Source organism: aff. Roholtiella sp. LEGE 12411 (genome assembly GCF_015206995.1).
GTDB lineage: Bacteria > Cyanobacteriota > Cyanobacteriia > Cyanobacteriales > Nostocaceae > Komarekiella.
Genome location: NZ_JADEXR010000001.1, coordinates 57,672 through 115,342, shown reverse-complemented (window position 1 = coordinate 115,342; position 57,671 = coordinate 57,672). Strand labels below are relative to the sequence as shown.

At 41.4% G+C, this 57,671-nt stretch carries 49 protein-coding genes and 1 pseudogene (1 of these 50 only partly in view); 19 read left to right on the top strand and 31 right to left on the bottom strand.

All coding sequences use genetic code 11. The annotated features are described in order from the left end of the window. On the top strand, nucleotides 1–219 hold the final stretch of the coding sequence (locus IQ246_RS00465; RefSeq protein ID WP_193999071.1) for an HD domain-containing protein. Its footprint begins 354 nt before the window's first position; 219 of the gene's 573 nt are visible here — the last part of the coding sequence; the start codon falls outside the window, past its left edge; its stop codon occupies nucleotides 217–219. An 88-nt stretch (nucleotides 220–307) separates the two neighbouring features. Here IQ246_RS00465 and IQ246_RS00460 read toward each other — a convergent pair whose 3' ends face one another. Next, entirely contained in the window at nucleotides 308–1,324 is a 1,017-nt protein-coding gene (locus tag IQ246_RS00460) for a ribose-phosphate pyrophosphokinase (RefSeq protein WP_193999069.1), read from the bottom strand. Nucleotides 1,325–1,813: 489 nt separating this feature from the next. On the opposite strand from IQ246_RS00460, the gene IQ246_RS00455 reads away from it, so the two are divergent. From IQ246_RS00455 to IQ246_RS00425, 7 genes are all read left to right on the top strand, one after another. After that, the gene (locus IQ246_RS00455) at nucleotides 1,814–2,005 is read left to right on the top strand and encodes a hypothetical protein (protein WP_193999067.1); all 192 of its coding nucleotides are present in this window, start codon (nucleotides 1,814–1,816) and stop codon (nucleotides 2,003–2,005) included. Between the two features lie 303 nt (nucleotides 2,006–2,308). Then, nucleotides 2,309–4,006, top strand: a complete 1,698-nt coding sequence (locus tag IQ246_RS00450) for a serine/threonine-protein kinase (RefSeq protein ID WP_193999065.1) — start codon at nucleotides 2,309–2,311, stop codon at nucleotides 4,004–4,006. A gap of 2 nt (nucleotides 4,007–4,008) precedes the next feature. Further along, nucleotides 4,009–4,689, top strand: a complete 681-nt coding sequence (gene bioD, locus IQ246_RS00445; protein ID WP_193999192.1) for a dethiobiotin synthase — start codon at nucleotides 4,009–4,011, stop codon at nucleotides 4,687–4,689. Nucleotides 4,690–4,746: 57 nt separating this feature from the next. Continuing rightward, complete coding sequence (locus IQ246_RS00440; RefSeq protein WP_193999063.1) at nucleotides 4,747–5,964, top strand: M20 family metallopeptidase; 1,218 nt, start codon at nucleotides 4,747–4,749, stop codon at nucleotides 5,962–5,964. A 155-nt stretch (nucleotides 5,965–6,119) separates the two neighbouring features. Next, a complete protein-coding gene (locus IQ246_RS00435) occupies nucleotides 6,120–6,890 on the top strand; it encodes an SDR family oxidoreductase (RefSeq protein ID WP_193999061.1) in 771 nt (256 codons plus the stop codon). A 137-nt stretch (nucleotides 6,891–7,027) separates the two neighbouring features. Then, on the top strand, nucleotides 7,028–7,801 hold the full coding sequence (locus tag IQ246_RS00430) for a ZIP family metal transporter (RefSeq protein WP_193999059.1): 774 nt from the start codon (nucleotides 7,028–7,030) through the stop codon (nucleotides 7,799–7,801). 107 nt (nucleotides 7,802–7,908) lie between these two features. Continuing rightward, nucleotides 7,909–8,304, top strand: a complete 396-nt coding sequence (locus IQ246_RS00425) for a VOC family protein (protein ID WP_193999057.1) — start codon at nucleotides 7,909–7,911, stop codon at nucleotides 8,302–8,304. A 179-nt stretch (nucleotides 8,305–8,483) separates the two neighbouring features. On the opposite strand, the gene rpmA is transcribed toward IQ246_RS00425, so the two are convergent. The 4 genes from rpmA to IQ246_RS00405 all read right to left on the bottom strand — a co-directional run bounded on the left by rpmA (nucleotide 8,484) and on the right by IQ246_RS00405 (nucleotide 11,881). After that, nucleotides 8,484–8,771 carry a 50S ribosomal protein L27 gene (rpmA, locus tag IQ246_RS00420; RefSeq protein WP_193999055.1) on the bottom strand — a complete coding sequence of 96 codons (288 nt, stop codon included), beginning with the start codon at nucleotides 8,769–8,771 and terminating at the stop codon, nucleotides 8,484–8,486. Between the two features lie 29 nt (nucleotides 8,772–8,800). Further along, a complete protein-coding gene (gene rplU, locus IQ246_RS00415) occupies nucleotides 8,801–9,208 on the bottom strand; it encodes a 50S ribosomal protein L21 (RefSeq protein ID WP_193999053.1) in 408 nt (135 codons plus the stop codon). 433 nt (nucleotides 9,209–9,641) lie between these two features. Beyond that, on the bottom strand, nucleotides 9,642–10,376 hold the full coding sequence (locus IQ246_RS00410) for an SDR family oxidoreductase (protein ID WP_193999051.1): 735 nt from the start codon (nucleotides 10,374–10,376) through the stop codon (nucleotides 9,642–9,644). 53 nt (nucleotides 10,377–10,429) lie between these two features. Next, nucleotides 10,430–11,881 carry an MFS transporter gene (locus IQ246_RS00405; RefSeq protein ID WP_193999049.1) on the bottom strand — a complete coding sequence of 484 codons (1,452 nt, stop codon included), beginning with the start codon at nucleotides 11,879–11,881 and terminating at the stop codon, nucleotides 10,430–10,432. 78 nt (nucleotides 11,882–11,959) lie between these two features. On the opposite strand from IQ246_RS00405, the gene IQ246_RS00400 reads away from it, so the two are divergent. Continuing rightward, nucleotides 11,960–12,493 carry a phosphoribosyltransferase gene (locus tag IQ246_RS00400; protein ID WP_193999047.1) on the top strand — a complete coding sequence of 178 codons (534 nt, stop codon included), beginning with the start codon at nucleotides 11,960–11,962 and terminating at the stop codon, nucleotides 12,491–12,493. 147 nt (nucleotides 12,494–12,640) lie between these two features. Here the strand turns inward: IQ246_RS00400 and IQ246_RS00395 are convergent, their stop codons facing one another. Together IQ246_RS00395 and IQ246_RS00390 are read right to left on the bottom strand one after the other, a co-directional pair. Beyond that, nucleotides 12,641–13,702, bottom strand: a complete 1,062-nt coding sequence (locus IQ246_RS00395; RefSeq protein ID WP_193999045.1) for an acyltransferase — start codon at nucleotides 13,700–13,702, stop codon at nucleotides 12,641–12,643. Nucleotides 13,703–14,378: 676 nt separating this feature from the next. After that, nucleotides 14,379–15,323, bottom strand: a pseudogene (locus tag IQ246_RS00390) (AEC family transporter). A 95-nt stretch (nucleotides 15,324–15,418) separates the two neighbouring features. Here IQ246_RS00390 and IQ246_RS00385 point away from each other — a divergent pair. Together IQ246_RS00385 and IQ246_RS00380 are read left to right on the top strand one after the other, a co-directional pair. After that, complete coding sequence (locus tag IQ246_RS00385) at nucleotides 15,419–16,228, top strand: D-alanyl-D-alanine carboxypeptidase family protein (RefSeq protein ID WP_193999043.1); 810 nt, start codon at nucleotides 15,419–15,421, stop codon at nucleotides 16,226–16,228. Nucleotides 16,229–16,400: 172 nt separating this feature from the next. After that, nucleotides 16,401–17,282 carry a Uma2 family endonuclease gene (locus IQ246_RS00380; RefSeq protein ID WP_193999041.1) on the top strand — a complete coding sequence of 294 codons (882 nt, stop codon included), beginning with the start codon at nucleotides 16,401–16,403 and terminating at the stop codon, nucleotides 17,280–17,282. A 66-nt stretch (nucleotides 17,283–17,348) separates the two neighbouring features. On the opposite strand, the gene mrdA is transcribed toward IQ246_RS00380, so the two are convergent. Beyond that, complete coding sequence (gene mrdA / locus IQ246_RS00375; RefSeq protein ID WP_193999039.1) at nucleotides 17,349–19,187, bottom strand: penicillin-binding protein 2; 1,839 nt, start codon at nucleotides 19,185–19,187, stop codon at nucleotides 17,349–17,351. Between the two features lie 65 nt (nucleotides 19,188–19,252). Then, nucleotides 19,253–19,462: a hypothetical protein gene (locus IQ246_RS00370; protein ID WP_370588445.1), complete on the bottom strand. Its 210-nt coding sequence runs from the start codon at nucleotides 19,460–19,462 to the stop codon at nucleotides 19,253–19,255. Nucleotides 19,463–19,587: 125 nt separating this feature from the next. Here IQ246_RS00370 and IQ246_RS00365 point away from each other — a divergent pair, with 125 nt between their 5' ends. The 4 genes from IQ246_RS00365 (at nucleotide 19,588) to IQ246_RS00350 (ending at nucleotide 22,956) form a co-directional block, all read left to right on the top strand. Then, the gene (locus IQ246_RS00365; protein WP_193999037.1) at nucleotides 19,588–19,989 is read left to right on the top strand and encodes a transposase; all 402 of its coding nucleotides are present in this window, start codon (nucleotides 19,588–19,590) and stop codon (nucleotides 19,987–19,989) included. A 64-nt stretch (nucleotides 19,990–20,053) separates the two neighbouring features. Beyond that, the gene (locus tag IQ246_RS00360) at nucleotides 20,054–22,108 is read left to right on the top strand and encodes an FAD-dependent oxidoreductase (RefSeq protein ID WP_193999035.1); all 2,055 of its coding nucleotides are present in this window, start codon (nucleotides 20,054–20,056) and stop codon (nucleotides 22,106–22,108) included. 192 nt (nucleotides 22,109–22,300) lie between these two features. Continuing rightward, the gene (clpS, locus tag IQ246_RS00355) at nucleotides 22,301–22,627 is read left to right on the top strand and encodes an ATP-dependent Clp protease adapter ClpS (RefSeq protein WP_193999033.1); all 327 of its coding nucleotides are present in this window, start codon (nucleotides 22,301–22,303) and stop codon (nucleotides 22,625–22,627) included. 5 nt (nucleotides 22,628–22,632) lie between these two features. Continuing rightward, nucleotides 22,633–22,956, top strand: coding sequence for a DUF2103 domain-containing protein (locus IQ246_RS00350; protein WP_193999031.1), 324 nt, complete (start codon nucleotides 22,633–22,635; stop codon nucleotides 22,954–22,956). 83 nt (nucleotides 22,957–23,039) lie between these two features. Here IQ246_RS00350 and IQ246_RS00345 read toward each other — a convergent pair whose 3' ends face one another. Beyond that, nucleotides 23,040–23,360, bottom strand: a complete 321-nt coding sequence (locus tag IQ246_RS00345; protein ID WP_193999029.1) for a hypothetical protein — start codon at nucleotides 23,358–23,360, stop codon at nucleotides 23,040–23,042. Between the two features lie 810 nt (nucleotides 23,361–24,170). Continuing rightward, nucleotides 24,171–24,653: a molybdenum cofactor biosynthesis protein MoaE gene (locus IQ246_RS00340; protein ID WP_193999027.1), complete on the bottom strand. Its 483-nt coding sequence runs from the start codon at nucleotides 24,651–24,653 to the stop codon at nucleotides 24,171–24,173. Between the two features lie 772 nt (nucleotides 24,654–25,425). Between IQ246_RS00340 and IQ246_RS00335 the strand changes: the two genes are divergently transcribed. Beyond that, nucleotides 25,426–27,834, top strand: coding sequence for a PAS domain S-box protein (locus IQ246_RS00335; RefSeq protein ID WP_193999025.1), 2,409 nt, complete (start codon nucleotides 25,426–25,428; stop codon nucleotides 27,832–27,834). A gap of 59 nt (nucleotides 27,835–27,893) precedes the next feature. Here IQ246_RS00335 and IQ246_RS00330 read toward each other — a convergent pair whose 3' ends face one another. The 18 genes from IQ246_RS00330 to IQ246_RS00240 all read right to left on the bottom strand — a co-directional run bounded on the left by IQ246_RS00330 (nucleotide 27,894) and on the right by IQ246_RS00240 (nucleotide 49,436). Next, nucleotides 27,894–28,034: a hypothetical protein gene (locus tag IQ246_RS00330; RefSeq protein WP_193999023.1), complete on the bottom strand. Its 141-nt coding sequence runs from the start codon at nucleotides 28,032–28,034 to the stop codon at nucleotides 27,894–27,896. Further along, nucleotides 28,009–28,569 (bottom strand): pyridoxamine 5'-phosphate oxidase family protein, encoded by a 561-nt coding sequence (locus tag IQ246_RS00325; protein WP_193999021.1) that lies wholly within the window; start codon nucleotides 28,567–28,569, stop codon nucleotides 28,009–28,011. Before IQ246_RS00325 ends, IQ246_RS00330 begins: the two co-directional genes overlap by 26 nt. Nucleotides 28,570–28,835: 266 nt before the next feature. After that, on the bottom strand, nucleotides 28,836–29,234 hold the full coding sequence (locus IQ246_RS00320) for an MAPEG family protein (protein WP_193999018.1): 399 nt from the start codon (nucleotides 29,232–29,234) through the stop codon (nucleotides 28,836–28,838). A 119-nt stretch (nucleotides 29,235–29,353) separates the two neighbouring features. After that, on the bottom strand, nucleotides 29,354–30,040 hold the full coding sequence (locus IQ246_RS00315) for a DUF1566 domain-containing protein (protein ID WP_193999016.1): 687 nt from the start codon (nucleotides 30,038–30,040) through the stop codon (nucleotides 29,354–29,356). A 51-nt stretch (nucleotides 30,041–30,091) separates the two neighbouring features. Next, nucleotides 30,092–30,844 (bottom strand): hypothetical protein, encoded by a 753-nt coding sequence (locus tag IQ246_RS00310; protein ID WP_193999014.1) that lies wholly within the window; start codon nucleotides 30,842–30,844, stop codon nucleotides 30,092–30,094. Between the two features lie 82 nt (nucleotides 30,845–30,926). Next, nucleotides 30,927–31,478: a DUF1566 domain-containing protein gene (locus tag IQ246_RS00305; RefSeq protein WP_244141890.1), complete on the bottom strand. Its 552-nt coding sequence runs from the start codon at nucleotides 31,476–31,478 to the stop codon at nucleotides 30,927–30,929. 612 nt (nucleotides 31,479–32,090) lie between these two features. Further along, entirely contained in the window at nucleotides 32,091–34,160 is a 2,070-nt protein-coding gene (locus tag IQ246_RS00300; RefSeq protein WP_193999010.1) for a DUF6851 domain-containing protein, read from the bottom strand. 428 nt (nucleotides 34,161–34,588) lie between these two features. Further along, nucleotides 34,589–35,992, bottom strand: coding sequence for a hypothetical protein (locus IQ246_RS00295; protein ID WP_193999008.1), 1,404 nt, complete (start codon nucleotides 35,990–35,992; stop codon nucleotides 34,589–34,591). 268 nt (nucleotides 35,993–36,260) lie between these two features. Beyond that, nucleotides 36,261–37,109 (bottom strand): putative quinol monooxygenase, encoded by an 849-nt coding sequence (locus IQ246_RS29805; RefSeq protein ID WP_208491935.1) that lies wholly within the window; start codon nucleotides 37,107–37,109, stop codon nucleotides 36,261–36,263. A 552-nt stretch (nucleotides 37,110–37,661) separates the two neighbouring features. Beyond that, nucleotides 37,662–38,573, bottom strand: a complete 912-nt coding sequence (locus tag IQ246_RS00280) for a diiron oxygenase (protein ID WP_193999006.1) — start codon at nucleotides 38,571–38,573, stop codon at nucleotides 37,662–37,664. A 72-nt stretch (nucleotides 38,574–38,645) separates the two neighbouring features. Continuing rightward, on the bottom strand, nucleotides 38,646–39,470 hold the full coding sequence (locus tag IQ246_RS00275; protein WP_193999004.1) for a hypothetical protein: 825 nt from the start codon (nucleotides 39,468–39,470) through the stop codon (nucleotides 38,646–38,648). Between the two features lie 178 nt (nucleotides 39,471–39,648). Continuing rightward, a complete protein-coding gene (locus IQ246_RS00270) occupies nucleotides 39,649–43,662 on the bottom strand; it encodes a non-ribosomal peptide synthetase (RefSeq protein ID WP_193999002.1) in 4,014 nt (1,337 codons plus the stop codon). A 171-nt stretch (nucleotides 43,663–43,833) separates the two neighbouring features. After that, on the bottom strand, nucleotides 43,834–44,052 hold the full coding sequence (locus IQ246_RS00265; protein WP_193999000.1) for a phosphopantetheine-binding protein: 219 nt from the start codon (nucleotides 44,050–44,052) through the stop codon (nucleotides 43,834–43,836). Between the two features lie 134 nt (nucleotides 44,053–44,186). After that, the gene (locus tag IQ246_RS00260; RefSeq protein WP_193998998.1) at nucleotides 44,187–45,464 is read right to left on the bottom strand and encodes an alanine racemase; all 1,278 of its coding nucleotides are present in this window, start codon (nucleotides 45,462–45,464) and stop codon (nucleotides 44,187–44,189) included. 63 nt (nucleotides 45,465–45,527) lie between these two features. After that, entirely contained in the window at nucleotides 45,528–47,051 is a 1,524-nt protein-coding gene (locus IQ246_RS00255; RefSeq protein ID WP_193998996.1) for a class I adenylate-forming enzyme family protein, read from the bottom strand. A 161-nt stretch (nucleotides 47,052–47,212) separates the two neighbouring features. Next, nucleotides 47,213–47,806, bottom strand: coding sequence for a glutathione S-transferase N-terminal domain-containing protein (locus tag IQ246_RS00250; protein ID WP_193998994.1), 594 nt, complete (start codon nucleotides 47,804–47,806; stop codon nucleotides 47,213–47,215). Further along, nucleotides 47,803–48,939: a YbfB/YjiJ family MFS transporter gene (locus tag IQ246_RS00245; RefSeq protein WP_193998992.1), complete on the bottom strand. Its 1,137-nt coding sequence runs from the start codon at nucleotides 48,937–48,939 to the stop codon at nucleotides 47,803–47,805. Before IQ246_RS00245 ends, IQ246_RS00250 begins: the two co-directional genes overlap by 4 nt. Continuing rightward, the gene (locus IQ246_RS00240) at nucleotides 48,921–49,436 is read right to left on the bottom strand and encodes a carboxymuconolactone decarboxylase family protein (protein WP_193998990.1); all 516 of its coding nucleotides are present in this window, start codon (nucleotides 49,434–49,436) and stop codon (nucleotides 48,921–48,923) included. Before IQ246_RS00240 ends, IQ246_RS00245 begins: the two co-directional genes overlap by 19 nt. Nucleotides 49,437–50,790: 1,354 nt before the next feature. On the opposite strand from IQ246_RS00240, the gene IQ246_RS00235 reads away from it, so the two are divergent. The 3 genes from IQ246_RS00235 to IQ246_RS00225 all read left to right on the top strand — a co-directional run bounded on the left by IQ246_RS00235 (nucleotide 50,791) and on the right by IQ246_RS00225 (nucleotide 53,120). Then, a complete protein-coding gene (locus IQ246_RS00235; RefSeq protein ID WP_193998988.1) occupies nucleotides 50,791–50,997 on the top strand; it encodes a glycogen debranching protein in 207 nt (68 codons plus the stop codon). Nucleotides 50,998–51,389: 392 nt separating this feature from the next. Beyond that, on the top strand, nucleotides 51,390–51,944 hold the full coding sequence (locus tag IQ246_RS00230; RefSeq protein WP_193998986.1) for a methylmalonic aciduria and homocystinuria type D protein: 555 nt from the start codon (nucleotides 51,390–51,392) through the stop codon (nucleotides 51,942–51,944). Nucleotides 51,945–52,070: 126 nt separating this feature from the next. After that, complete coding sequence (locus IQ246_RS00225; protein WP_244141886.1) at nucleotides 52,071–53,120, top strand: DUF3445 domain-containing protein; 1,050 nt, start codon at nucleotides 52,071–52,073, stop codon at nucleotides 53,118–53,120. Between the two features lie 37 nt (nucleotides 53,121–53,157). On the opposite strand, the gene IQ246_RS00220 is transcribed toward IQ246_RS00225, so the two are convergent. Beyond that, nucleotides 53,158–54,174, bottom strand: a complete 1,017-nt coding sequence (locus tag IQ246_RS00220) for a TrkA family potassium uptake protein (protein ID WP_193998984.1) — start codon at nucleotides 54,172–54,174, stop codon at nucleotides 53,158–53,160. Between the two features lie 1,046 nt (nucleotides 54,175–55,220). Next, on the bottom strand, nucleotides 55,221–57,434 hold the full coding sequence (locus tag IQ246_RS00215) for a phosphoketolase (RefSeq protein WP_193998982.1): 2,214 nt from the start codon (nucleotides 57,432–57,434) through the stop codon (nucleotides 55,221–55,223). Between the last annotated feature and the right edge of the window lie 237 nt (nucleotides 57,435–57,671).

Below are 57,671 nucleotides of genomic sequence, written 5' to 3'. Positions count from 1 at the left end.
TCATCTGCTGATAAACTCTACAACGCCCAATCCATTATCAAAGATTATCGCGTGTTGGGCGAATCACTTTGGGAGCGCTTCCAGGGCGGTAGAGAAGGTACTCTTTGGTATTATCGGGCGCTTGTAGATGCTTTTAAAAAGACTGTTAACACTGCACTGATTACAGAATTAGAACGGATAGTTTCCGAGTTGGAAGCGTTAGCATCTCATAAAAAATGAAGTATGAAGGCTGAAAAGTTTTATCCTCCTCCTTCATACTCTATACTTTTTATACAAGATTTTAACCGTAATAACAGTCTTTTGCTTATTAACGGAACATACTACTGACTGAGGTATCTTCGTGAATCCGCCAGATGGTTTCCCCTAGCAGATTAGCTACAGAAAGCACTACTAGTTGCGGAAAGCGATTACTTTGGGCGATGGGGATTGTATTGGTGACAACGACTTCTTCAAACAAGCCACTAGACAATCTCTCAATTGCAGGTGGGGAGAACACTGCATGAGTTGCACATGCATATACTTGCCTTGCTCCTTCTTCACGTAACAATCGTGCCCCTTCGGCGATCGTGCCTCCAGTGTCGATCATATCATCCACCAACACTGCTGTTTTACCCTTAACGTCGCCAATGATATTCAACACTTCAGCGACATTGTGTGCTTGACGTCGTTTGTCAATAATTGCCAGTGGCGCATCACCTAGTTTTTTTGCAAATGCTCTAGCCCGTGCTACACCGCCGACATCAGGGGAAACAACCACAAGGTCAGGTAGTTGTTTGCTTGCAAGATAATCCAGCAATACTGGCGAACCATAAACATGGTCAAAGGGTATATCAAAATAGCCCTGAATTTGAGCCGAGTGCAAATCCATTGCCAGAACTCGATTAGCACCTGCTTCGGTAATCAGGTTAGCAACTAGCTTGGCAGTTATTGACTCTCGTCCTGCCGTTTTCCTGTCAGCGCGGGCATAACCATAGTAGGGAATTACTGCCGTCACCTGTCGAGCAGAAGCTCGACGACAGGCGTCAACCATAATCAATAATTCCATCAAATGATCGTTCACGGGTTGACAACATGGCTGGATTAAATAAACATCACAACCCCGAATCGATTCCTGGATTTGAACATAGAGTTCTCCATCCGCAAATCTTTTGCGAATCATTGGCCCCAAGTCCATACCCAGATAACGAGCGACTTCTTGAGACAGTTGTATATTGGCAGAGCCAGAAAACAGCCGCAGGCGATGATTATCAGTCAGTCCTGTTGCCGCTGGTTGCACTTTGAAAGTTGCAGAACTGAGCACAGCAGATCCTCGATGTGCATTCATGGCAATATTATCATCAGAGATTTAATAGATTTAACCGAAAAATAGCCGAAAAAAACATTTGTGAGGTTTGTTGAAGCTTTCATACAAACTTTAAACATTTCTCCATAAAATTATCATTTGCTAATTATCTAGCCCTGATGGCAAACAAACCATTGATAGCTTAACTGACATTAAGTACGTCCACTGATGTATATTTCAAATTTTTTCTGCTTGAGGTAAATAACCCCAATTTCTCAAAGATGGGTCTGGAAAATTGTTGCTTCTAACTACTTCATTTATAACCGAGAGGAAACTCTTCACAGCTTAAGTAATCTTTAAGTTGGTTCTCAGAGAGTCAAACACCACTGAGTAAGGGCATAAGAGGTAGCTGATTATTCTATGATACTAGCGGCAAATAAATCAGCTAAGCTGTTACGCAAATAAACTTGCATAGTTACTCATGAAGAGAGTCAAAAGGAGCCAGTCATGTGCGGGGGTTTCCCCCGTTGAGTGAACTCCCGTTCAAAAGTCAAGGATAATTTGGACTCTGGAATGCGTGACTATTTAAACTTAGGACTTACGCAACTGGCACACAAGGCTTCTGGTATAAGAGTTAAGGGTCAAGGGGAGCCACTGCGCCCTTGCGGCTCTGCCGACTTAAAGCAAGTGGCGTTCAAGAATCAAGGTTTTTTGGACTTTTGACCTTTGACTCTGGACAACCTCTGGCGTTAAAAATATGACACTTGCGTAAGTCCTGAGTAAGTTTCCATACGCTGTTGTTGACTTTCTCACTTTTTTCACACATCCTTACTGAGGGCGGAGGTGAAAATCGAAACGGTACTGAGTGCTGAATTACTAAAGTTAAGTACTGAATAAGTACGTAAGTTATGACCGTCCATGGAGGGCTGCTAACGGCAGTTGTTTGTAGCTAGTATATTTTCTTCTAAATAATTCATGCTTTAAGTAAGTTACTCCTCAGTTGCTATTACACTTAATTGATTGATCATGCAACCACCCATTACAATTGGCACTGTCCTGCAAAATCGTTACCGAATAATTCAAATTCTCGGACAGGGGGGATTTGGTAGAACTTATCTTGCAGAAGATCAAAGGCGCTTTAACGAACTTTGCGCCATTAAGGAGTTGATTTCAACGGTAACGGAAGCTTCTGCTTGGGAAAAGGCGCAAGAGCTTTTTCACCGAGAAGCCGCTATTTTGTATCAAATGGAACATCTACAAGTTCCCAAATTCCGGGAAAGATTTGAGCAAGACCAGCGCTTGTGTTTGGTGCAGGACTACGTTGCAGGTAAAACGTACCGAGATTTACTTGCTGAACGTCAAGCTGTAAATCAGACTTTTACAGAGGCAGAAGTATTGCAGTTATTGCGCTCTTTATTGCCGGTTTTAGAGCATATTCACAGTCGAGGGATTATTCACCGAGATATCTCGCCAGAAAATATTATTTTGCGAGATAGCGACGCCAAACCAGTGTTAATTGACTTTGGGGTGGTAAAAGAACTAGCAACACGATTGCAATTTCCAAATAGCACATCGCCAGTTACCACTGTGGGAAAATTAGGCTACTCTCCCAGCGAGCAAATGCAAACAGGGGGAGCTTATCCTAGTAGTGACTTGTATGCACTAGGAGTCACTGCGATAGTTTTGCTGACTGGTAGAGAACCAAACGCTTTATTTGATGAAAACCAACTAACTTGGAATTGGCAACGATGGGTAAGAGTGAATCCGCGATTTGCTCAAGTTTTGAATCGGATGTTGAATAATATACCAAGCGATCGCTATCAAAGTGCTACTAGTGTAATCCAAGCATTGCAAGTTGTAGATCAACCCAATGTTCCCACTCCCGATGTGTCCAACTTGCAAACAATAGCTGTTGGTCGTGGCCCCAATCCAGTATCACCACCAGCTTCGCCAAACAAACCCACTCCTGTAATTCCACCCAGCCGTGCTAGCTCAGTCTTAGATAACCCCTTGGCGCTTGGAGCAATTGGCAGTGCTGTAGTAATATTGGCGGGATTTGGTTCTTGGGCGTTGGTGAGTTCTATTCGCAGTCAATCAAGCGCTCCATCAGAAACAGCACCACCACAAACTTTCCCTTCACCAGTGATTTCAGGTGGTACGACATTTACATCTACACCCACACCTACCAATGATGAACCTGTCATATCTAATAAACGTCTCAATCTGGGAGCATCTAACATCACCACAGTTGAAGATACTCTAAAAGCAAATCAAATAATCCGGTACACCTTTTTTGGACGAGAGGGAGCTAAATTAACAGTATTTATTGACCAAGGAAGCGGCATTTTACTAACAGTATTAGATCCCAATCAACAACCAATTGATAATAGCTCCCAGCAAGTAACATCTTATGAGGGAACATTACAGGTCACTGGTAGATACACTATTGAATTAACTCTGGTTACGGGAGTTGCCGAAAGCAACTATAACCTCAATGTGGCATTAGAGAAACCAGCTCAACCAACACCCACAGAAACACTCACCCCAACACCTACAGAAACACCCACGCTCACAATTCCGACTGAGACGCCCAGAGAAACACCCACAGAAATACCCACGCCAATTTTTACTGAGATACCTACACCAACTCCTACCACTGGTGGAGAACAAACTTTCCCACCTGCTGATGTAACTCCACAGCCGTTTTCTGGCCAAAGAAATTAATGTTGAACACACTACTGATTACTGGAACTGATACGGATACTGGTAAAACTGTTTTAACCACAGCCTTAGCAGCCTATTTGCGAAAATATTACCCGCAGCGCAGCTGGGGAATTATGAAACCGATTCAATCGGGAGTGGGCGATCGCGAGTGGTATCAAAAGCTATTTTCACTGGAGCAATCTCCTGAAGAAATTACACCTTTATACTTTCAAGCACCGCTAGCTCCTCCTTTAGCAGCAGCCAAGGAAAACCGTCAAGTTGATTTAGCAGTGGTGTGGCAAACTTTCTCATATCTGCAAAAACGCCGCGATTTCCTGCTCATAGAAGCTTTAGGAGGGTTAGGCTCACCAGTAACCGCAGAACTAACAGTAGCTGATTTAGCAGGAGAGTGGCGCTTACCAACAGTGTTAGTAGTCCCAGTCAGATTAGGAGCGATCACCCAAGCAGTGGCGAATGTGGCATTAGCGAGACAATCACGCGTGAATCTCAAAGGCATTGTGCTTAACTGCGTACAACCCCGCTCAAATGCAGAAATAGCCGACTGGACACCACCAGACTTGATTCAGTCACTAACTAACACGCCTGTTTTAGGCTGTTTACCCTATCTAGATAACCCAGCTGATTTGGACAAACTCGCCCAAGTTGCATCAGCTTTAGATTTAGAAACATTTAACATTTTCTGAAAGATTAAACTAGGAAAATAACCTAACTTAGCAGTGTTTAACTAGCTCGTCTTCATAATGGTTTCCACCTTTCCTAACCCCGCTTCTGTTGATTTCTCTCGCATCCGGCTCTCGATCCGTTCATTGCAACCACAATTAATAGAGTGGCGGCGACGACTGCATCAACAACCAGAGTTGGGTTTTCAAGAAAAATTGACTGCTGAGTTTGTCTCATACAAGTTGCAAGAATGGGGAATTGAGCATCAAACTAACATTGCCCAGACTGGCATTGTTGCCACCATTAAGGGTAACAAACTCGGCACTGAAAAAGTGTTGGCAATTCGGGCAGATATGGATGCTTTGCCAATTCAAGAACTCAACGAAGTGCCCTACCGATCGCAGCATGATGGAGTGATGCACGCTTGTGGACATGACGGACATACTGCGATCGCTTTAGGTACAGCTTACTACCTCCAACAACATCGCCAAGACTTTGCAGGTATCGTCAAAATTATCTTCCAGCCAGCAGAAGAAGGGCCAGGAGGCGCAAAACCGATGATTGAAGCTGGAGTCCTAAAAAACCCCGATGTTGACGCCATTATTGGTTTGCACTTGTGGAATAATCTCCCTTTGGGGAAGGTAGGTGTCCGTGCTGGGGCATTGATGGCAGCTGTAGAGTCCTTCCAATGCACGATTTTAGGCAAAGGCGGACATGGGGCTATGCCTCATCAAACCGTTGATTCTATTGTAGTTGCTGCCCAAATCGTCAATGCTCTCCAAACCATTGTTGCTCGTAATGTCAATCCCATTGATTCAGCAGTAGTGACAGTGGGCGAACTTCATGCTGGAACTAAGTGCAATGTGATTGCTGATATAGCTAAAATGACTGGTACTGTCAGGTATTTTAATCCTGCTTTTGATGGCTTTTTCAAACAGCGAATCGAGCAGATTATTGCAGGAATTTGCCAGAGTTATGGTGCAAGCTATGACTTAGAATACTGGTCACTTTATCCACCAGTAATTAATGATGCTAGCATGGCGGAACTAGTGCGATCGGTGGCGGAAGAAGTGATAGAAACACCTATGGGTGTCGTGCCAGAATGCCAAACAATGGGCGGCGAAGATATGTCATTCTTCTTACAAGAAGTTCCTGGTTGTTATTTCTTCGTAGGTGCTGCTAACCCAGACAAAGACTTGGCATATCCCCATCATCATCCCCGATTTGATTTTGATGAAACCGCCTTAGCAATGGGTGTAGAAATATTTATCCGTTGTGTAGAAAAGTTCTGTGCTTGATACCTTTAGTGTTTTCGTTCTCAGTACCGGGTTTTTTAAATGAAAGGGAATGGGGCATTGGGCATTGGGCATTGGGCATGGGGCATGGGGCATTGGGCATTGGGCATTGGGCATTGGGCATTGGGCATTGGGAACTTGACTTTTGACTAATAATAATGATTAACCTACAAAATCAAATCGTTTTGATCAGTGGTGCAAGCAGTGGTATTGGTGCTGCTTGTGCCAGAATTTTCGCGGGTGCAGGTGTAAAACTTATTTTGGCGGCGCGACGGCTAGAACGTTTGCAGCAGTTGGTAGAATCGTTAAGTGTAACGTCTCTACAGGTTCATTTGTTACAGTTAGATGTGTGCGATCGCGCTACTGTTGAATCTGCTATTTCTACTTTGCCCGCTTCTTGGTCTAACATCGATATCCTAGTTAATAACGCTGGTCTGAGTCGCGGTTTAGACAAGTTACATGAAGGCAGCTTCCAAGACTGGGAAGAAATGATTGATACTAATGTTAAGGGTTTGCTTTATCTCACCCGTTATGTTGTTCCTGGAATGGTAAGTCGTGGTCGTGGCCATGTAGTAAATCTAGGGTCAATAGCTGGACATCAAACTTATCCTGGTGGCAATGTCTACTGTGCTACGAAAGCTGCCGTCAGAGCCATTTCGGAAGGCTTAAAACAAGACTTGTTGGGAACCCCTATACGCGTAACTTCTGTTGACCCAGGTATGGTAGAGACGGAATTTAGCGATGTGCGCTTTCATGGTGATATTGAACGTGCCAAAAAGGTTTACCAAGGAGTTACCCCCCTCACTCCAGATGATATAGCTGATGTGATATTTTTCTGCGTCACGCGATCGCCTCACGTCAATATCAATGAAGTTGTACTGATGCCCGTTGACCAAGCTAGCGCCACTTTGGTTAATAGACAATTATAAGGGGCAGGGGGCAGGGGGCAGGGAGAGTAAAGTCGTAGCCGGAAAAACGTCTGCAATTTTTTTTATAGCTATTGGTTGCAAGTCATAGTCATTTCGAGTACGATTTAATTATAGCTCTTGCATAAAAAACCCCAGGTATGGAAAACCTTGTCATCGGTGCGATTGCCAGTTTAGGCGCAGGACTTGCCACAGTTATTGGTGCCTTGCCAGTTTTATTACCAATCAATCTCACACAGCGAGTGCAGGGAATCATGCTGGGGTTTGGTGGGGGAGTGATGTTAGCAGCAACATCCTTTTCGTTAATTGTGCCAGCTAAGGAAGCAGCAACAGCTCAAGGTCAATCCCAAGCTAGTGCAGCTTTGATTATTGTTGCGGGGATGCTTTTAGGCGGAGCCTTCTTGCAACTGGCACATCGGTTTTTGCCCCACGAACATTTCTTTAAAGGGCAAGAGAATACTAGCCGCAATAACCTCAAGCGAATTTGGCTATTTATTGCCGCAATTACTATTCACAACTTCCCGGAAGGTTTAGCTGTGGGAGTTAATTTTGGTAACAACAATATCAGCGATGGTATACCTGTAGCCTTGGGAATCGGTTTGCAAAACATCCCGGAAGGTTTAGTAGTGGCATTATCTTTAGTAGCTGAGAAATATTCAGCAGGTTATGCAGTGTGGATTTCTCTACTTACGGGTTTAGTTGAACCAATTGGCGGTTTGATTGGTGCAGGTGTGGTGAGTGTTGCTAGTTTTATCTTACCTTGGGCAATGGCGTTTGCAGCGGGAGCAATGTTGTTTGTGATTAGTGATGAAATCATTCCTGAATCTCATCGCAAAGGTTTAGAAAAAGAAGGAACATTTGGTGTGATGTTGGGCTTTGTGGTCATGATGTTTTTAGATATTGCTTTGGGTTAACGCGCTTATTTCTTGTTCTCTGTCTAAAACTAAGAAATCATTTCGATAATATCCAATTTAACTAGGAAAAAAGATATCTGCATTTTTAAAACAAAAAGGAGCAATCCATGAACTTTATTCGTTTTGAACACATCAACTTATCTTGCAAAGATATTGCAGCGAACCAAAAGTTTTACCAAACTCTATTTCCTGATTGGTATGTGCGTGCCCAAGGTGTCTTTAATGGCAGTCGCTGGATGCATTTGGGTAATAATCAATTTTATCTTGCCCTAAATGACCATTTTGAGCAGGAGCGAGTACATCAATCTTACGAAAACATCGGCATTAATCACGTTGGCTTTGTGATTAAAGACGGCGAAGCCATGAAAAAACTCCTTGATGCTGAGGGCATTGAATATTACACACTAACTGCGCCTGAAACTAAGCACAGAATTTATGTCAATGACCCAGATGGCAACGAAATTGAGTTGGTTGAATACTACCCAGAATATGCGCTTAAGTAATGGGAACTTTTGACTCTCAAAGTCAACCCAATTGTTAATAATCTGATGTCTTCACTCGGCTTGTTGCTTTTTGGCTGAAGAGGATTTGCCTGTGACGCTAAGCGATATGGAAATTTTTGCACCTGACCAGACTTGGTAGCTAGTAAGTTGGTGGAGTGGGCATCGCCCACTCTACTACTCTAGCTTGCGATCGCCTCAACAACTACCGCAGCCTCAGCTGTGTAGACGCTAACTTTTTTGCGGGTTTTGCCCTTTCTCTCAAACGTTACCACACCGTCGATTAAAGCAAACAAAGTGTCATCACTGCCAATACCCACGTTATTACCGGGGTGAAACTTAGTGCCACGTTGACGCACCAGAATGTTTCCCGCACGCACAACTTGACCGCCGTAGCGCTTTACACCCAGACGTTGGGCATTAGAGTCGCGACCGTTGCGTGTACTACCTGTTCCTTTCTTATGAGCCATAATTTCCTCTTTTTATCTACTTCTTTCTATTATTCAGCAGCGGTTTCAACTTCTTCAACAAGAGTATTCTCAACCACAGGCGTTTCGTCTGTTGCTACTGCTTCGGCGGCAAATACACTACCATTCAGGGTGATGGAATTAATCAAAAGTCTGGTAATTTCTTGACGATGCCCGCGCTTTTTGCGGGTTTTCTTTTTCGGCTTCATTTTGTATACCAGGACTTTACGACCTCTGAAATGTCGCAGCACTGTCCCTTCTACAGTCGCACCTGCTACTATCGGCTGTCCAATGGTGACTTCGCCGTCGTGCTGTACGAATAATACTGATTCTATTGTAACTTTCTCGTCTGGTTCGGCAGTTAACAGTTCAATGTCGTAAAACCGCCCTGGCTCTACTCTTATTTGTTTGCCGCCAGTTTCAATAATTGCGTAGGTCATGAAATTGTCCTTGGAGTTGCCGTACAGGTAGCTGGCTTCTATCTCCTATAGAGATGCTTTTGCCTGCTTTTGTAGTATGTCTACCTGATCCGAGCAGGAATTAGACAGACAATCTAAAATTGTATTTTATTAATATGCGTTTAGTCAAGATAAATTAAAAGATTTTAGTAAGAACAATGCGATCGCGTTCTTCGTCTTTTTGCTTGATGCAATACTGACTCAGGAGCATTAACTTAAGGAGCGATCGCTAATCCTAACCCCAGTGGTAAGTTGTTACATCAATAGTAATGATAATGGCGATTATGCCAGTGCTGAATGCTTTTAACCTTCCTTTACCCACCTGCAATTTACTCCTCAGATGCTTATTTCCAAGTCAATTGGCAGGCCGACCATCCTTAGAAATTTAACTCTAAATCTTAGCAAAAAAGAGAGGTTAGAATGCGCTCGCTGTTGGGCGGACAATCACTTCATTAACATCGACATCATCTGGCTGAGACACAGCATATAATACGGCTCTAGCGATCGCATCTGAGGTCAGTGCAATTTTGCGGAATTCTTTCAAAGCGTCTTTTGCTGACTTTTCCGTGATATCAGAGCCGAGTTCAGTCTCAACCACACCAGGGGATATTGTTGTCACGCGGATATTTTTCGATTCTTGACGTAATCCTTCGGATATGGCCCAAACGGCATATTTTGTCGCGCAATAGACAGCGCCAGTAGGCACAACTACATGGGCGCCGATAGAGGCGGTATTGATAAACTGGCCGCCGCCTTGCGCTTCCATAATGGGTAGTCCCGCAGCAATACCATTCAAGACGCCGTGGATGTTCACGTTAATCATGTTATCCCACTCCTCGACTTTCAGGGCGTTCATTGGGGACAGCGGCATAACACCTGCATTGTTATAAATGACATCGACGCGACCAAACTTGTCTAGAGCAAAGTGAATGAACGCTTTCATATCCTGGCGATTAGTAACATCCACGGCTTTGAATTCCGCTGTGTCCCCTGATGAGCGGATATCCTCGACAATCTTTTCCAGTTTTTCTGTGCGCCGTGCGCCCAAAACAACTTTTGCACCGTTTTTGGCCAGCAACTTGGCGGCGGCCTCACCGATTCCGCTACTGGCTCCAGTGATGATAACGACTTTATTTTCTACGTTTAACATGGTTATTTTCCTTTCTGTTTAGATTGATTTGAACTTAAAGGAGTCAAAGTTTTTTATCTCCCCCGCTTTTCCTGCCGTTCTTTTAGTTTAAGCATTATTTCCGCGTGCATCTCGCGGGTAATAGGGTAAAAATAAGTCAAAAATAAGCCACAAATTAAACAAATAGTAGGCAAAGGGCCAATAGCAATACGGATAGCCAGTAGTGCCGAATCAGGTTGAATAGGTAGTGGACTTCCTGCTACAGATGATTTGAAACCGTATATTTGCAATGCATTTCCCACCAAAAATAGCCCAAAAGCTAAACCAAACTTTTGCAGCAAAACCATGAAGCCATAAAAAATTCCTTCTCGGCGTTGTCCGGTTTGGAGTTCATCTAATTCAATCACATCTGGAATCATCGACCAGGGAACTAGATAAGCTGTGGAAACTCCAAAACCTGCCATCACAGCCATCAAATACATCAAACCTATTTGACCAGGTTGTAAAAAATACAGTCCAGCTGCTGCGATTATCCATAAACTCATTCCCATAAAATAGACAACTTTTTTCCCGACTTTTTTGCTCAATCCATCCCAAACAAATAGCATCACTAGGGCGGTTCCTTGGACTGCAATCATAACTGTCGGTACATCTGATTCTTGGAGGTTCATGCAGTTGACTACAAAGTAGGGAATAATGCTGGCTGTCACCTGCACGCCTAACCAAGAAAAAAGATATATGCCAATAACAAATAGAAAAGGTCGATTTGTAAAGACGATTTTTAATTGTTGGCCGAAGGGAATAGATGGAGGTTCTTCAAGCTGAATGCGTTTTGCCTCAAAAGCTAAAATGCGATCGCGTGTTCCAAAAACGCACCAATACAGCGACAAGATTGAAACTATAGTACAAACTGCTGCTAAGACTATATATTGTTGCTGGCGATCGGCAATCTGAGAAAAAATTATTTTCGATAAAATCAGTGATAAAATACTTCCACCAATAGAAAACGTAAAGCGAAAGCTATTAAGGCTAGTACGTTCATCATAATCCTGAGTTAGTTCTGGAGTCATTGCCGTATAAGGCAAATTCACAACGGTGTAAAAAACCTGAGATATCACCCCGATTGCTACGTAATACCAGAACAACGGCCAAATATTATTACTCTGCTCTGCACTAAATCGCGGTACAATCCACTGCAAGAAAAAGAAAATCCCAAAGGGAATTGCTCCATATAACAACCAAGGGAGACGACGACCCCAGCGGCGAGATTTCGTTTGATCAGTCAGAAACCCAACCATTGGGTCGTTTACCGCATCCCAGATTTTACCAATCATCAAAATACTCCCAGCTAAACCCGCCGGAATCCCAGCGACATTGGTAAAGAAAACCAGCAGAAAAAAGATGGAGATATTTGCAGTAATCGCTGGGCCTAAATCCCCTGCACCATAAGCCAGTTTTGTTTTAAAAGGCAGTTTTTCAGTTTCAGGAGTTTGTTGGGCATCGCCATCAGCGGTTGAATCATTCATAATATCTTGTGCTCATACTAAAATAAAAAGTTGGCGTTTGCTTTCGTTAATTAGCGATCAATCACTTTCTTTAACCTTATGCCAGATATCTATGTTTCTTGGTCAGATTATCACCAAAAAATTGAACAACTGGCTATTCAGATTTATCAATCCGGTTGGAAATTCAACCAGATTATCTGTCTTGCCAGAGGGGGACTACGAGTCGGAGATATTCTCTCTCGTATATACCAGCAGCCCCTGGCAATTTTAGCGGCATCATCTTACAGTGGCCCTGGTAAGCAGGAAAGAAGTAATTTAATTTTCTCCCATTACTTGACGATGACCACCGATAATTTAGGTTCGCACATTCTCTTAGTTGATGACTTAGTAGATTCTGGGATCACACTCCAGCAAACTATACCTTGGCTCAACCAAAATAGTGATTTCCCAATTGAAGAAATTCGCACTGCCGTACTTTGGTATAAAGCCTGTTCAGTTATAGCACCCGATTACTATGTTGATTACCTACCTGATAACCCCTGGATTCATCAACCCTTTGAACACTACGAGCAGATGAATCCGGCGGAACTTGCATTAAAAGCAGTCAACATACAGCAGATTTCAGGTATATGAAGTACATAAATAAAACCCGAAACCCTGTAGAGACGTTACATGTAACGTCTCTACTTATGATTCATGAAAATGCTAACTGCTGTAATTGGTAATTCGTAATTACTACTTTCACAAAATTCGATGTAGAGACGTTGCAATACAACGCATTTATACTATTTTTCCCCTGAAAAAATGCAATAATCTTTTCTCGACTAAAGTGTAATATAAACACCCAACAAATATGGCAATACACCCTATCAGCAAGTAAAGCAATGAGGCATTATATATTAAGCTATCAAGTCGAAATTTCAACGCAAGTTGAGACATTACTGATATAGCTGGGCCATGTATTAAGTAAATAGAATAGGATGCGTCTCCAAAATATAAAAGTAAACTTAATATGGCATTAAAGTTTTTAATATCTATATGTGCAGATCCAGTAACAATCAAAAAAGAGGGAATGCCGAACCAGAATAATCTAGACGAATATGAAGGGTCTTCTACAATGTAATTTACAAATATTCCAGCAGTAATAAATAAAGCGATTCCTAGCGGCAGCAATATTTTTTTAAAATATACTCTCTCATGTATTACTAAAAATGCCGATAAGCAACCAAGAACAAATTCATTGTTAAGATTACCAAAAAATAAACCTATCCATTCATTATCATGAGGGGGAATAGATGGATTTCCTACAATTTGCCCAATTATGCTTCCAATAGTAAAAAATAAAGTTATCGGGATATAAAAAATTGGCTTTACTAATATAGTAATCCCAAATATTAAATAGAAAAAAAGCTCACAAATCAATGTCCAGGCAGGTTGGATAATTGGAGGGACTTTCTGAGGAAACAATATAAAGGATTTGAAAATATACTCAAACGTAATATTTGAGTTCTTAAAATTTGGCAAGATCAACAAAAATATTGATACAAGTAAAGTTATTGTCCAATATGTAGGAAATATCCGGATAAATCGCTTTATGAGAAATGACTTAAACCTTGTTATGCTGCGTTGACCAATATCAGAATAATGAACATAACAAATAATAAATCCACTTAGTACAAAGAAAAAATCAACCCCTGATAAACCAAAATAAAAGGCATGAAATAGAAATACTTGCTTTAATTTTGCTTGACAAATTATATCTAGATGGTAGAGGACTACTAAGATTACAGAAATTCCTCTAAACACTTGTAGAAGATGATTTTTTTTTCTATTTTTAAGCATTTATAAACTAAATTAATTTAGCTACAAACTAGACTAATTAGAGTATCTTCTTGATAAGAGGCAGGGGGAGGGGGGCAGGGGGAACTAAAGGTACAAATTTCACCCGCAAGTGGCGTGAAAGCTCCCTTGCTCCTTTTAAGAGTTGGTTGAAACCTCACCCGCAAGTGGCGTGATTTTTCCCCCTGCTCCCTTGCTAAGAGCGCCCCTGCTTTTTCATTTTTGCGATTACTCCGCCCAAAAATACCCTGAGCAGGAACATAGATACAGAAATCTTGGCGTTAACTTGACGTTGGAACACATAGTCATAATATTAACACTGATGTTGAAAACACTTGGGTAATATTGTGATAATTTGATATTTTTTTTTACAAACAAAGCAGTGGTTACAAGTCAAAAAGTATCAATTAAGACTTTGCTTGTGAGTATAAAGTCTCCTAAATAAAAAGATTTATATCTCGTGCAGCATAAGACACAAGTTATTTAAGCGTGATGTTTATTCAGTACTCAGAACTACTTAGTACTTACGTACGAGTTAGGAAATAACAAACCGCAGAGGCGTAGCGAAAAGTTGTCAGGAGGGTTTACCTACGTAACAAACTTTTCAAGACAGAGTACACGGAGAAATCAGAGTTTGAGAGATATTTTGCGTAAGTCCTACTACTGAATAGTTCTAAATTTAGAACAGCCACAGCCACAGTGGAAGAGTCAACAGTAATACAATACCCCCAGCTGCCAAGGCAGTCACAGCGAGATCGCGATCGAGATTGAAGGTTTCGGCAATTACCAGTGTGGCGAAGGCTGGAGGCATTGCCATTTGTAATACAATCACCTGTGCGGCGGAACCAGTTACCCCAAATAGTGGTAGAGTGCTGCCCAAAATCAAGGGGACTAATAGCATTTTGATTATTAAGCTTATCCCTACCTGTGGTAGACTGTTCCAGGAATTGAGCCGCGAGAGTCGCATCCCAATTAACACCAGAGACAGAGCAACGGTACTCCAGGCAAGTTTTTCTAAGAAGAATTCCACTACTGTGGGTATTTTTACCTGTCGAAACAACAAGCCAAAGCCGAAACTCCACAGAGCAGGATTAATTAAGATTGCCCTAGTAATTTGCCAATAACTGCTGACATTGCTGCCAAAATGAGATGCAAGCGCCACACCGAAGGCATAAGCTCCAAAGAGTGACCCCAGTAAATCGTAGAAGAGGGCCCAGGCAAAGTATTCTTTTCCTACCATTGCTAGGGTGATGGGAAAGCCGAGATAACCTGTATTACCGACCATTGCTGCCAGGATTAAACTACCCTGAGTTGATTTTTGAGGAATGGTATTTGTGAAATAGGCTTGTCCTTTGATTGCCAGCCAAGCTAAAAATGCCCCTAGTAAAATAGCTAGGTAAGCGATGTCTGGCGACAAGCCGCTGCGCGTCTACGCAGGTGCAATCCAAATTTGCCCCGACAAGTCAGCTTGGCGTAAAAAGGCTACTATGCTTATAGGTACTCCCACCCAGAAAAGTGTTTGCCCTAAACGGTTGGGCACTGTGTTAGGTAGTTTACGTCCCAAAATAAAGCCTATTAGGGCTAATCCCACCAGCTTGACGTATAGTTCTAGGATATTTGTCAAGTTTACGCCTAGGAATACAGATGTAAAATGTTACCCAATATGTTTATTTATGTCCAGTCTACAATCTGTTATAAATCAAAAGCAGGAGTTGACCTTTGAATAAAGTTGGGTTTTCTGGACAACCGCAAAGCTCATCGGGTGAACCTGGTGATGATATTCCAGCGGCTTTACGCGATACTCCTGATGTAGCTCCTAAAGTTAGCTTGCGACTTCAAGTTTTGCTGGTTGGGGGAGTAGTGGGATTTGTCATACTGGCTTTGATTAGTGGTTTTTTATTTTTCGTCACTGCACCCAAAAAAACTGCCGATTCTCAACCTTCGCCAGCACCCACTCCAGAATCTGGTAATTCTGTTAATCGCCAAGGTAATAGTGGTGATGCTCTGTTGGGGCATTTGACATACCCGGAAGCACCTGAGTCCGAACTAGCGACGATTGATGCTAATGGGCGGATCAAAATGCGGAAAGCTGCTGCCGAAAAGTTTCAGGCGATGGCACAAGCAGCGCGGAGTGCGAGTGTAATTTTAGTGCCAATTTCTGGTTTTCGCTCAGTCAAAGAGCAGGAGCAGTTATTTTTTAATGTTAGTGCTCAGCGAAATCAAACCCCAGCACAAAGAGCTGCCCTCAGTGCTCCTCCTGGCCATAGCGAACATCACACAGGTTATGCTGTGGACATTGGAGATGGAGGAGTACCAGCAACTAATCTCCAAACCAACTTTGACAATACCAAAGCTTATCAGTGGCTACAAGCGAATGCAGCACGCTTCAGCTTTGAGATGTCATTTCCCAAAGACAATGTTCAAGGTGTGAGTTATGAGCCTTGGCACTGGCGTTATGTAGGCGATCGCAACAGCTTAGAAACGTTCTACAAAGCCAGAAATTTGAAACCCGCTCAGATACCCCAATAAAAGCGATCGCGCAGTCTAGTAGAATCATCTGACTGTGTTTGTTGTGATACATCGGAGGTGTTTCAGCTTTGTCTCATCGCACCTTCTTTGAGATTTTTTGTTAGAAAATAATAAATATATTGCCGAGAATTAAGACAAATCTCAATAAATCTCAAGTTTGGGAGGTTATGCGATGTCAACTAACATTACTCAAAACCAGAGTTTCCCAGCGCCTCCTGTCCCAGACTGGGAACCCCCTTTACCACCGACAGATTTAATATTTGATGACGGAGAACCATTGGAAAGTAACCGCCACCGTATTGCCATGAACGTTTTAATCCGGTCGTTACAACAAGCTTGGTCAGACCGCAATGATTACTTCGTCGGTGGTAATATGTTTGTTTACTATAGTCGTACCCAAGCGCGAAATCGGGATTTCAGGGGGCCAGATTTTTTTGTAGCCCTCAACGTCGAAGGAAATCGTTCTCGTCAAGGTTGGGTTGTATGGGATGAGGACGGACGTTATCCTGATGTGATTGTCGAATTAATGTCCCCTTCAACAAGAAATGTGGATATAGGGGAGAAAAAGAATCTTTATGAAAAAGTTTTTAAAACTAGAGACTATTTCGTTTTTGACCCTTTTGATCCTAACTCCTTACAAGGATGGCGATTAGATGTAAATTTTCGCTATCAGCCTTTAGTTGCTAATGAGCAAGGTTGCTTGTGGTGCGAAACATTAGGATTTTGGCTGGGAACTTGGGAAGGAACAATAGATCGAGAAACTGCCACTTGGTTACGATTTTATGATCGCGAAGGAAATTTAGTTTTCTTACCAGAGGAAGCAGCACACGAACGCGCACAAGCCGAAAGCCAACGTGCAGAAGCTGAAAGCCAACGTGCAGAAGCCGAAAGCCAACGTGCAGAAGCTGAAAGCCAACGTGCAGAAGCTGAAAGCCAACGTGCAGAAGCTGAAAGCCAACGTGCAGAAGCTGAAAGCCAACGTGCAGAAGCTGAAAGCCAACGTGCAGAACGTTTAGCTGCAAGGTTGAGGGAGTTAGGAGAAAATCTACAATAGGGAATAGGGGAAGAATCAGCCCCAAATATTGGGTTTGAGAGCAACTAATCTCCCTTCCCCTTATCCTTAGTTGCGACGGCTGTTTTCTGAGTTTTCAGATGCTGGTTTCTGAAACTTGCCTGGATACTTACGCTGAAAATAGTCCTCCATAATTTGTAAGATCATCGGAGCAGCAACACTACCACCACCACCACCAGAATGTTCGGCAAATGCCACGATGAGAATTTCTGGCTCCTCAGCGGGTGCATAAGCACCAAACCAAGCGTGATTTTCTTTAACACGACCCTTCCATGCTTCAGCGGTGCCACTCTTCCCAGCCACTGGGGGAATTGTTGGCTGGTTCAAGCGTTTACCTGTACCTTCAGCCACGACTTTTCGCAGTCCCTCGCGGAGGATATTTATAGTTGTCGGCTTCATATTTAAAGATTCTCGCCAGCTTTTTGCTTCTTCATTGTCCTTAAGCAAATGCGGCTGGACTCGATAACCACCATTAGCAGGCACAGCAAACATGATCGCAACTTGCAAAGGTGTGGTTTGTAAAGCGCCTTGACCAATTGACATATTGATGCTATCGCCTACAGTCCAAGGCATCTTCCAAACTTTCTGTTTCCATACCTCATCTGGAACCAAACCTTTTGATTCTTCGTTGACGAACTCAAGTCCAGTTTTTTTGCCAAATCCATACTTGCGAGTCCATTCAATCAAAGTTGGGCCGCCGACTCCCCGACCAATTTGATAGAAGAAGGTATCACTACTCCACTGTAATGCCCCGACAAAACCCAACGGCCCAAATCCGGCGTGGTTCCACTCCCCAAAGCGAGTTCCACCAATGTTTAGAGAACCGTAGGTTTGTAAGACTGTCTTAGGAGAAAATTTACCCGATTCTAGCCCAGCAGTCGCTGTGACAATTTTGAAGGTGCTAGCGGGTGGGAAGGCGCTGAGAGCACGATTAACCAGGGGATGCTCTGCACCTTGTACAGTTTCCCAATCTTTTTGAGTGAGTTTCTGCTTAGAGAAAATATTTGGGTCAAAGGTAGGGTGAGATACCATTGCTAAAACGGCACCGTTTTTAGGGTCAAGTGCCACGATCGCACCATTGCGATCGCCTAAAGCTTTTTCTGCTGCCTTTTGCACATCTAAATTTATGGTTAAGTGCAAATCATTACCGGCTTTTGCCTGTTTCTCGCCCAAAACTCGGAGCGGTCGGCCAGCACCATCTACTTCCACCTGCTGACCGCCCCATTCACCTCGCAGTGTCTTCTCATAGGCCTTTTCGATTGCCATCTGACCAATCACATCGCCCAATCGGTAGCCTTCCTTTTGCTTTTGTTTTAACTGCTCAGCGGTCAATTCACGTGTATAGCCTAGTACATGTGCCAATTCCTTGCCGTGAGGATAATAGCGAACGGCTTCCGTATGAATTTGCACATCTTTGAGTTCGTTTTCATACTCCTTTATTGCCGTAATTTGTGCTTCGTTTAAGTCACGAGCAATCCGAATGAGTGAAGAAGAGTTAGCACCTGCCTCTTCTAATTTCTTTTCCATCTCCTCTTGGGGGATGTCAAGAATTTGAGATAGACGCGATCCCACAACCGACCACGCAGGCTTAGTGTGTGCCATAGGCCATAAGTATACAGACCGGGGATAGCGAGTACTGGCTAAAAGTTTGCCATTGCGATCAAAAATGTTGCCCCGTTCTGGGTGTTTTGGGATCATCCGAATTCGGTTCGCTTCAGCTAGCTTTCGGTAGTGCGCTCCTTCAATAATTTGCAAATATGCTAAACGAACGCTGATTCCAGTCAACATTAATAGGGTAAATGTGATTAAAAATATCGTCTGGAAACTGCGTCCAACAGTACGTGTATTTTTTTTTATGCTAAGTGGAGATGATTGCAATAAAGCCATAAGACTAAAATAATTTCAGAATTAACATTATTTGTATACAATTTTGCTAAACTTTGGGCAAATATTCAGCGTTCGGGTTGTTTAAGAATCAACCGAACCCGGTTCGCCTCTGCTCGTTGCCGAAGTTTTGGCACTTCAACAATTTGCAGATATACCAAACGGGCTTCAATCTTGCCAATCATCAATAGGGTAAATACGATTGAAAATATTGGCTGTAAACCACGTCCTACTGTACGTGTATCTTTTTTATTGCCAAGTGATGGGAATAGAGACATAATACCAACTCGTAATTGAGAACAGAAAAATGTAATTTGGGTTTCCAGGTTTATATATAGCGGTTCTCACTTGAGTGAAATACAGTGTGGGAAGATGGAGTATATCAATAACCATGTGCATTAATATGAAAGCTTACTCCACCGATCTACGCCAAAAAGTCATGGATGCCCATAACAATAAAGAAGGCTCTCAACGACAATTGGCGAAACGATTTAGCGTGAGTTTAAGTTTTGTTCAGAGCCTACTAAGGCGATTCCGTTTTTGTGGCACAGTTGAAGCAAAGCCGCACTCTGGAGGTCAATCAGCCAAATTAAACAGCGAACAAATGGCTTTGATTGCGCTGTTGGTTGAGGAAGATAACGAGCGTAGTAAGAAAGCTCATCAGTATCAGGATCGTTTTCTAAAGGTATGCTGTCAGCCAATGCTGAAAAATATCGCTTTTGCTACTCCTGGTTGGGCGTTAATATTTGCTAAGTTTTTCCGTAGACGACGTATATTCAGCCGCAATTGTCCAAAATTAGCTTGAGATGAACATTTAACGAATGCTACCGTCTACAAGGTGACTAGGATTTGAAGGGATTTCTCTAATCATGAAACGTAGACACAAAGTAGCTTATCGTCAGACATCGCTGATTAGTCTCAGCTTAATATCTACTCTTATTGCGCCTTATTTTGCCCTCAGCTTTGCTGGTGCGCTTCGCGCCAGCGCCGCACCCAGAACCCCAGACAAAAGCGTTAATTGCGAGATTTTAGTTGTGGGTGGTGGACTTTCCGGCGTGGCGACGGCTTACGAGGGGTTATTAGCAGGACAAACGGTTTGTCTAACGGAAATTACCGACTGGCTGGGAGGACAAATTTCTGCTCAAGGGACATCTGCATTAGACGAACGGCCAACCCAGCGAGCTCGTCAATTCTATTCTCGCGGCTACCTGGAATTGCGAAACCGGATTGAGCGCAAATACGGTGAACTTAATCCCGGTGATTGTTGGGTAAGTGATTCTTGTTTTCTTCCCCGTGATGCTCACAATATTCTCAATCAGATGCTCAAAGATGCCGAAAAGCGGGGTAAAGGTAAGTTGCAATGGTTTCCGAACACGGTAGTAAAGGATTTGGATATTAGTACTAATGGCAAAATAATTAATAGTGCGATCGCAATCCAACATCAACCAGTACAAGGTTCACCACCCCTCAACACCTTTACTTTATCTCAAAGCATTGAAGACGCATATCGCTATCAAAATTCGTCTGGCTTTACCAAAACTATTATCCGTTTTATTCCTAAGCAATCAAAAAGCAACGCTCCTAATTGGTACGTTGTAGACGCCAGCGAAACCGGGGAAATTATCGCCCTGGCTGATGTCCCCTATCGGTTAGGTATTGATGCTCGTTCCTACCTGGAACCTTCTTCTTCCAGCACTACAAACGATCCTTATTGTACGCAAGGTTTTACCTACACCTTTGCAATGGAGGCAACCAAGGAACCGCAAGCGCAGAAAATGCCCCCATTCTATTTACAATATTCACCATATTTCAGCTATGAATTAACACGACTGGCAAACTTTGATTTAATTTTTACTTACCGCCGCATTTGGAGTCCCAGGAAGGGTAAACCAGCAACATTCGGTGGTGTCAAGTTTACTGCTCCAATGCCGGGAGACATCTCCATGCAAAACTGGACTTGGGGTAACGACTACCGCCCTGGAACCGCTGCTGATAATTTAGTTTACACTCGCCAACAGTTGCAAGGCACTGGGCAGTTAAAACCAGGGGGGTGGATGGGGGGACTGCGAAAAGAAAGCCTACGCAAAGCTGAGGAAAATGCCCTCTCGTTCTTTTACTGGCTCTATGCTGGAACAACAGATTCCCAATTGGGAAATGGCGTCAAGCAACCGCAAACCAATAACAAACTTTTAACAGGGCTAAATTCCCCAATGGGGACAGTGCATGGTTTATCAAAATATCCCTATATGCGGGAAGGACGCCGTGTCATTGGACGCCCCAGTTGGGGACAACCAGGCGGCTTTGGTATCTGGGAAATTGATATTTCTCGCCGTGACTATAATGACGAGTATTACCGCAAGACTCTACCAGCAGATATGTATCGCAGGTTAAGAGCAGCACTTTCAGGCTTGGAAGCTGTATCGGTAATTGACGGTAAAGTTTCACCAGACAAAGCAATGCGACGGACTCGTTCTACCATCTTCCCGGATGCTGTGGGTATTGGTCACTACGCTATAGATTTCCATCCTTGCATGGTGAACAGCCCACCAGAAATGCCTGGTAACAAAGAACGCCCAGGTGAACGGCGTGGTGCTGGCCAAGCTTATCCCTTCCAAATTGCCTTGAGGGCGATGATTCCCCAGAAAATTGACAATTTGCTAGTAGGAGGTAAAAGCATTGCTACAAGTCACATTGCCGCCGCTGCCTATCGTGTACACTCCTTTGAATGGTCTGCTGGCGCAGCTGCGGGAACAGTTGCAGCTTTTGCGATCAAAAATGCTGTTGCACCTTACCAACTAGTCGATGACTTACCAAAATCAGAACCACAACTAGAAGCCCTTAAACGGCTGTTGAAGCAAAATGGCAACCCCACTGCTTTCCCCGATACATCCATTTTTAACGAAAACTGGGATAATTGGCGGTAATTAGTCATTAGTCAAGAGTCAATAGTCCAAAGTCAATAGTCCAAAGTTAAAACTCTTTTGACCCTTGACCCTTAACCCTTAACCCTTGACCCTTAACCCTTGACCCTTGACCCTTGACCCTTGACTCTCCACTATGAACTAAACTAGTAACTTGTAGTGTAGTTTTGAAAATCCTATTGACTATATTGTTCTATGGTTACGACACTTTCAGCAGCTGTTTACGGGATGGCCACAGCACCAACTGTAGCTCCTGAACGGTCTAATCAAGTTACCCGTAAAACTTATCCGAATTACAAAGTGATTGTATTAAACGATGACTTTAATACATTTCAACACGTGGCTGAATGTTTGATAAAGTATATTCCAGACATGACTAGCGATCGCGCCTGGGATTTGACTAATCAGGTACACTTTGAAGGTCAAGCGATCGTTTGGGTTGGCCCCCAAGAAACGGCGGAACTGTACCATCAGCAGTTGCGCCGAGCTGGTTTAACAATGGCACCTCTGGAAGCCGCTTAATTATCATGGACAAATCTACCGCAAAAGCTCTCCGGGCGGCCTCTCAAAAAGTTGGCAGACTGGTTTGGAATCACTCGACCCACATTTCAGGTCTTATCCCAATTTTAGAACGTCTGTGTCAACACGATGGCATTCAAACCGTCACGCCAGGAGTCATTGGGCGGGTAAAAGGTCATTGTCCTAAAATGCAACTCCGCGTATCGGTACCAATTCGAGGAGGCTATAAAGCGATCGCACGCCAGGGTAAAACGGTGCAAGAAGTGTTTATTCTTACACCTTTGACTCAGGATCAACTCGAAACGGCGATCGCGATCGCTATGAAAATTTAATCAATTTGATAGTCAAAAGTCAAAAGTCAAAAAGTTTATGACCCTTGACCCTTGACCCTTGACCCTTGACCCTTGACCCTTAACTATTCCTCAACACGATGTACTGCAAATTTATGTAGTGGCAGACTGAGGATACAAGAAAAAGTTAAAAAATATGACAAAGCAGTAGTTATTTTTAAAGTCGTTATTACAGTTTCCCAGTCTGGTAAAACTAGTTTCTCAACGCCAAAAGCAACACAGTAAACTAGCCAGTAAGCAAAGCTCATTCTAAACAAAATTAGCTCTGTTTCTTCTACATCATCTTTTTGCTGCTTGTTGTCCCACAGTAATATCAGTCCGATAATACAAGCTACAAAAGAAACAGCAACTGCAACTTCGTGACAAAATAAGTTTACCGAATGCATTTGTGTTGATCCCAAGATTTTTTCTATTGAGATTCAGTCTAAAGGAATATTCCTTACAGATCCAAAAACTATTTACAAACTGCAATAGAATAGTGCAATATATGTAAACAATTGCAACAAATAATAAATTTGGTATTGATAATTTTTTATTAGTAAAAACTTTCGTGCTACTCCGCTAATGCGTCTTTATTAGGTTATTAATTGTTTCAAATAAACCATTTTGTGTGATGTCTGCAAAAATATTTTACAAAACGGTGTTATTAAGCAACATTAGACTAATGTGCTGATATCGATTGCGCGATCGCGGTTAAATAAAAGTATGACTTACGCAACTGGCACATAAGGCTTCTGGTATAAGAGTCAAGGGTCAAGGGGAGCCACTGCGCCCTTGCGGCTCTGCCGACTTAAAGCAAGTGGCGGTCAAAAATCAAGGTTTTTTGGACTTTTGACCTTTGACTCTGGACAACCTCTGGCGTTAAAAATATGACACTTACGTAAGTCCTGAAAAGGAATCGCTCTTACTGGTGATTGTAGCTGAGAGGATGTTTTAAAAGTTGATGAAAGGTATAATTTGTCATTCAAACTGGAGCAAAACGGAAGAAAGAATCTCTATTTTCCGTTAAATGGTGAGATGCTTTTCTGTAATAGGCTCCGCGAACATTACGGTGGCGCTCCCTACCCTACGGAAAGGTTGCGCGAACAACAGACATTTTATACTTTCCAAACATCCTCTGACGCTATCACTCCATAGCCTACGGGATCTTGCTACAGCGTAACATTTTTAACTTCTCAGACATCCTGTTAGGAATTTTAACAATTTTCTCCTGACTGTTTACAAGCACCAATACTTACCCAGGTACTAGAACCATCTTCCCAATGTTCTTTTTTCCAAATGGGGGCATTATGTTTGAGGTTATCAATCGCATAACGACAAGCTTCAAACGCCTCACTGCGATGAGGACAACCGACAGCTACTAAAACGCTGATTTCTCCAACTTGCAAACGCCCAACGCGATGATAAATCACTACCCGATTTATATTAGACCAAGACGAGCGAATATCAGCAGCAATTTGATAAAATACCCGCAATGCCATAGGTTCGTAAGCTTGATACTCTAAAGCAACCACAGGTTTATCATCGGTTTGATTGCGAACCATACCACTCATTACAACTACAGCCCCGTCGGCTGGATCGTCTACTTTGGCGTAGATTTCTGCAATAGACAATGGTGCAAAGTTAATAGCAAAGCTATCTTCGGTTCTTGGTTTAATCGGACTAAGTAGGGTTGTCATAACTGGATTGAGATTAACTAGGATCAGTTTTGGTTAGCACTAAATATATTGTCCTTGAATTAAGTGCTGTTGGTTATGTTTAGAGGCTGTTAAATATGTTGCTCAATACTATGCGGTACTATGCGGTTTTCACCCCTTTGACTTTTGAGCTTGCACAAATAAGTGAGTGTTTGTGAAAATTTGTAAAACAATTAGGAGCACAGAATAGATACATAATTATTTGACTCTGAAATCAAGGACTAAAAGCCTTTTTCTTGCATGGTAGTAACTTAATCTGTGAGTTAAAGCTTTTAATAATGACATAAGTTTTAAAAGTTTTACGTAAACTTACGTAAGTACTCCACTTTGTGGTAATCCATCTTCAGACGTATTACTGTAATATACAAAGTATCAAGTTATTTGCTCGTTACTTTTTTAGATAATCTGATAATGAATTCATTAAGCTATCAAGTGCAATGACATCTAAGTTAACCAAGCAGCAAATTGCTAATTTGGGCTACCACTTATCTATATATAGTAATCCGATTTGATTCGTGAACTAACTCGTAGAGACACCGAATGGGGGATAGGGAATGGGGAATAGGAAAAAAGGGAGTTAGAAGTGTACGCAGTTTTTTCAACAATCAAATAGGAATCTTATAGCACTTAAAACTAAACTTATAATAGGCAGTATTTTAGCACTGCCAAGCTTATAGTTACCTGGTTCATGAATTTAGAAGAGTGCTAGTAATCTTACGGCTAGTTGTAATTCAGTAATACTAGGAAAAATCGAATGAAATCTTTAGTGTGTAATAACAAAGCAACTAGGCTAGAGTCTCTGCATCAGTACCAGATTCTTGATACTGCACCAGAAGCAGCATTTGACGATCTCGTGTTCTTAGCCGCGCAGATTTGTGACACACCGATCGCCTTGATTAATCTAGTTGACACTAACCGTCAATGGTTCAAAGCTAAGGTAGGGATAAATGTACAGGAAATGCCTGTAGATATAGGCTTTTGTCCAATTTGCATCCAGCACGATATTTTGATTATTCCTGACACACTAGCAGATGAACGCTTTGCTAAAAATGTAATCGTCACGGGTGAACCTTATGTAAGATTTTATGCAGGCGTGCCTTTGTTTGCACCAGGAGAAAAAGCCATCGGTACTGTGTGTGTAATGGATCGCGTACCACACCAAATCAGTTCCAAACAGGTAGAAGCACTGCAAACTCTTAGCCGTCTGATAGTTAGACAACTGGAGATTTGGCGTAACTTAGCTGAAATGGCTAGTATCAAAAAGGAGTACAACCAGGCAGAAGAAGTATTATGTCAAAGTGAAGGTACTCTTAAGAGTTTCTTTGGCAGTGCGCCGATGATGGGAATTGTGGAGTTGGTAGATAACGATATCTTGCATATTTTAGATAATCCGATTACAGCAAAACTCTTTGGGCTAACCCCAGAAGTGATGCAAAATCGTCTAGCGCGTGAGATGGGTGTTGCACAAAAATATTTGTCCCAGTGGATTGATTGCTACCGCCAAGCAGAACGTACTCAATTACCCGTCAGGTTTGAATATTCTCACGATACTCCCCAAGGTACAAGATGGTTGTCAGTAACAATCTGTGCGATCGCAGTTAGTTCTAATAACCATCCGCAATTTGCCTATGTAGTTGAAGAAATCACTTCACGCAAACAGGTAGAACACCAACTACGTGAACAAGCAGCATTGCTGGATATTGCTACAGATGCAATTGTTGTACGAGATTTGTCAAACACGATTGTATTATGGAATAAAAGTGCTGAGAATCTTTATGGCTGGAAGGCAGAAGAAGCTGTTGGCCAGAATGCTAGTGAACTTTTAGACACCGAACCTTTGCCACAACAGCTAGAAATTTACCAAGGTGTCTGGAAACATGGCTCATGGCAAGGTGAATTACACAAAACTAGCAAATCTGGCAAGGAAATCATAGTCGAAAGTTGCTGGACGCTGATACAAGATGAACATTCTCAAGCCAAATCAATCCTCGTTGTTGATACTGACATTACTCAGAAAAAACAACTAGAAAAGCAGTTTTTACGTGCTCAACGCATGGATAGTATCGGCATTCTTGCTAGTGGTATTGCTCACGATTTAAACAATGTATTGTCACCTATTTTGATGTCAGTGCAACTGCTTAAAACTAAGTACCGCGATCGCAGCATTTACCAAATGCTATCGGTTATAGAAAGTAATGCCAAACGTGGTGCTAATTTGGTAAAACAAGTGCTCTCGTTTGCTAGGGGAATTGAAGGCGATCGCACCGTGTTTCAAGTCAAGCACTTAGTTTTAGAAATGAAGCAAATCGTAGCACAAACATTTCCCAAATCAATAATAGTCCGCACTGAAATTCAACCAGATTTATTACCTATTTGTGCCGATAGTACCCAACTACATCAAGTATTGATTAATTTATGTCTCAATGCGTGTGATGCCATGCCTAGAGGTGGAACTTTGACAATATCTGCTGAAAATATTTTCATTGATGAAAACTATGCCAGTATGCATCCAGAGGCTAATGTTGGTTATTACATTATCCTGACTGTTACTGATACAGGGGTTGGAATCAAAAGCGCAATATTAGATAGAATATTTGAACCGTTTTTTACAACAAAAGAGTCCGGTAAAGGTACAGGACTTGGACTATCAACAGTATTAGGAATTATTCAAGGACATGGAGGTTTTATCACTGTCTCCAATCGCGTAAGCAGAGGCACAAAATTTAAGGTATATTTGCCAGCAGTTAATACATTTGCAACCCAGTCGTTAGAAGATACGGAAATGCCGATTGGACGCGGAGAATGTATTTTAATTGTAGATGACGAAGCTGCCATTCAGGAGATTACCAAAATTTCCTTAGAAAATTATAATTATACAGCAATGACTGCCAGTGATGGCATCGAAGCAGTAGCACTGTACGCTGAGCATAAGGATCAAATTAGTGCCGCAATTATCGATATGATGATGCCTAATATGGATGGAGCAACCACCATTCGCACATTGGAAAAAATCAATCCCCAATTACGGATTATTGCTATCAGCGGATTATCAACAAGCGAACAGATACCAATCGATAAAACAGCAAAGCATAAAGCATTTTTGCCCAAACCCTATACAACACAGGAGTTATTAAAAACCTTGCATACAGTTATTAGTCATTAAAACTGCTGATCAATGCTAGGCAGAGTACTCCTTGAGACGTGATCAAAGTCCAACTAGACTTAAAAGAGCGATCGCACTTCTTCCACAGCAGTTAAATACTGACGCTTTAGTTCCAGTAAATGCTTCAACACAGCCTGGGTAGCTTCTTCTAAGTTCTCGCTTTCCCGTAGCTTGCTAATGCGATCGCTCAGTAATGGCATCGCCAACTTCGGCAACAGAATAGCGGATAGGAATGTGCTGAGAACAATTCTCACTCAAGGCTTCGACGTGAAAAAGAATAGCTCGTTCAACTTTTGCTGGATAGCCAGGGATGTGAAGTCGCTCAATCAAAGCACAATCCCCTTCAATATATTCTGCCTTTCCCCAAATTTTGATGCGTCTGCGGTGGCGGTAATCCATCAAGAACAGGAATGCTTTTGCTTCCCCTTCAAGGTTGCCTACGGTAATATACTGCACATTCCCGGAAAAGTCAGCAAAACCCAGAGTTTTCTCATCTAGCACTTTCAGAAAACCGGGCGCTCCTCCTCTAAACTGGATATAGGGATAGCCATTGGAACTGACCGTTCCCAAATAAAACCCATCCAGATGAGCAATAAATTCCGCAATCTCTAAGGTAATTGAGTCATTGGCAGGGCCATTGGCAATATAGCGTTCATGGGTTTGCCGCGAACCCCGTTGTGACTGCGCGGCTTCAACTTCAGGAGTAAAAGCAATTTCTCCAAATTTGCGTGGCATAGTGCGCTCCTAAACTCTAGTAGGTCTACTGAATTTATTCTAGTCAACTGCCCCACCCATGAGGGGATAGAGTTTTACGCACGATAAACTAACTTTTCGCGGCACTTAAAAATTTTGGCGATTACTGGTACATTTCAGCCTTGGGCGTTTAATTGAATCATGTACACGCGAGCGCGTGTACCTTGAGGAACTGTTTTCGCTTCTCGCAACTCAACCAGGGTCAAATTTTCCAAATCTCTTAAGCTCGACTTTATCCATTTTCCTTTCTACAGCACCCTCAATAATGTCAGTGCGATAGTTAACTGAGCGACAACACCAGCAGCAAACGCAACAGTTCTAAAAAAAGGAATACCCAAGGTGTAAATCACAAAGTGAGCGGCTCTAGCAAAGAAATACAGTATAGTTGCGCTCGCAGTAAGCGATGTACTCGTGCCTGTTGCAGACAAAGTCAGCACCAATGGAGCAAAGATCACTAGGTTTTCGACGGCATTCGTATGGGCGTGCATCATCCGATGAGCCCATTGCGCTTTAGGTGGCTCATCTGGCTTAGGATTCTGTAAAGCCGTCCAAACCCCTATTTCTTGCATCCTGTTGATTATGTAAAGCACCCAAAACAGTGCAGTCATTGTGATCGTTAATGTCAGCCAGAATAATTCAGTTTTCATACTTTTATTGAAGATTGGTTATGGTGAAAGCCAGATTTCAGATTTACTTTATAAATGGCTTCTAATGTAAAATTCAGGCTTTTGGATGACGCTAAGGTAAGACCAGTTGCCCTTTGTGTTTAATCCACATCGCCGTCACGCACAGGCCACACATGGAGCCGAACAGTTTTAGAGTTAAAGTTCATGTAGCCATCAAGGGTATGGAAGTTTAACGAAATTACGGGAAAGGGCGCGAACTGTGTACTGAGCCAGTATATGTCAGAAACAATGTTGCGGAACAGATTGTAGTTGTTGTTGTTGTGGATCTTGACAATACTCTCACCTGCCTGACCGCCCAACCCCTTGTAAAACAAATGCCCCATTTCGCTATGAGTGCAATAGAAGCCAAAGGAGCCACCGCCGCTTTCAGGAGGGTTTTGACCTTCGCAACTCGGATCTGGTTGCATCGAAGTTGGTAATCGCCAGTCGGTAAAACCTTCGTATACTAGATCCTCGACAAACTCCATAGCCTGGGCCCACTCCATTTTTCCATCTATTGTGCCTATCTGACCATAGCTTTGTTCATACACAGTAGCTGCGTAGTTAGCGTCCACCAGCCACGTAATGTCGAGATCGCTATCGTAGACCATAGTACCATTAGCCCGACTGTAGAGTTCAGCGTCCGCCGGATAGGCAAATCCCATCGCTGCCATGAGCAGTACCGCCACAACTATTAGCGTGGATAAGGTCTGTTTGAGAAGGATCATCTTGGCTGTGCGCTCAGAAGCGCCACCAGAAAAAAAACCAACCATTTTTTTTAATGACATTTTGGAGTTTAAAGCTACTGACTATCATTCTCGATTCAAGTATTCGCACATTCACTCGAAATTCGGTTCGACCTGTTGTGTATTCAAGTCTTTGCACTTCCAATTCTTTCTGATCCCCTCACCTTTGGCGTCTAATCCCACATCGCCGACACGTACAGGCCAAACGCTGACGAGACGGCTCTTGGAGTAAGCGTTCGACTTGCCATTACGAGTTTGAAAAATCCGGGAGATAAATGCAAAGGTTGGATAATCCGGGGTGTTCCAATACAAGCCTCGCCGCGAAATGTTGCGGAATAGATTATAGTTTTCGTTGTGGTTCTGGATAATATTCTCGCCTGCCTTAGCGCCTAAATCGACGTAGAATAAATGTCCCATCTCGCTGTTAGTGCAATTGAAACCATGAGATCCAACAACAGTTTGTCTTTTACAACTGAGGTCTGGTTGCACTGCATTTGGCAGCCGCCAGTCGCTAAAGCCTCCGTAGACTAGTTCATCGACAAACTGCATTGCTTCGGGAAAGTCCATGAACCCACCGTTATGACCCAGCTTGCCACAGCTTTGTTCATACAGTGTCGCCGCGTAGTTGGCGTCCGCTAGCCAGGTGATGTAGAGATCGCTATCGTAGACCATAGTACCGTTAGCCCGACTGTACAGTTCGGCGGACGCGGGAGAGGCAAAGCCCATCGCCACCATCAGCAGTACTGTCACAAGCAGTAGGGTAGATAAAGTCTGTTTGAGAGGGATCATCTTGGTTTCCCTGTCAGAACTGCCACCAAAAAAAACATAGATTTTTGTAAATGACATTGTATCTCTCATTTAAGTGCTGTACTTACTCAAATCTGCGCCTTCAGGTGCAGAGTAGGGTGAATCTGTTGCCAGACCTTTGTCAATTTAACTTTCTGCACTTCGGATACTTGATTTTCGGCTCGCCCTTGGCGTCTAATCCTACGTCGCCATCGCGCACGGGCCACACTAGGAGTGGAACACTCTTGGAGTTTGCATTCGAGAAGCCATTACGGGTGTGAAAGTTTAAGGCGATTTGGGCTAGGGGCGCGAACTCTTTACCCAGCCAGTATTTGCCGAACAACGAAATGTTGTGGAACAGACTATAGTTTTTGTTATGAGTCTTGATAATATTCTCGCCCGCTTTACCTTCTAATCCCTGGTAGAACAAGTTACCCATTTCACCATCAGTGCAATTGAAGCCATAAGTGCCGATAGAATTTTGTTGATCGCAACTCGGATCTGACGCCGGCGTAGTAGGTAGCCGCCAGTCACTGAAGCCTCCATAGACTAGACCATCCACCCACTTTGTCGCCTGGGTCCATGTCATTATTCCTTCTTTCGTGCCCAGATCGCCGCAGCTTTGTCTGTATTGCGTCGCGGCGTAGTTAGCATCTGCCAACCAGGTGATGTTGAGGTTGCTGTCATAGACCATCGTACCGTCGGCCCGACTGTACAGTCCAACCGACTTTGGAGACGCAAAGTCCATTCCCACCACCAGCAGTAAAGTCACCAATACTAGCGTGAGTACAGTCTGGTGACTTCTCATCTTGGTAAATAAAAAGATGATATTTTTAAATGACATTCTAGGTCTTGCTTCCCTCTCAAAAATTGATATTTCAGCCGTACTATTAACATCTATGTTCTACTTACATCCAATCCTGTTACGATAACCAGCACTCAAAGAACAGACGACTGTTACCGCTTCAATTATTGGGGAGTACCTTTGTAGATTACCTTAGGACTTACACATAGGCTACGGGATAACGAACCGCGTACTCTTACGGTGAAGCAAGCTACGCGAAGCTTATCGCAGATAAAACGCGAATGATACGAATTTATGAGGTTTTCAGATAGTTTTTGCGTAATTACTATACCTTTTTAGGCTGTTATTTAGGAATTTCTATTTTCGTAAGAAGCTCACACTGACCCAAAGGGTCAGTGTGTGAACTTATCATTTATTACGTTTCTTAAAACAATGAATCTACTGTCATACAGCAAAGGTTTCAGGTTTTACGTACATTTGCCTTAAGTCTGCAAAATCTTCTCACATTGCGATAAAATCTGTACTTGTGAGGTCATTTCTGACTCCATTGACGATAGCTAGCGTTTGGTCTTCAAACCCAATTAGCGTTCGGTTTCCCCTTGAATAGATAGATAACTCACCGAATTTTAGACCATCAGCCAGACCAAGGAGATCCTTGCCAACGTGGAAGTCAATAATCGTGTCAGTACCTTCACCAGCAGCTAGGACGAAGGTATCACGACCCTTATCACCCTCAAGGCGATCGCTACCTAAACCACCTCTGAGAATATCATTGCCACGACCACCCCAAATGCGATCGCTACCTAGACCACCTCTGAGAATATCATCGCCACCATCACCCCAGATTCGGTCATCTCCATCACCACCAAAGATTTGATCGTTGCCTAAGCCAGCAATAACCGAGTCATTACCAGAACGAGCATAAATCTTTTCATCACCATCGGTGCCAACCAGTTTATCTGAACCCTTAGTGCCAAAAAGGATTTTCTGCTCCTTACCACCTTCAATAAAAAACTGTGCTTGCTCCCAAACACTCAAACCAACTTTTTGTCCGACAATCTGACCATTCAGATTTCCTTCATCAAAATGAATCCCACCGTAAATGCGGGAGACACCAGCCTCAATTGCGGCCTCGGAAAACGTATCCCACTCCAAGGTAACGGCTTTTTCAGGTGTGATACCAGGTTCAAAGCGAGATAACCCAGGTTGAAAGGTAACGTTACCACCAAAGTAATCTGAATCTGTGAATAGCTCAAGAATTGTCGAACCTGCACCACTAAATCCACTGTGACCGGAAGTATATTCTTGAAAAGGTGGCGAAGGATTGCTACCAGGGAGTTGATAGGCCACAAAGTCGGTTGCCAAAATTGTCTGAGTTCCTTGTCCTGGCTTCCAAGCCTGGATGGCATAACCTCCTAGTTCTTTGTTGAATTCCCCAATTAGACCTAGTTCGCCTAGAGAGCGGATTACCCGCACTGGACGAGCATAGTCGTAGAATCTCTTAGCTTCCCAAGTAGCAACTCCTGCATCAAAGACACCATTTCCTAAAGTAAAGAAGAGTTTAGCATCATCATCAAGAGTATGATTATCCCGCGCCGACACGTATTGCCCAAAGGTCATCCAGGAACCGGCGGGGAAGGAACTGCCAACTTGATCTTCCCAAAATTCTGCAATCAGCTTTTGCTTGTCGGTGAGATTAGCGCTGACATTAACGACTTTTTCTGCTTGGGCAATAAATTTGGGATTGATGACTGTTCCGATTAAATCTTTAGTGATGGGAAGTACTTGCCCATTTTTGAGAGTAATTGTCTTTGCTTGCAGATTTACTTGTCCATCGACTAAAAGAAAGGGTTGGGGTGCGGACGGTCGAAATTGGTTGTTGCTTTCCAAACTGAAGGAGGTTACACCACTCCAGTTGGCCCCTAGAACCCGTTGAACTCTCCCTTGTCCGGGGGGGGCATTAATGGGTATTGTTTCTGGTGTCCAACGCTCAATGTTGATCACATTCCCTGGAGAGTTAACGGGCTTGTAGCCAGTGATATCAGAGTAGGGAACACCAAGTGTACCCTTAGGATTGGTTCCGAGTTGGTTAGAACCATCTTCATGGCGAAATTTTAATAAAGCTTCGGCAGAGACATTACCAATTCCAGCAGCTTTAGTGCTGTCAGTGGTTGTATTGTTAGGGTCGAAGCCAAGTTTGCCCATCAATTCGTCAAAAATGAGCGCCTGGCTAGGAAATAAATCTTTCAAAGTACGATAAGCCGCAAAGCTCATCGCTTCTTTTTTATTAGCTTCTGTATTTTCGACTTGGGGACGTTGTAGTTGATCTTTAAGTTGAGTAGCAATTGCGGTTGGGTCATAAGCAGCCCAAGCATCAAACATACTCGTATGCACCATAGAATAGACGCGATCGGCTATGGTGGGGCCGACAATGGCATTACTTACAGCTTGTTGAGCAACTTTATCCCACAACACTGAAATAGTAGGTGTTGGATCGTTAACTGTAACTCCTTGAAGTATGGGATCGAGAATTAGTTCAACTGAAGGGTTTTGATTAAGTTGGTTTAGCATGACAGAAAAAATTGATCGGATGGTACTTACTTAAGGGAAATAATGCAGCGATCGCAAGTTTACAAACGCTATGTAGTTTAGTTATGTGTGAATAAAAGTTGCATCGGCAAACTACTCTTGGCTCATAGTGATTACGTTCAACACATTACGCTTACAGCAATCAGGGCGGTTTGCCATAAGTCGAGCTAAGAATTTGTTTGAAAAGTATTATTGCTAACATCAAAGCATAATCCTTTTAGCCCTCATGACTATAAGAAATGGGGTTTTTCAAATCCCTCTCCCCAAAACAGAGAGGTTTTTAGTATACTCTAAGAGGTTTAAAATATCCTCTAAAACTTGATTTTTTTAGCAGTAATATAAACCAGTTACAAAACCTTGTTCTCATGGTTTATAAGTTGATCAAATTATGACTTAACTCTGTCCAAAATCTATTTTAAATTAAGTAATAAATGAGCAATCAAAGTATTTCTCTCATAAGAAAGTAGATAAATATGTAAGAGACTAGGATTGTCTTTATCAATGTGCATTACTACACCATCAAGTGCTAAACGATGATGATCTATCCACTTACCCTTGGAATCTAGCAGAAGACTAAAGTAGGGACTTTTATCGGGATGATTTTTTGTCAATTCTTCGTAGCTTTGATAAAAAGGAGGTATGCCAATTCCCATAGGCATATATAATCCTTTGTAATACTCTTCTGTAGATAGGGTAGGAATCTTTTGAAGGTTAATTCCACTGATAAAAAGCTTATTTTCTTCTCCGCTTTTAGTATCTTTCAGTACTAGCTCTATTTCTTGTAAATTTTGCTGAGTTCCAACAGGTTGAATATTTCTGACAGAAGCTTTCTCAAATTTACCTATTCTCCAATATTGATTTTCCCAAAGCTGATTAGCATCATAAAATCCTGGAGGACGAAAAGTTGCAAACTTAATTTTATTTTCACTGTTGTAAATATCTTTCCAAACAGTCAAGTTGTTTGATAGCGTAGTTCTAATTTTTCTACTTTGCTCTCCTGCTGAAATTATCCTCTCATTGAGAGGAAACTCAGCAATTACTTCTTTTTGATCAATAACCTTCCTAAGTAAATTAAGATTGATTAATGTACCGCTTGGATCTTGCCAGTGTTCTAATCTCCACCAGTACTCCCAATAATAAATCTTGTTGCTCTTTTCAAAAATGTTTTTGTAATGTCCTAATGGAAAGGTAAACCAACCTTGATAATAAAGGGATTTATTGTTATTTTCTTTAGTGAAAAATAAAACTTCCCAAAATCCTGCATTTAAGCAATTGTTAGCCAGAGCAAATTCTACAACATTTTGCTTTTCAAAACCATCTCCTCCAGTAATTTCTATATTTTTTGAATCAGCAGGGAAACTAACTTGTTGTCTGTTCCACTCACGGTCTGTAAAAGCGATTAATTCTAAATTTTTATCTGCTTTTACCCATTTTGGTGCTTGAGGCACTAACAGCTTTAAGTCAACATTTTTTATAACTATCTTTGCCGTTTTTTCGTTTGTCGGTTCCAACACAAAATCAAAGTGGGTATCATCTCTCTTGATAATTGTTAATTTTCGATTAGAATACCTGTGAAAGTTTTTGCTGAGTTGAGCGGGATTTGCTGGATACTCCGCATTAGATAACTCTTGTAGCTTCACCGTCATCTGATTGTCAATTTTATATCTGGATATAAACCAGAAAGTACCTAGTCCAAGCAAACCAAAGAAGATGATGAAGGTACTGAACCAAATCTTTTTATTTGTGACTAATAGATTAATTTTATCTAGTAAAAGAATGCTTGCCTTTTTTTGTGTTGCTAAATTATTCTTCATAATTAAGTGAAACTCAATTTTGCTAAGTTTTTCTCATTGATGGATGAGTTTAATAAAAACAGTGGTTAGTTAAAGTGATAGGTTGAGGGTAAGTGTTGTTCTAAAAGGTTGTTTGAAAAGTGGTTGGCTGTGATTTGAGGCACTTGTTAATCCCCCCTACCCCCCCTTTTTTAAGGGGGAGTTAGAAATTTTTGCTACCGATAAGAGGACTTTTCAAACGTTCTCTAAATCTAAGGGGCGGGAAGGTAATATTCTTCCTCGACCCAACTCAATCCCAAATTGGGATATTCTTATTTATCGTTGTTGCTACTACATCTATAAGCTCAATTTTTGGCTCTAACGCCTGTAATTCAGGCAGTTTTGAAAATAGCAAAGTTGTAAATTCCCCGTCAAAATGTGCTTGCCGTCCTGCCTGGTCTGGGAAAACGTCGAAAATCCCATAGGTCGTAGGTCCGATTTTGATTGCAAACCACTCCGTCGTCGCGGGTTCTTTTTTTACCAGCTCAAGGCCGTTTCTCAAAAGACTCTCAAGTTCTGCTTCCTTACCTGGTTTTGCTTCAAAACGAGCCGATACTCCAACATTTACCCTTTTTTTCTGCTCCTTAGTAACGCGTTTTCTCCCAAGGGTTGTTGCCACCACATCTATAAGCTCAATTTTTGGCTCTAATGCCTGTAATTCAGGCAGTTTGGAAAATAGTAAAGCCGTAAATTCAGCGTCAAAATGCGCTTGCCGTCCTGCCTGGTCTGGGAAAACGTCGAAAATCCCATAGGTCGTAGGCCCGATTTTGAATGCATACCACTGGGTTGTCGCAGGTTCTTTTTCTACCAACGCAAGACCGTTTCTCAAAAGACTCTCAAGTTCTGCTTCCTTACCTGGTTTTGCTTCAAAACGAGCCAGCACTCCAACATTTACCTTTTTTTTACTTTCCTTATTAACAGATTCTTTCTCAATGGATTTAATAGAGGTAGATATTTGCTCATCTCCCTTTAGCGGGGTTGCAGCACGAAGGCTACTTGGCAGCATAACCCCTGCGCCAAAGCTTGCAGAGATGCCGAGTAACTTGAGGACATGGCGACGAGTCAGGGATAGAAAACGCTTGTTTTTGGGATTTGACATATATTTTGTGAAAATTGAAGAAAATTTTAGGTTGAATGTCGAAGTGTCGGTTCACTCATTTTGGAGGGGTAAGCATAAAATCCCGCCCCAAAAAATACTCGCAACCCTTGCATCAACATGAGATATTCTTAGTTGACCGCCAGCAATTTACCACGCAATGGTGTTAAGAAAAATCCAATTTTATTAGTAAACAACTTGCAAAAGACACAGATTAGATGTAGATACCTGAATTGTTACAGCATTTATAAGAAAAATAGCAATCCGAATTCAAGTATGAGATTACAAGTAAGTTTTTTCAACCCTTTAGAGGATGTTTGAAAAGTATTAGGCGAATAGAATTCGCTACTACACAAACGAACGCGAACAGCGTCTCGCAGATAAGTCCACGGAGGTGGACTAATGAAAATCAAGGGTTTTTAACCCAGGTCGGTGGGTTTTGATTGTGTAGCCGCGACTTCCAGTTGCCCGGTGAGTAATAAATTAGACTTTTCAAACAACCTCTTAAGTGATTTTCTATCTCACAAATGTTTAGGATTGCTATAGTAAAAATAGCTAATTAACAACTGATTCAGGTTCAGGAAACACACTCGAATCTGAAAATAAGCCTACTTGGGTCAAAAATTTTGCAGTGCTTGCTATTAATTTTTTGTTGAATTGCTGACGGACTGGATGCGAGAGTAACTCTTTTCGCATCTTACCTGGCTCATTAAGTCCGGCATCAACAAATATCTCCCGTCGATAAAGCTTTTGCACAGAAAGTTGCATAAAACCTTTAATAGTAGACTCCATTTCTAAAATTCGTTGTTTGGGATATTTATTTAGCAACTCCTGATAGGCTAAATTAACATACTGGCGACCATATTTAATGTGTCTGCCTTCGTCTAGGTGGTGAAGCCAGTTTATCTCTTGGATAAAATTCGGTAACGTTTTGTCCTGACCCATTTTTCGATTATAAAAATCGACAATTTCTTCAAATATCAGAACCCGAACGAAGACCATAAAGCTGGCGATATCTGCTTCTGGAAAACTAGCCACTGCCAAAGCTCTATCGGGGTAAATTTTACCAGCATATTGCAGACAGAACTTAGAGAAATACCACATGTGTTCATTCTCTTCTGCAATTAAATAATGCAAGTATTCTGATAATACTTCAAATCCTGGTGTATGCAACCGACTCGTCATTTCTATTAATAATTCACGGATGCCAGTTACATTCAAACTGCAAAAATTGATAAATTCCCACTTGCTGATTTCAATTATTTGTTCCTCAGAAAGCTCTTGTTCAAAGCGAGTTCCATGAATTGACATCAGGCTTGATGACATCCATAATTTGTGATTCTCTATGCTATCAGGCCAAACAATTTCCTTGAATGGGTTGTAAGTATCAGAGTTCGTTAGATTAATGAGTGTCAAGAGAGTTTTTTCTAACTCGGATGTATCTTTGATAAAAGTTGATGTGTTCACAATTTTTGTTCCTTAAGAAAAGCTTAATTGTTGCTCTGAAATTCTGATCTAGAAGAGTCGAAAGTTGTCTTACTAATTTGTGTTGGGAAATGCTGCACCGGCTGGGAATGTCATAATGTTGCGGTTATTTGTTTGCAACTTACCATCCGGTTGTAGGACATCGGTGATATGAGCAAATGCCCATCCATGACCCCATTCTGGATGATATACATCAAAGGGGGCTATTAATGTTCCATTGCCATTTCTTTCTAAAGGAAACCCACTATTTTGTAGGACAGGTTGCCGCGATTCATAATGAATGATAATTTCCTTGGGTTGCTTATAAGTTTGAGGAGCTACCTGAATATTGAATTCGCCAAAGGCAGCGATCGCACCTTTGGGTGCGTGTCTACCACTAAATTCTCCACCAAGCTCAACACCATCAGGAGCGATCGCAATTAATTGAAATCCCCCATCGCGTGCAACCCATCCTTGCGGCGGCACATAAGCGTTTGATTTATTGTATACGCGGTACTCCCATCGAGGATCTAGCATGAAAGGAACCATGATGACGCGCCCAGTATATTCGGCACTATCAGGATTAATGCCAAAGCGTTTTGCAAAGAAACTTACAGCTTTTTGCCGATATTGCGCTATCTGTGCATCGTTCCAACCCATAACTTTATGCGAAAAAAAGTTGAAGTCAGGAGGCGTGAAATATGGGTCTTTCGGATCGTAAACCCCATTGGCCATCAGTACTAAGTAATTTGTGTGAGCTATGGGAGGACTATATAAGCCGTAATTCGGTTGCTTGTTTCCCATATATGGATACGCAAATCCAGCTATGGATGTAGTCAATACAATGCTGAATACAAAGAATGCTACTAGCAGATTAGTTTTAATTTTTTTTGGCTTCATAATGTCCCACTTATTAGATATCTGGTGAAAATAATCAAAGCCTGGATTTAAGAGGTAAATGCAATCCTCATAAATTAGCTAATATGTCCAATCAAATCAGGCTTTTAGATATTTATCGTTGCTAATCAGGCAAAAATCAGGGCTAATTTATTTACCACAAAACTGTAAATTTAAGTAATTAGCCTACTTTTACCTTTGTTTTCAAATGTTCTAAAATTAGGTGTGTCACTTCACTTACTAACGGATATTTTAGAAGTGAATAATGATTTCCCTCAATTTCACGAAATGAAGTTGTTTTTGGTAGTAGGGAACGCCATATTTGCATAGAATCACTAGCGACACGCTCTTGCATATTTTGGGTTGCCATCACAACCAAGCAGGAAACATCTTCTTTCATTGGTGATGCTTGATAGTTATACAAGGCGTGGATATTAGAGTGGAAGACATTAAAAATCGGGCGTAAATCCTCCATATTTTCAAATGATATCAAACCCCTTTTTTGCGCCTCTTGTAATGCTGCTAATAGTAGATCGTTAGATGATTCTTTTTGTTGGATGCAACTAAGTTTTAACGTTTGTTCTACTTCAGCGAGATCGGATATAAACCAAGAGACAATTTCTGCGAATTCGGGAATCTTGCGGCGTAAAGGGGCAGGACTATCAATTAAAACTAGACTTTCTACCTGAATACCCTGCTGAATTAAGTGTTGAGCGGCAACGTAAGCAATAACTCCACCCATTGACCATCCACCTAAATGATATGGCCCTGATGGTTGGATAGCACGTATTTCATTTAGATAGACATCAAGCATTTCAGGTATTGAATTAACCACATTTTGTTGACTTACAGGCTGTGCCTGAACGCCAAAAAGATGTAAATGTGGTGACAAGAGTTGCCCCATATCTCTGTAACACAAAACTCCTCCACCAGATGGGTGAAACCAAAATGTTTTTGGACTAGGTTCTTCACCGGCAATTGAAATTAGAGATGACCACCGATTTGATGAATTATTGTAATATTGTTCATCGATTAATTTTGAAAGTTTTTCTAATGTTGGATGTTGCAGAAGTGCGGTTACTGGAATCTCGATTCCAAAGGTATTATTAATAGCAATGGTTAGGCGTGCTGCTGCAAAAGAGTTTCCACCTATGTTGAAAAAATCATCTTCGGCAACAGGTGTCTCCATTTCCAGAATTTCTGACCATAATTTGGCCATTGTAGATTCTGTTTTAGTTAGAGAACGACTACTAACTTGAGCTTTTTTAATATCACTTGGTATCGGTAATGCTTTGCGATCAATCTTTCCTGTTGCACCAAGGGGGAGTTGTTCGAGAAAGATAAATTTTGCCGGAACCATGTACTCAGGTAAGAATGCAGCAACGTGTTGATGTAGCTCTTGCAAGCTGGGTGTTGCTCCATCTTTGGGAACGATATATGCGGCTAAGTAAGCGTCTTGTGTCTGATATCCGATAACTTTGGCGATCGCATTTGCCACACTAGGATGCTGCTGTAAGATGCTCTCTATCTCCCCTAGCTCAATTCGATGCCCTCGCACCTTTACTTGTCCATCTTCCCTCCCTAGAAAGTCTATATAACCGATTTTGCGCCGTACTCCCCAGTCTCCAGTTCGATAAATTCGCTTTTTCAAAACTGGATGAAATACGTAAGATTGTGCTGTTTTTTGGGAATCCAACCAGTATCCTTCTGCTACGCCAACACCACCTATGTACAATTCCCCTGGAACATTATTAGGGCGCGGTTGCATCTTCTGATCAAGTACATAAAACTCTTGATTAGTTAGGGGATATCCATAAGGTATGCTTTTCCAGTTTGCGTCTATTTCGTTGATGTCATAATATATTGACCAAATAGAGCCTTCGGTTGCACCACCAAGACTGACTATCTTTGCGGAAAACAACCGCTTAATTTTTTCCGGTAATTTAACAGGAATCCAATCGCCGCTCATCATAAACAGCCTAAACGACAGTTTGTGCGATCGCTGATTGATTTCAAAATTCTCTACTAGTAGCTGAACTAATGCCGGAACTGAATTCCAAACAGTTACATTATGTTTTGCACATAATCTTGCACATAAGGCAGGTTCCAGATTTGCCCCTGGTGGAGGAATAACAAGTGTCGCACCAGCAGCGATACTTCCAAATATATCATATACTGATAAATCAAAATTCAATTCCGAAATACCAAATATTACATCATTGGAGTCAATATTAAAACGATGATTTATATCATCTATAGTATTAACTACTCCCAGATGATTAAGCATGACTCCTTTTGATTCACCAGTTGAACCAGAGGTAAAAATTACATAGGCTAGATCCTTTGAAGACTGAATGCGGGGTAAATTTTCAGATTCTATAACCAGATTATCAGTAAGATCGACTGCGATTTTTTCCAGGCTATTGATACATTTATCATTTAAATGAGCCTCAGACGTTAATACTATTTTGCACCCACAACGCTCTAATATATTTAACTTTCGATTTTCGGGAAAAGCAGGATCTATAGGTACATAAGCAGCACCGGCGGCGATAATAGACTGGACTGCAATAACTTGTTCCCAACCTTTTGAGGCATATACTGCAATTAATTCGTTGGGTTTGACATTGTATCGCTGACGTAATGTCCAGGCGATCCGGTTAGAAATATAAGTTGCTTCCCCATAACTTATTGTTCTGCGAGAGTCGATGAGCAAAGGTTTATTTGCTAATAGCTTTGCTTGGCTATAAAGATATTCATGTAAACATCTATCTGACAAAGAAGCCTTTGGTTGGTTATATTCTGAATGCTGTATTTTTTCTTCTTTTGACCTCAAATCAAAATAAGATATATTCCACACGCTTTCGTCTTCGGTCAATTTGGATAAGAAGGATATATATGCGTTGAACATATCGTCAACGACTCCCTCTGCAAACGCTAAATCCATAGTGTCCCAAATCAAAGAAACACCACCATCAGGTCTACTAATAGCTTGATGGTCTAAAAGAACTTGAGGCGTTTCAAGACCACTGAAAACCATGTTATCGTTTTCAAGTTGGAATAAGTCTGGTGTAATTTTATTGTCATGTTCGTTCAGCATACTAACAAATGCCACTGGACTTGCAGCATGAAACGCTGAACCCTCATGACGATTCCGCTCTTGAAGAATATCTAAACCACAAACCATTGAGTGAGCAAGATCGCGGAATATTTGACGGTGGATCTCAACTGCTTGTTGTGCAAAGGGCAGAGATTCGCCAAAATTCACTTCAATTAAGATGGTACTTGCAAAGTTGCCAACAACTCCGCAGAGATTATCAAAATCGCGATCGCGATTCTGAATCATCATGGTTAACAAAAAATGTTGGTTTTTTGACCAATAAGCTACTATCAAGCTAAAAGCAGTTAATAACAGGGTAGTTGGGTTAATTTGTTGGGATTGGGCTTGTTTTGTTAGAACTTTCCATTGAGTTGCAGAAAGTATATGTTTCCGACGAACCAGGTGCGATCGACGGACAACCGGTGAGTAAGATGCTAAAGGTAAAGTAGGACTACTGGGTAAAGTTTTAAGACGTTCACTCCAATATTTTTTAGCCCGTTGATATCGTTCTGATAAATATTTTTGGTGTATGTGTGCCTGATAACGAGAGAGATCAAAAGGTTTCTCAGATAAGATATATTCTGGATGTAAATATATCTCGGAGAGTTCTTGCAGCACAGTCCGAACACTAGTACCATCTAAAAATAATAAATCGAGGTTGATATGAACTCGGGTGAAATTATTCATCCGAGTTATTTGTACTTCAATATTGGGTGGCGAGTCTACATTAATATTTAAACGATAAAGATTTTCTCTAATTTGTACAAGTTGCTCGAAAGCTTTGATTTCATCCAGTTGGCGTAAATCTCGCTCTAAAATATCATAGTTAATCCTTTCTTTCACCACAGAAACTTCAGCCGTTGGCAAAACCACTGCACGCAACATGCAATGTCTACTGATGAGTCTATTTAACGCTATTGTAAGTGCTTGAATATCACAATCTTCAAGATCAAATTCTAAATAAATATGCGGATGAACATGAAGATCAAAATCAGGTCTTTCTCCAACAAAATAACCACGTTGCAACGGCGAAAGCTGCATACAATTCGATAGCTTATTGTTTGTCAAATCTCGTGTTAATTGGGTTTCAATCATTGAAATATTCCCCTATTAAGAGGATGCTTTAATTGTGATAAATATATATAAATTGTTTGTTTACAAACTTAATCTCACCAACCCCTTTCTACGAAATAATTCGATTTTAAAATATTCTTACCTTGTAGAAGAGAGGTTGGGAGATAGAGTTGTAAAATAATTCACTAGTTTCTAAACACCTCCCATGATTTCTTCAATAGCAGAACTCAATGTCATAGATGTTCGGAAGGTTTCGGGAGTTAGTAAAGCATCTGGAAAGGTGATGCCAAACTCATCTTCAATATCTATCATCAAATTGATTGCAGCCATTGAATCTAGCCCTAAACGGGTTAATTCAGCATCATCATTAATATTCTCGACAGATTGAACAAACTTTAAATGTTCAACCATACATACTTTCAGTCTTTCAATTGTAGTATTCATGCTCTAGTACTGCGATTTAATTTTTGAAACTATTCTGATATGGAAAGCCCGTTTGATCTGAAATATTATTCAGAAATCAGACAGAAATTTTGTAACCCCTGTTATTTGATTGATTCTTTTTTTTGCATTGTGATGCGTTCATGCCCAGTCCTTAGCGTATACAGTTCAACGACTTTTCCGCCACGCAAGGCAATTTCAATTGGTGCAGGACGGCTTAAAAAAGCGACTAAACTTGCTGTGAGTCCATAAGCACCAACATTAGGGATGGCAACAATGTCACCGATATTAACCGAAAATGAGATATCTGTATTTGAGGTTAAACAATCTAGAGGACTGCATAATGGCCCAACAACAGAAAGTCGCTCATGCTTCAATGTGTCGGTTTCGATAGAATCTTTTTCAGCCGAAATATTGTTTATGGAAATATAACCACGCGGGATTCGTCTTAGTCCCGACATTCCTCCTAAGTGATTAATTCCAGTATCTAAAACTACGAAACGAGAATTATTTTTTGCCTCTTTAATATCAAGAACAGTAGCAATCAAAGTACCACTCGAAGCAGTAATATAACGCCCTGATTCAAACCATATCTCAGCTGCGGCACTATGCTGACGTTGAGATAAAAGTTTTTCCAAACGGTCTCGCATATTGCACAGTGATACACTTTGATTTTGATTAGCAAACGGCCAAGGGAAACCTCCACCAAGGTCAAGAATTTGAGGGATAAATCCCAGTTTGCTTGTCAGTCTCTCAACACAATCAATAGCTATAGATACTGCATTTACGATTGTATCTTCACTATCAAGCTGTGTTCCATAATAAATATGATAGCCAACAAGCTCAACCCAAGAACTCAGTTGATTGAGTTTTTCTGAACCATCAAGAAGAACACTTTCTTCAAAACCAAACTGTGTAGGTGCGCCACTCATAGCTAGCCCACCTTGCAAGGGAGTAACAGGATTCACCCTTAACAATAAACGGATTTTTTGCTCATATTTTTGGGCATTGTTTTCGATACAAGCAAGGTCTGCCCATGATTCCACTGAAAAAGTATTTACACCTGCTTCAATTGCTGTCTGAATTTCAGCATTGGTTTTTCCAGGCCCAGTGTAAAGTATTTTCTCCGTTGGAAAATTTAAACTACAGGCAACTTTTAGTTCATTGACTGAAGATACTTCTAGATTAGCACCTGCGGTTGCAGCTGCGTTAGCGATCGCTGGTAAAGGATTAGCTTTCAGTGAATAAAACAGTTTTGAGTTAGCCGGCAAAACCTGCTTTAGCTCTTGAATCCGTTGCTCAACAATGTCTAGATCGTATACATAAAGAGGTGAACCAAATTCTTCAACAAGTGAACGCCAATTACCGAAAGTGTCTTGCATTGGTGCGATTATGATTAAATTACAGAAAAAAATTCCAGAAAATAGAAATGTCGTTATTGCTACTCAAAGGCAGATTAACTTATTACTAGCTCGGTGTTCTAAGGCTCGACGATCAACTTTGCCGTTGGATGTATTTGGTAGTTTTTCTAATATCTCTACAGAGTCAGGAATTTTGTATGATTCAAGTAGGTTACTGAGTTTTGAGAGGATGGTATTTTCAGTAATGTTGGCTTCGTCGGTAACAACAAACAATGCTAAATGATCGCCTAATTGTACTACTGCGGCACTTTTAACTCCGTCAATAGCCACAGACGCTGTTTCTATTTCTAGGGGGTGCATACGAAATCCACGTCTTTTTATTTGTTCGTCACGTCTACCGACAAAATATAGATATCCCTCTTGATCCATTTGGAAATCATCTCCCGTATAAAGCGATCGCCCTATACCTAACGGATGAGTTCTAAAACGAGTCTCGGTTTCTACAGGTGCTTTCCAGTATCCAAGTGCAACATGTCGTCCACACACCACCAGTTCGCCGATTTCCCCTGGTGGTAGAATGCACCCAGAATCGCTGACAATCAAAGCATCAGTATTATCTAACGCTCGTCCTACAGAACCTTGATGCTTTTCGGCTTCTTCTGGAGTGAGAATTGAAACGCGCTTACATTCTGTTAGCCCATACATTGAATAGATCAACGCATTTGGCAGAGTGTTTTGTAAGCGTAAAATCTGCTGCTGAGTTAGATGAGCGCCTGTGTTAGTAACAATCCGAATATCAGGTAAAATTTCTTTGCGTCGCTCTAACAATCTCAGCAAAGATTCAAAAAGATTGGGTACGCCTGGAAGTACACTTATGCTTCTTTGACGTAATGTACTAACCAACATCGGCCCGGCAAAATCAGATTTACTTACAACAAGACAAGCACCAACCTGTGCAGCTAAAAAAGCTTGATAAAGTCCATAATCAAAGGATAAAGGCAGAAATAAACTAATAGAATCGTTTAGAGAATAGGACAATCGCGCCTGGATTTTCTCAACCACAAAAAGTATATTATCTTGTGTGAGTACTACTCCACGGGGAGAGCCAGTTGATCCAGATGTGTAAATAATTAATGCCGGATCACTATCAATAGTTCCTGATCTTAGGGCAATATTATCAAGATATTTTAAAACATTATCTATGGTATCGTTATCCGAGTCAACAATATCTGCAATGTCAAATTTGTAGTCGCTTGTTAAAGATGCAGACTGTGGCATAGTTGTATTATCTAAAAACACCACTTTCGGTTCCAGATCGCTGCAAATTTTTTTTAGTGTGTTATCAGTACTGGCTTCATGGACAATAGTTACGATTGCGCCAACTATATTGGCAGCAAATAAGGTTAATAATATTTCAACTCTGTTTTGTGCAAAAATCAGGACTCGATCCCAACGCTTGATACCGAGGGATTCTAATTTTTTCGCTAATTTATAGACAAAAATTATCGCTTCTGTATATGTATAGGAGCGTTCCCCATCTAAATAAACTCGGTTTGGCCAATTTTCTGCTGCTTGCAATAATAGAGAAGCGATTATTCGTTGTGTCATAATATTTTCTACTTTGAAGAAGATATATCCTTCAAAAAAATAAGTCGGTGCAATGAAAGTGTCCTTGAATATACAGCAGGGAATAGGGAATAAACTCTGTTGATATATGGCTTTGTGCTTAAAATTTGTACCTCAATTACCTGCAATCTGCTGTGATTTATTTACAATCTTGGATCAGTTTTGATCATGATTGACTTAGTGATTTGGTCTTGAAACCAAGTTTTTGTCTTCGGATACTGCTGTTTCCAGTCATTTTCTGGGATGCGAAAAGTAAGGTAATCCAACGCACATGCGATCGCAATGCTGCCAATATGCCATTGTTGTGCATGATCAATGTATTTTTGTTCAAATTCTGTGATACTACGCGATATAGCACCTTCCCAGCGCTGCTGCCAAGAAGGAGAACGCTGTTCCTGTGGGCGACGATGTTCCATTACCAAAGAAAATGCTGCATCCATTATTCCATCCGCCAATGCATGTAAACGCTGTTGAGAAACAAAATCTACCAATGATAATGTTGGTTTGTTTACAAGACGTTGAAGATATTCTGCAATCACTGAACTGTCATATAAAGGCTCACCATTATCTAAGACAAATGTGGGTACTTTCGATAAAGGATTAACTTCGCGCAAAGATGAAGAGTCTTGAAATGGGTTAACTTGGATAAGTTCAACCATATCTGCTATTTCTAATTCATGGCATAATATCAAAACCTTGCGCGAATACGGTGAAGTCGTTGAATAATATAATTTCATAATTTACCTCTTGAAGATTGCAAGGTAAGGTAACAGGCAGGAAATAATAACAATGCTCCTCCTAAAAATATCGGTTGATAGGTTTTAATTAATTGAAAACAGAGTGCCATAACCATAGCACCTAGAGCTTGTGCAGATGCAAAAACTAAGGTGGCTAATGACCAAGCAGATGAAAAATACTTATCTTCAAGAGTTCGGCGAATTTCTGAGGCGGTTAAGAGAACTATTGCCGGAACGCAAACACCCGTGATCATTGAACCTATGGCTAATAACTCAACTTGTTGACTCCAGGCAAGTATTAATAACGCAAAAGTCTTGAAGACATAGATGAGATTTAATGCAGCAGACGAACCGATTTTTTTTGATAATGCAGTTGCAATCCAAGGGCCGATTATTGCACCTAAACCAAATAGTTGCCACAAGATGTTTCCTATGTGCAAACCAAGTTCATTAGTGACATAATCGCTTAAGTAAACTGTTGCGGGAATATAGGCAATTGCATCTAATGCGTAAGCGATAATTAGGGTTTTAGGAGGCAGTACACTAAATATTCTATAAGTTGTCTCTGTGTTTAATGGTGATTTTAACCATAGCAGACTTAATGCGAAAAATAATAGGCAGAATAACACAATTGGCACAAGCATAGCTATTAATCCTGCACGAAACTCTAGTAAGCTGGCAGAAACGCAAGCGCCTAAACCTATACCCATGAATGTCCACAATTGAGTTTGATTGCGTTCGCTAGGAGTGCCAAATTTTAATGCTAAACTAGGCCCACAAACCATTAAACATGCGCCACAAAAACCAAGAATACTCCGAGTTACAAGCCATGATTCAACGGTTTTGTACCCAAGTTCAAAAATTAAGCCTGTGCTGATAAAAAACAAGCTTACTTTTAATAATAAGGTTGTTCCTAGCTTTTTGAGTAACCAAGGTGTCATAACGGCACCAAACGCATAACCTATTAATAGGAATGCCCCAATTTTACTCGGTGCGTTAGCTGTCCATAATCCTTGACTAACCGCCATAGCTGCTAGGGGTGTAAAAGCCATACGAGTAACACCAACACCCACAAATGTAGCGCCGCAGCCTAATATCCTAGCTTGCCACAGCATCATGATGTTATTTCCCATCTTTTGCTCATAAATACATGATCTAGCTCCGGAGCATTGATGTGATTACTGTAGTTAGCTATGGTCTTAAAAGCAACTATTAGCACAATGGCTAATAGTTGTGATCGACTATATCCAACATTGAGAAACTTCGATAGTTGCTGTTCAGACAAGCGTCCTTGCTGAAGTACTATTTGCTCAGTAGTTTCTCTTAATGTCTGTAATTTCAAGTCGCTCAATACCTGACGATTCCTTAAAGAATCGACTTGTTCTGAACTGAGGATTTTGGATGCTAAGCTATGAGCAGCAACGCAATATCCACATTCATTTACAACAGAAACAGTTAACATAACTAGTTCCTGCTCGATAATATTTAGACTACAAAGTGGCAACAGTGCCTCAGTGTCTACATAAGCTTTTAACAGTGCTGGTTCCGCAGACATAGCCTGGAGTGCGTTTGGAACGAAACCAAAAGACTTTTGAATTTGTTCTAATATGGATTGAGTTTGTAAATTCATCAGAATTCCTTTCTATAATTAATAGACATTTCCGAAAATAATCAAAGCCTTTGTGTAATTAGGCTGTAAAACGTGAATGCAATCATCCTAGATTAGCTAGTCTGCCATTATATATCTCATACAGTGCCATCAAACGCTCACGGCTACGAGTATGATGTGCTTTTAATGCTTCTTCCCTCAATATTGAAGGATTTTGGTTCTAGCGTCCGAGTTTACTGCATTCAGTGGTGAGATATAAGTTCTACCCTGATTGCTGCTAGTAGAAACACAGACTTAACCAAAATGAGGTTATCGCTCCCAGTCAGGCTGAAAAACTTACGCAACTGTTTCATGAATTTGTCAAATTCAAACAACTACCTATGAATTTCATCAGTAATAATTGACCAAAATCGGAGAAAAGACCTCGTTTAAATGGTTTTTTCAATGTTGTTTGTGCTTAATTAACACACTTGACTATATATCACTATTTCCATTGTCATGTAAAGCTATTTACCAAATATTAAATATGAAACTTTATGTCAAGTCTTAATATATCCAAAAAAATATATAATATAAAGTTTATTTTTCACAGAGATGTATTTTGTTTATTTATCAAAAATTCGATATCTTGTGAAGTTTAGTTTTTTTTTGAAAAAAACGCATTATTTTTTTGAAAAAAACGCAATTGATTCTTGTGTAAAGTCCTAGTTTTGTGATATTTGCGTATGTTGAATAAAACATAAGTTAATTTTATGTTTAAGGCGAGAACATCTCTGCTTAAGTAATTATAAAGCTCATACGAGCTTTATATGATGCTGTTATCTATGCTAAATCCGCTCATGACCTTATGAAGGGGCAGGTAGTTAAATGATTTCAGGTACTGCAACTGCAACGCAACAGCATGTTCTCCATTCCACATTCTCACGTTACAACTAAAATCACTCACTGCCCTGACAATTGCTCAACACCTACCCTTGTCCCTCACCTCGGGATTCTCCTTAGCTAGGATTTGGCAAACTTCGCCTATGTGGTAAGTATTTGCCACTTTTGTCCTTTCAATGATGCGTTGAACTACGTCTTTAACCGATTCCGCCAGCTTCTTGCTCTAAAGCAGGTTGCACCTGCCCTAATCCTCACGGACTCCCAAAGGATTTTGCTCTATGCGATCGCCCAAGGAATTGAAATAATTTATACAAAAGAGCAAAATCGGTCTTACCGGACATTGGTGAATAGTAAGGTAACTATGCAATTACATGCATCTTTTTTAATTAATTTCCTGATTTGGCTGCCAAAATTGGCTCTACAATTTTCAGTTCTAATAGTATTCTAAAATTACCAATCTTTTTTTCAGTTACAGTTTTTTAGGAGATACTCCATGACTATTTGGGTAAATGAGCAAATTGATCCATCTGGCATAATTCATGCCTGTATTGCTTGTTGTAATGAGTCTCAAGCCAAAGATTGTCATGATTCCTTTCAGCAGAATTTGACCGAAATGCAAAAGGCAGCAGGTTGGGTAGCGCGATTACGGACAGTTGATTCTTGGGATGATGTTCCAGTGAATTCTTTAAAACTTAATTAATTGGGTAAAGCTTAACCTTTGTCTCGTAGAAACGATTAACTTTGTCTTTTATGCTCACCTTTGGGCAAAACTCAAACAGGTTTTGCTTTACCAGACGACTATTTAGGACAGGTTCTTTGACAGTTATGCCATTTTGGCTTTGATCGCAAATCTGCTGAGTTAGTGGTCATGTTTTTCAATTTTGATCGTCCAAATTTCCGGAGCGATCGCAGCAAGACCATTAGAACAGATTAATAAAACATAAAAATCAGATTAAAATTCACAAATTATCAACAATTGCTTCAAAGAAAAATAAACTATTTATAGAAATTAGATGATTTTTCGGAACTTTTAAGAGATATCATCTATACCGAGGATCAATTTAAAAAACTTGCAAAAACCGAATCAATGTAGTGAACTATCCCAAAGTTTACGCTTCGGAGCAAGGCTGTCCCATTAATTTGGTTGGCAAAACGGGACAAGCGGTTCAAATTTCAATTCATGCCCCTACCAAGTATATCTGTGCCAACTGCGAACGGATATTACCAGATTGGAAAGAGCAACCATTTTTATGGGTAGTGATTGTCCTACAGCAATCGCAATATCAACTAGTGGAAAGTACGGCAGAAATCGAGACAGAAAAAGAACGTTTACGAGAAACATTTATGAGATTTGGGTGTGATTTGGCATTTAATTTGCGCGATCGCGGTTATTTAACAGACCTAATTGACCCCCGTACTGGCTATCCTTTAATGTCCCACCCTGGAGCAATTCCCCACAACGACACAGCAGTTGTCAAAGCCTTACTCAACTATCCAGTAATTAAAAACAAATGCTGTGTACTAATACATCCCAAATGGGGTACAGCAGTTTATCCCAGCATCTTAATATCGGAAGCTCCTCCAACCATAATCGAATCGGTTACTAAAGGCATAGCACCCATGCATGAGTGGAAAGAGATTGGTTGATTGTCAAGAGTCAAGGGTCAAGGGTCAAGGGTCAAGGGTCAAGAGTTCAAGGTTATTATTCTCCCTCCACACCTCCACTCCCTCACTCTTCATGTATGCTAAAAATGGTGAGGCTAAAAAATGGGTATGCAAAGACGCATCGCAGCACCTATGTCTCTAGAAAACTTATTTCAGGAAGCCAGGACAGTCGAAGCCTCTGAGAGTGCGCCTTGTTACTTCCCGCTAATGAGCGGACGCTATGAAGTCAAGCCAGGGATGATGCTTTTCGGCTCCTGTTTGGGTAATGATCAGACTGATCGGCAGATATTTCAAATTGATGATAATTTCACCCACTACCGACAGGTTAAACTGTTAGCCCGTGCAGAACGGTTAAGTAAGTACTATCAAACCTGCAATTATTCTAAAGCTGTGGCAGGAGCGATCGCCCATTTCATAATTAAACGCCTCACTCAAGAATATCCCTACCAATTTTGCTGCCAAAAGTCAATAGATAATACTTGGATATTTCACAGTCAACTTACCAAAGAAACCCTCTACCTCAATGCTGACTGGGAGTTACAGCAAGTCCAGGGTAGCACAGCCTTTCCAGCTTATACCTCTACCCTCGACGCTTTAGCAGCACAGATGCAGGAAGACCTAACAGTTATCTGCCGTTCTAACGATGATAGCAACTGGCTAAGTGCAGTTCATCTTTGCTATCCCAACCACTGGTCAGCCGAGACAAAAATTGGCAAAGATTTTGCTACAATCCATGCACCTGTAGCAGGTATAGAAAAAATCAATCGCCGAGCAGATGCGATCGTCAATACAATGATTGATCACAAACCAATGGTTCGCTTTGCTTGGGGTTTGAGTACCGACACCCGCCTTAATCACCATCCTCAAGCACCGTCTGGTGTTTCAGTCAGTCAGTGGCGGGGTAGAAACTTTGATCCGCAGCACCCCAAACTCTACCTGCGAGTTGAGCGACAGGTAATTTGGGGACTACCGGAGTATGAAGCAGCGCTGTTTACTATTCGTACTTACTTTAGAGATTGTGGCGTGGTCAAAAAAGACTCAGTGTTACGGTCTAAGCTCCATGCTGCAATTGAGTCCATGACACCGGAGTCACTGGTTTATAAAGGATTAGCAGAGAGCAAAGCCAGTATTTTGCAGTGGCTAGACGAGGTTTGCTAATTATAGTCAATAGTCAAAAGCTTTCCCCCACTCCGCATCAACTATTCTTCGGTTCACGCAATTTCTGGGAACCAATTGGGCCAAGAATTTGATTAAGACTACGCAATTGTTCAGCTGTACCCATGCAGATCAGCCGATCTCCCGGCATTAAAACCGTATCGCCAGTGGGGCCACCGATGAGATTACCATCAACGCGACGAATTGCTAGAACTAATGCCCCAGATTGCGATCGCAATCTCGCTTTTTGTAAAGTTTGACCGACAAAGGGACAAAAAGCCGGATCGAGTAAAAATTCTTCCATATACAACTGGCGGTCTGCACCTGTCAAAATCCCGTCTACAAAATCCAACACTTGGGGTCTGAGTGCCGCAGCAGCCATGCGCTTACCACCAGTAATATAGGGGGATATCACTTCATCTGCACCACCGCGTCGTAACTTCTGCAAAGCCTCTTCTGTACTTGCGCGGGCGATCACTCGAATTCCCGAATTCAGTGTTTTGGCTGATAAAACGATATATAAATTTTCGGCATCGGAAGGGAGTGCTGCAACGATACACATCGCCCGTTCAATGCCGACTTTCAAAAGCGTATCATCCAATGTAGCGTCACCTTGGTATGCTGTGTAACCTTCTGCCTGGGCCCTTTGTATAGATTCCATCTCGGAATCGATTACTACAAAAGATACATCTTCTGACCGAAATTCCTTGGCAATTTGACGACCAGTCCGACTAAATCCACAAATAATGTAGTGTTTTGTTAGGGATTCCATTAATCGCTTCTGTTGCCGTAGCCGAATTCCTTCTTGAAAATAGCCTTCTATTATGGCTTCGGTAAATCTATTGACAATGTAACCGATATTGACTACACCCAACAAAATCAAAGCAATTGTAAACAATCGTCCTCGATTACCCAGTGGGTGCGTCTCTCCATATCCTACAGTAGCTAAGGTGATCACTGTCATATAAGCCGCGTCTTCCCATGACCAGCCTTCTACTAATCGATACCAGAAAGTGCCAATCATAAACACACCGCCGAGGGCGATCGCCCCAGCCATTAACTCTTTTTGGATACGTTGGTATTTTTGCTCAAGTGTTGAAAATGAGGTAGCAATAGTACTTTTAACCTAATTTTTCTAGTTTTTTGCTAACTTTTTAGTATATTAAAACCAAGTCAGTGGGCAAGAATAAATCAAACAACGTTACGCAATGTAAAGTTAATTAAATTGACTCGTAGTAAGCGGCTCGGCATGGATTGCCCTTGCCTCCTGAATTTCAGCTTATATCAGTTAGTTTCACTTTGAGGATTAACCGATAACTCAAGCCCTACAAAAAAACTAGTTACGTTTGAAGAATTTATCGCTAAATACTCCGAAAAATCAAATAAACGCTGAATATTGGATTGTAGATTACGTAGCCCAGCGATGCCTGCGGCGGTAAACTATGCATTATCTCACCCACTTTCCCAGAATTGAATTTAACCGCAGAGCAGATTTTTAATGCTGGTAATATTTAACTGGAGTTTAGACTAGTTCCCGGTGCGAAACTGTTGAACAAATCAGATATAAAACCCACATTCCGCACCCTTAACTGTCACACCCCAAAGAAACGGAGATATTTAGTACATAGGAACTAATGATTGAGAGAATTGACTAGAATTTATTAGAGGTAAATAGGAATCATAATTAACTTCTAAGATTGAGAAAGATTTTCAGTATGACCCTATTGTAGACTATTTTTAAACCGATCGCGGCTGATAAATTTGTAATTTATCAAGGCATACAGTCAAATGAAATTTATGAGTTGCATCTTCTTTATCTCTAGTTTTAAATTCAGAATTTTTATAAAAAGTCCAGTTTAACTATTAGATTGTGTTTTATTTATTCTAGTAGCGGTTGCCATTAAAAAAGGAATAGCACCTCTTTCAGACATTATTATAAATACTTGTGTATATAATTCTTCTAACCATCTTTTTTTATATATACTAATATATTAAAATTATAAAAATAACCGCAAATATACGCTTCAAAACGCCAATTTATCGGCGTATATCCGCGTATACATGCGGCTAGAAATCCAAACTATTCTACCTACAAAAACCAGCTTAATGCACTAATGCGATCGCACGTTTCGTCAACGCTTCAGCAGTCAATCCATTAAAGGCCATCAACTCGCCAGCACTGGCTGTAGTTTCGCCACGTTTCCAAGCGAAAGTATCGCGTTTACAATTACTCCTTAACAAGATAGGTTCTAGCATCCCCGCAGCACCACCAGTAACAGCAATTAGCGCATCACCATCAAATAATTCGGCAAATTTGGCATCGTCCAAGAAACCGCCTTGTGGTTCTGAACAAGTCTCCCAGGCGGTATCATCAGGACGATATAACTGTCGAGGATTAATTACAGAAACTATCTTCACACCAATACCTTCATTTTCTAAAAAAGCAGCAGCTTCAAAAACTGGCATTAATGTCATATCGCCAATAACTGCAAACACAACTTGTTTATCACCAGCGACTTTATGTAATAGCACTGCACCATCGCGCAACCCTTGACGAGTTTGTTCTAAAGTTGTACGAATTGGCAATGGTGACTTACTAGCTGTAATCACAATTCCCTTATTCTTAGTTTTCAATGCCCAATCATAACAGGCTTGAATACTATTAGCATCAGGCGGAAATAATGGGAAAACATTTCCATTTCGCATCAACGAAGCAAAGTAAGCTTCAATTTCTGGACGTTGGTGAGTCCAACCGTTGCGCCCTTGCTCTAATGCCCCAGCTGTGAATAAAGTAATAGTCGAGGGAGTTAGACGGCGCAATTCTGCCATTGCTTGAGTCACAGTTTGCCAAATTGGTAATCCGTTGATGGCAAAAGATTCGTAAGAACACCACAAAGTTCTCGCACCCATTAATGCTAAACCCGCAGCTAAACCGGCACAAGCATCTTCACTCAATGGTTCATAAACTTGTCCATTTGGTGCTTGATTATATAAGTCGTCGGTTGTGGGGTGGATAATCTTTAATGCTTGGTTGATGTTGGCAATTCCTGATGCTTCGTTACCATCGGCGTTGGTGACGAGGAAATTTTGATCTTTATTTCCAACTATTCCTACCAATCGTCCCATTGAGGTTGTAGAAACTTTTGGTTCCCCTCCAACTGCATATTCTTCTAAAGGTAATTCGCCTAATTCTGGTAATGGTAATTCAAATTCTGTCACCACAGTTTTGGCTGCTGGCCCTCCACCGGCGCGTTCTGCATTTGTTCTGACTAATTGCCAAGCTTGGGCAGATAAAGCACGGGTTTGCAATGCACTAACAATATGGGTTGCATCTAGCGTATCTTTAGGATAGAGGTTGTGAGATTTTGCTCCCCGCGCGTGGACTCCTGCACCTTTGAGTTGTTTAATAATGAAGACGGTAAGTTTACCACCCAATGCCGATCGCGCTGCTTGATCCACACCAGAAAGTACTGCTTGAGTAAATGCTAGGCGTTTCTCGAAGGAAAAGGCGGTACTATCAACGTAATCCCCTGGCTGGTTTTGATCGTCGAAATCTTTGGCATCCACTAACACCACTTCATCAAAACCGTTACCTTGCCAATATGCTTGCATCTCTGGGTTGGTTTTCAGGGAAACCATGCTGTGATGTTCTTGGCTGTAACCGTTCCACACCAATATCGGTAAAAAGTTGGTGACAGCCGGATAAGCAGTATGGAAATGGGCGATCGCACTGACAATATAAGGCTCACCCAATCCACCATCCCCAACTGTAAAGGGAAATAACTTATCTTTGTGTAACAGTGCAGCCGCCATTGCAAAGTGTTGTCCTTGTCCTAAAGGCCCCGCAGGTGCGAGAATACCGGGAATGAAACCGGAAAGGTGTCCTAAAAGTCCGTGCTTTTCTCGGAAGCGATCGCGCAATTGTTGAACTGTAAAAATTCCCATATCCTCTAGCGAACGATCCAAGAACATGGCACTATAAAATCCGGGGGCGTGGTGTCCGACTTCGGTGATAATGTTCTTGTATCCCAGCATGACAAGAGATGCGTAAGCCTCTGCTTGGCTGGCGAATCCGCCGGGATGTCCAGAAGCCTTACTAGCGGTAACTTGTAAAGTCAGGTAGCGGAGGGCATCAGCAGCCAGTAAAGTTTGATATACAGCTGCTTTGTCTGTGGGAGATGCGATCGCGATTTTGCCCGACTCTATAGCAGGTGTTGCACCATAAGTTTCAAAATCTGGTAACGCTTCACCAAAATATTGAATCCCTTCAGAAAAATTGGGAAGCGCTGAAGATGCCTTTGGAGAGATTGCAGTCATGCTGAGTACCTTTTGACGATGAGATGAAACTGTAGATGCTCGTTGAATTTAACAAAAATTTTACATCTTCGAGGTTGTGACGGTTTATTGCTTTTTCACAACATCAGGATAAGTATCTTAAATCGCCATTCAACAAAAATCGAGCTTTTCAGTTAGTTTAAGTAGTAAAAAATTTATGAAAGTATTGAATGGCCTAAAAACCCCACTGCTTTTACATCCGAATCTCCCAACCAAGCC

Bases quoted from the DNA above. Each gene is read 5' to 3' on its own strand.
- IQ246_RS00460 (WP_193999069.1), bottom strand. From the start codon at position 1,324: ATGAATGCACATCGAGGATCTGCTGTGCTCAGTTCTGCAACTTTCAAA.
- IQ246_RS00450 (WP_193999065.1), top strand. From the start codon at position 2,309: ATGCAACCACCCATTACAATTGGCACTGTCCTGCAAAATCGTTACCGA.
- IQ246_RS00440 (WP_193999063.1), top strand. From the start codon at position 4,747: ATGGTTTCCACCTTTCCTAACCCCGCTTCTGTTGATTTCTCTCGCATC.
- IQ246_RS00435 (WP_193999061.1), top strand. From the start codon at position 6,120: ATGATTAACCTACAAAATCAAATCGTTTTGATCAGTGGTGCAAGCAGT.
- IQ246_RS00430 (WP_193999059.1), top strand. From the start codon at position 7,028: ATGGAAAACCTTGTCATCGGTGCGATTGCCAGTTTAGGCGCAGGACTT.
- IQ246_RS00425 (WP_193999057.1), top strand. From the start codon at position 7,909: ATGAACTTTATTCGTTTTGAACACATCAACTTATCTTGCAAAGATATT.
- rpmA (WP_193999055.1), bottom strand. From the start codon at position 8,771: ATGGCTCATAAGAAAGGAACAGGTAGTACACGCAACGGTCGCGACTCT.
- rplU (WP_193999053.1), bottom strand. From the start codon at position 9,208: ATGACCTACGCAATTATTGAAACTGGCGGCAAACAAATAAGAGTAGAG.
- IQ246_RS00410 (WP_193999051.1), bottom strand. From the start codon at position 10,376: ATGTTAAACGTAGAAAATAAAGTCGTTATCATCACTGGAGCCAGTAGC.
- IQ246_RS00405 (WP_193999049.1), bottom strand. From the start codon at position 11,881: ATGAATGATTCAACCGCTGATGGCGATGCCCAACAAACTCCTGAAACT.
- IQ246_RS00400 (WP_193999047.1), top strand. From the start codon at position 11,960: ATGCCAGATATCTATGTTTCTTGGTCAGATTATCACCAAAAAATTGAA.
- IQ246_RS00395 (WP_193999045.1), bottom strand. From the start codon at position 13,702: ATGCTTAAAAATAGAAAAAAAAATCATCTTCTACAAGTGTTTAGAGGA.
- IQ246_RS00380 (WP_193999041.1), top strand. From the start codon at position 16,401: ATGTCAACTAACATTACTCAAAACCAGAGTTTCCCAGCGCCTCCTGTC.
- mrdA (WP_193999039.1), bottom strand. From the start codon at position 19,187: ATGGCTTTATTGCAATCATCTCCACTTAGCATAAAAAAAAATACACGT.
- IQ246_RS00370 (WP_370588445.1), bottom strand. From the start codon at position 19,462: ATGTCTCTATTCCCATCACTTGGCAATAAAAAAGATACACGTACAGTA.
- IQ246_RS00365 (WP_193999037.1), top strand. From the start codon at position 19,588: ATGAAAGCTTACTCCACCGATCTACGCCAAAAAGTCATGGATGCCCAT.
- IQ246_RS00360 (WP_193999035.1), top strand. From the start codon at position 20,054: ATGAAACGTAGACACAAAGTAGCTTATCGTCAGACATCGCTGATTAGT.
- clpS (WP_193999033.1), top strand. From the start codon at position 22,301: ATGGTTACGACACTTTCAGCAGCTGTTTACGGGATGGCCACAGCACCA.
- IQ246_RS00350 (WP_193999031.1), top strand. From the start codon at position 22,633: ATGGACAAATCTACCGCAAAAGCTCTCCGGGCGGCCTCTCAAAAAGTT.
- IQ246_RS00345 (WP_193999029.1), bottom strand. From the start codon at position 23,360: ATGCATTCGGTAAACTTATTTTGTCACGAAGTTGCAGTTGCTGTTTCT.
- IQ246_RS00340 (WP_193999027.1), bottom strand. From the start codon at position 24,653: ATGACAACCCTACTTAGTCCGATTAAACCAAGAACCGAAGATAGCTTT.
- IQ246_RS00335 (WP_193999025.1), top strand. From the start codon at position 25,426: ATGAAATCTTTAGTGTGTAATAACAAAGCAACTAGGCTAGAGTCTCTG.
- IQ246_RS00330 (WP_193999023.1), bottom strand. From the start codon at position 28,034: ATGCCATTACTGAGCGATCGCATTAGCAAGCTACGGGAAAGCGAGAAC.
- IQ246_RS00325 (WP_193999021.1), bottom strand. From the start codon at position 28,569: ATGCCACGCAAATTTGGAGAAATTGCTTTTACTCCTGAAGTTGAAGCC.
- IQ246_RS00320 (WP_193999018.1), bottom strand. From the start codon at position 29,234: ATGAAAACTGAATTATTCTGGCTGACATTAACGATCACAATGACTGCA.
- IQ246_RS00315 (WP_193999016.1), bottom strand. From the start codon at position 30,040: ATGTCATTAAAAAAAATGGTTGGTTTTTTTTCTGGTGGCGCTTCTGAG.
- IQ246_RS00310 (WP_193999014.1), bottom strand. From the start codon at position 30,844: ATGTCATTTACAAAAATCTATGTTTTTTTTGGTGGCAGTTCTGACAGG.
- IQ246_RS00305 (WP_244141890.1), bottom strand. From the start codon at position 31,478: ATGGTCTATGACAGCAACCTCAACATCACCTGGTTGGCAGATGCTAAC.
- IQ246_RS00300 (WP_193999010.1), bottom strand. From the start codon at position 34,160: ATGCTAAACCAACTTAATCAAAACCCTTCAGTTGAACTAATTCTCGAT.
- IQ246_RS00295 (WP_193999008.1), bottom strand. From the start codon at position 35,992: ATGAAGAATAATTTAGCAACACAAAAAAAGGCAAGCATTCTTTTACTA.
- IQ246_RS29805 (WP_208491935.1), bottom strand. From the start codon at position 37,109: ATGTCAAATCCCAAAAACAAGCGTTTTCTATCCCTGACTCGTCGCCAT.
- IQ246_RS00275 (WP_193999004.1), bottom strand. From the start codon at position 39,470: ATGAAGCCAAAAAAAATTAAAACTAATCTGCTAGTAGCATTCTTTGTA.
- IQ246_RS00270 (WP_193999002.1), bottom strand. From the start codon at position 43,662: ATGATTGAAACCCAATTAACACGAGATTTGACAAACAATAAGCTATCG.
- IQ246_RS00265 (WP_193999000.1), bottom strand. From the start codon at position 44,052: ATGGTTGAACATTTAAAGTTTGTTCAATCTGTCGAGAATATTAATGAT.
- IQ246_RS00260 (WP_193998998.1), bottom strand. From the start codon at position 45,464: ATGCAAGACACTTTCGGTAATTGGCGTTCACTTGTTGAAGAATTTGGT.
- IQ246_RS00255 (WP_193998996.1), bottom strand. From the start codon at position 47,051: ATGACACAACGAATAATCGCTTCTCTATTATTGCAAGCAGCAGAAAAT.
- IQ246_RS00250 (WP_193998994.1), bottom strand. From the start codon at position 47,806: ATGAAATTATATTATTCAACGACTTCACCGTATTCGCGCAAGGTTTTG.
- IQ246_RS00245 (WP_193998992.1), bottom strand. From the start codon at position 48,939: ATGGGAAATAACATCATGATGCTGTGGCAAGCTAGGATATTAGGCTGC.
- IQ246_RS00240 (WP_193998990.1), bottom strand. From the start codon at position 49,436: ATGAATTTACAAACTCAATCCATATTAGAACAAATTCAAAAGTCTTTT.
- IQ246_RS00235 (WP_193998988.1), top strand. From the start codon at position 50,791: ATGACTATTTGGGTAAATGAGCAAATTGATCCATCTGGCATAATTCAT.
- IQ246_RS00225 (WP_244141886.1), top strand. From the start codon at position 52,071: ATGCAAAGACGCATCGCAGCACCTATGTCTCTAGAAAACTTATTTCAG.
- IQ246_RS00220 (WP_193998984.1), bottom strand. From the start codon at position 54,174: ATGGCTGGGGCGATCGCCCTCGGCGGTGTGTTTATGATTGGCACTTTC.
- IQ246_RS00215 (WP_193998982.1), bottom strand. From the start codon at position 57,434: ATGACTGCAATCTCTCCAAAGGCATCTTCAGCGCTTCCCAATTTTTCT.